Raw genomic sequence first — 53,826 nt, forward strand, 5'->3', positions numbered from 1 at the left:
GTCGGCTCGGTCGTCGGCGTCGGCGTCGGGGTCGTCGTGGCGCCGGCCTCGAGCGTCACGGGGAAGCTGCCCGTCGTGCCGGATTCCTTGGCCCTCAGCGTGATGACGGCGTCACCGGCGGCGAGGTCGCTCGGGGCGGTGAACGAGATCGTGGCCTCACCGTGGTTGGCCGGGTAGGGCGGGGTGGCGGCGCTCGTCGCGCTGATCGGAAACGTTCCGACCACGTGGCCGGCGATCGAGACCTCGACCGAGGTGTTCGTCGGCGAGTTCTTGCTCGTCATGTCGAAGCCGGAGGCGGTGAACTCGACCTTCTCCCCGGCCTTGACGTTCGTCGGCTGCCCGTGGATCGACAGCGACTGCTTGGCGTACGACGGCTTCACCGGGCTGTGCGCCTTGAGCCACTCGACGAACAGGCCCTGGTCGATGAGACCGGAGTCGGAGATCGGGCCACCCTCGTTGAGGGCGGTGAAGTTGTCGCCGCCGGCCATGAGGAAGGAGTTGGACGCGACGGTGTACTTGGCCGCCGGGTCGATGGGCTTGCCGCCCACCATGACGCTGGTGATGCGCGAGCCCGCGGGCTTGGTCTCGTCGAACGTGTAGGTGACGTTGCTCGACAGGCCCATCTTGAGGAACGGGCGGGAGGCGCCGTCGGGCTGCCACTGCTGCTCGAGGAGCTTGACGAACGTCGCGCCCGAGATCTCACGCGTCGCGACCGTGTTGTTGAACGGCATGACGGCCGCGGCCTGCGCGAACGTCAGGTTGCCCGCGGCGTCGGGGACGAGGTCGGCGCGCACGCCGCCGGGGTTCATGATGCCGATCTCGACGCTGCCCGGGCGACCGGGCGCGTTGAGGGAGTCGACGTAGCTCTGCGCGATGGCGTTCGACAGGTTCGACTCGGCGAGACGGTCGTCGCGCGAGCCGTCGGGCTTGAGCGCCGAGGTGATCGGGCCCGTGGCCTGCGCGATGACCTGCTGACCGATCTGCGCGGCGCGGGCGTTCGCCGAGTCGACGATGGAGGCCGCCGCGGTGTAGGCGGGCAGCGACGCGCAGGCGTCCGTCGGCGCCGTGACCTTGCGGTTGACGACGGAGTACTGCTTCACCTTGCCCGAGGCCTTGTCGTAGCCGAGGTTGAGGATGCCCAGGTTGTGCGCGTAGAAGTCGGTCTGGATGATCGGGCGCGTGCCGTCGCCGTCAGGCATGGGAGCGTCCCAGTCGTACAGCTGGTGGGTGTGGCCGGTGAAGATCGCAGAGACGTTCGCGCTCGTCTTCGTCACGATGTTCTTGAAGACGGGGCTCGCGGATTCCATCTGCTCCAGCGTCGCGCTGCCGCCCTCCGGCGCACCCTCGTGGTACTCGGCGACGACGACGTCGGCCTCACCGTTCGACGGGTCGCCGTCCTTCAGCTTCGCGGCGACACGGTTGACGGCGGCCACGGGGTCACCGAAGTCGATGCTCGCGATGCCGTCGGCGCCGACCATGTTCTTCGTGTCCGTAGTGACGGCACCGACGACGGCGACCTTGACGCCGTTGACGTCGAGCACCTTGTACTCGGGCAGCGCGGGCGTCGTCGTGCCCTTCTCGTAGACGTTGGCACCGAGGTAGGTCCATTGCGCGCGCGACTGGACGTGACCGGTCAGGTCGTCGAAGCCCTTGTCGAACTCGTGGTTGCCGACGGAGGAGACCTGCAGCTTCAGGGCGTTGAGGTAGTCGATCGACGGGTTGTCGTCCTGCGAGGCCGACTCGAACGGCGAACCGCCGACGTTGTCACCGGCCGAGATGAACGCCGAACCCGGGAACTCCTGCTCGGCCGAGGCGACGGTGCAGGCGAAGTCCTTCGTGAAGTGGCCGTGGAAATCGTTGGTGCCGAGCAGCGTGACGGGCGTGAGGTCGGCGTCGAGCGTGGGAACGACGGTGGCGGCGTTCGCGGCAGGCGTCAGGGCACCGGCGAAGGCGAGTGCGAGCACACCGGAGAGGGCACAGGTGCGCGCGATGCGGTTGGTCATGAGGTTCCTCGAGGTTCGAAGTGTTCGGCGGACGCTCGGCCTGGGGCACGTCGCCGCGGGGAAGGACAGCGCCTCATTGTGCGCAGGCTGGCCGCCCCCTGGGTGCCCCCAGCGCCCCCTGCGCGTGATGTTCACCAAGTGTTCGCCTGACGTCGTCGACCACGGGCGAAACCGCGGCGGCGGCCGTCCACCTCACCCACCCCGCCAGGCGGAATAGTTGAAATGTAAACTAGGTTGAACCAGGCAACCGATCGCCAGGAGGATCACATGCCCGCCGTCACCGCAGACACGCTCACGCTGCCGCGCCTCGCCGCACCCGCGGCCACGGCCCGCGAGCGCCGCGTCACCCGTCACGTGGCCGGCCCGAAGGGGTACGAGGGCGAGGGTTTCCCGGTCACGCGCGCCTTCGCCGGCATCGCTCACGACGAGCTCGACCCCTTCGTCCACATGGACGAGATGGGCGCCGTCAACTACGCCCCGGGCGAGCCGAAGGGCACCGACTGGCACCCGCATCGCGGTTTCGAGACCGTCACCTACATCATGGACGGGCGCTTCCAGCACCAAGATTCGCACGGTGGTGGCGGCATGATCGAGAACGGCGCCACCCAGTGGATGACGGCCGGTTCCGGCGTGCTGCACATCGAGACGCCCCCGGCCGAGCTCGTCGTCTCGGGCGGTTTCTTCCACGGCATCCAGCTGTGGGTCAACCTGCCGGCCGCGCAGAAGTTCGCCGACCCGCGATACCAGAACATCGACGGCACGGACTCCGAGCTCGTGACGACGCACGACGGTGCCGCGCTCATCCGCATCATCGCCGGCTCCATCGGCTGCTTCCGCGGCCCGGGCAGCACGCACACGCCGATCACGATGGCACACGCGACGATCCCTGCCGGCGTGCGCGCCGACATCCCGTGGGAGGCGTCCTACAACGGCCTCGTGTTCGTCCTGTCCGGTTCGGGCACCATCGGCAGCACGCCCGCTGACGGTTCGTCGCCCCGGCCCATCTCGGCGGGTCAGACGATCGTCACGAGCGCCGGTGACCTCATGACGCTGACCGCCGACGCCCGCCAGGACGTCGAGACCCCGTCGCTCGAGGTGCTTCTCCTCGGCGGTCGCCCCATCAAGGAACCCGTCGTGCAGTACGGTCCCTTCGTCATGAACACGAAGGCGGAGGTCATGGCGGCGTTCGAGGACTTCCGCTCAGGACGCCTCGGCCGCGTCCCCGCGGACGCCCTGCGCCCCTACCGCGCGACGGAGGAAGAACTGCGCGACGCCGTGGCCGCCATGCCGCACGGAGGCACCATCACGACCCCCTGACCACCGCGCCGCCGTCCCCATCGGCGATTTTCGTCCACCTTCGAGGCCGGCTCGTCGCCCACGACGGGCCGGCCGGCGTCGTCACCCAACCGGCAGAGCGGGCATCTGCATGACGAACCACACCGCGAAGCCGACGGCCAGTGCGAGGGTGACGATCGCGACGACGGCCGTGACCGCGGGCGCCGTCCGAGGGCGTGCGCGCTGACCGCGCGGGGCTGCGATGACCTTCGGCAGCCGCCACACGTAGGCGAGGACGTGCGTCGCGGCGCAGATGATCCACCCCCAGAACGACGCCTCGTGCAGCGTCAGCCAGATCGTGTCCGGTTCGTACAACGTCACGATGCCAGTGCCGATGACGCCCGCAGTGAGCACCACGAGCAGCGGCGCAAGCAGTCGCAGGACGATGAACGGTGGCCCTGACGCGACGTAGCGGCCGTCGCGCGTGTAGTAACGCACGAGCCGGTAGCCGGTGGAGGTCAGCTTGACGAGGACGACGACGCCCGCGGCGATGCCCAGCCCCGCATGCCACTCGATGAGCCCCTCGACGTCGAGCAAGGTGACGCCGACGGCGCCCAGGATGAGGACGAGCGAGGCCCCGAGCGTTGCGGTCAGGCGTGAGTTGGCGACGACGCCGTCGTCCGCGGCGGGCTTGTCGACGCTTTCGGGGCGGAACAGCTCGGCGGGGAAGAGCACCTCGTCGAGCGGTTCGGGCAGGCGATTCATGCGCCGATCATGCGGCCGCGCAGCGAGATGCGCCAACCAGTGCAGGCAAACCTGAGCTCGCCACCTCGTGCTCACTGCGGCGACACAGAACCCGCCCCGCGAAGCTGCCTGCCCGTTATCCACGCCCGCGGGGTCGATATCCATCGCGAGGCTATCGCGAAGCTGCGATGCTGAGCGGACGAGAACGGCGCTGACGCGCCCCGAGACCGAACCCGAGTTCAAGGAGAGATGACGATGACGCACGGTGAGCGGGCATGAAACTGCGTCCTCTGCGCCACCGTTCGGCAGGCCGCGCAATCACCTCACTTCCCGGCGCGGTCACGCGCCCTGCAATCGCTCGCCTCGCGACGACGCGCCCCTCGGCCGCGGCATACGTCGTCGTCGCTGCGACGACCAGCCTCGGGGCTCTGTTGCCCGACGATCGCCTCCACGCCGTCACCAAGCATCTCGTCGCACCGCTCGCCGCGCTCGACGTCGCGACTCGCCCGGGGGCGTGGATCCCGCGTCGCCGTCGTACCACCGGCACGCTGCTCGTCGCCCTCACCGGCTCGGCCATCGGCGACCACCTCATGCTCGCCGAGTCGCGCAGCGAGGGCGCGGCGGCTCGCCGTCATCTGCGTCGCGGCGCGGCCGCATTCGGTGTACAGCAGCTCGGCCTGCTCACCGTCATGCGCACGCGCGGCCAGCGCTTCACGCCGCGCACGATCGCAGTCGGCGTGACGACGCTCGCCGCGCTCGCCGTGGTCGATCACGTTGCCGCCCGGCGCGATTCCGTCTCGTCGATCGTGCCGGACGACAGCGCTCCGAGCGCCGCTCACAACCCGGACGCCGCCAGGGTTCAGCCGCGCGCCGCCGAGCCGCGCACGCCCGACGCGCCATCGTCCGCACTGCCCGACCCTGTCGTCGCGACCTACGGGGCGCTCCTCGTCGCCATGGCCATGCTCGCCCAGGACGACGCCCGTACCGCCCGTGGCGGGGCCATCTTCCTCACGAGCGACGCCCTCATCGTCACCCGACAACTGCTGCCGCACAGCAGGCTGCGGCGCGTCGCCGACACCGCCGTCATGGCGACGTACACCGCGGCGCTCGCGATGCTCGTCGACGCGTTGGCCGCCGACGACATCACTCCCGCGCGATGTCACCGCGGGTGATAATGCAGGCATGGCTCTGCAGATCGACTACTTCGCCGCCGCGTCCGACGAGGAGGCCGCGGCGCTCGTCAACCTCGAGACGGGCGTGCGCTCGATCCCGTTCGACGACGAATCCGACGCTCCGGCAGTCGAATACGACGTCGTCCCCTCCCAGGTCGTCGATCCGGGCCTCGCGCTCGGCTACCTCAACGAGCTGTTGACGGGCGTGCCCGTCGAGGAGTTCGTGACGAACGGCTGGCCCGCGCTCGTCGCGACGAGTGACGACGAGCAGAAGTTCGTCCTGCAGGTCGACCCGGGCTTCGTCGCGCTCATGTCGACGCGCGAGGGGCCGTTCGACGACCTCGCCGCCCAATGGGCCGCCGTCGAAGCACCCGAGGACGCCGACGAGTGGGACGCCGACCCGCGTGAACTCGGCGAGTTCCTGGCCCAGTTCGTCGCGCTCGCGCTGACGGCCGGCGACGAGGGCAAGCACGTCTACTGCTGGCTGTGGCCCTGACGGGTCTGGGTGCTCGCCGGCCCGGCGCCGCAGGAGACGCCCGCCGGATGGCAGGTAACTCACACGTAGGCGCGCAACTGCGTGCCTCCCTGTTCGCCAGTCGCCATCCTGCATCACGCGAGGCCACCCCAGCGCGTCTTGCGAGGCCGCCGCGCCGCATCACGCGCAGCGATCACCCCGCAAGATCCTCCCGCGACAGCGCACGGTAGGCGTGCCAGGCCGGTTCCTCGTACGGGTGCGCGGCGAGCATGGCGTCGAGCGCCCGCACGGCGTCGCGCCGCGGACACACGACTTCGATGCGCTGCTCCTGCACGACCTCGGGGCGCCCTACGGCGCCGATGTGGGGCTGCGCGCCGGCGAGCGGTTCGAAGCGCCCTTCGCCGGTGACGCTGAACGAGCACGCCCGGTAGTCGCCGATCGCACCCGCCCCGGCCCGCGCCGCAGCATCACGCACCGCGTCGACGTGGCTGAGAGGGGAGAACACGACGATGACGACGAGGTCGTCGCGGCCGCCCGCACCCCCGCCACCCGCGCCGAGGTACTGGCCCCCACGCCGGACGGCGCGCGCCCAGCGCGTCTCATGCACCGTCGATCACCCGAACAGGACGGCTGCCTCGTCCCACTGCTTGCGCGGGACGGTCTTGAGCTCCTTCGTCGCCTCGGCCATCGGCACCGTCACGATGTCGATGCCCGAGAGCGCCACCATCTGACCCCACTTGCGCTGCATGACGGCGTCGATGGCGGCGTGCCCGAAGCGCGTGGCCAGCACGCGGTCGTAGGCCGTCGGCACACCGCCGCGCTGCAGGTGGCCGAGCGTCGCGGCGCGCGTCTCGATGCCGGTTGAGCGTTCGATGAGCGGTGCGAGCGCCTCACCGATGCCACCGAGGCGCGGGCGTCCGGCGGCATCGAGGCCGCGTTCGGCCGCGATGTCCTCGAGTTCGCCCTTGTCGTTCTTCAGCTGGAACCCCTCGGACACGACGACGACGGGTGCACGCCCGCGCGCCTGCGTCAGCAGTACCCATTCGGTGATCTGCGCGAGCGTCACCGACACCTCGGGGATGAGGATGGCGTGGGCGCCGCTCGCGAGCCCGGCGTGCAGTGCGATCCAGCCGACGTGACGGCCCATGACCTCGACGACCATGCAGCGGTGGTGCGCCTCCGTCGTCGTGCGCAGTCGGTCGATCGACTCGGTCGCGATGGAGACGGCGGTGTCGAAACCGAAGGTGTAGTCGGTGCCCGACAGGTCGTTGTCGATGGTCTTCGGCACGCCGACGACGGGCAGCCCGTCAGCGGCGAGACGCGCGGCACCCGACAGCGTGCCCTCGCCTCCGATCGCAATGATCCCCTCCATGCCGTGCCGTTCCATGACGGCGCGGATCGCGTCGGGGCCTCCGACGCCGTCGATGCCGTTGTAGGGGTGCGTTCGGGAGGTGCCGAGGATGGTGCCCCCCTCCTTGGACAGCCCACGCACGCGACGGCGTGGAAGGGAGAACACGTCGTCGACGATGAGGCCGCGCCACCCGTCACGGATGCCGGCGAACTCCTGCTCATAGATCTTGTCGCCCTTCATCACCGCGCCACGGATGACGGCGTTGAGGCCGGGGCAGTCGCCGCCAGAGGTCAGGATGCCGATGCTCATGCGCCTAGTTTCTCCCATGCGCGGCGGCAGGGGGCACCCGCACCGCCGGGTGGGACGTCGCGTCTCTCCCTACGGACGAGTAGACCCGCAGCCATGTGGATGGGACGGCAGCCGGCGCGACGCATCGCGCGTGCGCGGGGGACACCCGTCGGGAGGAGCGTTGCCCATTACGATGAGGTGTCACCACACCTCGACGGCAGGATCCGTGAGCATGACGCGCCCCGACGACACGACGCCTCAAGCCCCTGTTCCCACCGAGCCGGAGGCTGCGGAGCCAGAGCCATCCGGAACCCGCGACCCGTTGCTGCGTGGCGATCTGGCTCCCGCGCCGCGCACACTCGTCGACATCCTGCGCGCGAGCGTCGCCGCGCACCCGGACGACCCGGCCGTCGACAACGGCCAGGACGTGCTGACGTACGCCGAATTCGCCCAGGCCGCAGAGCAGTTCGCCGACGCCCTGCACGAGCTGGGCATCGGTTCGGGTGAGCGCATCGGCATCCGCATCCCGTCGGGAACCCTTGATCTGTACGTCGCGATCGCGGGGACGCTCGTCGCGGGCTGCGCGTACGTGCCGGTCGACTTCGACGACCCCGACGAGCGCGCCGACACCGTCTTCGGCGAGGCCGACGTCGCCGCCATCATCGGCAAGGACCTCGTCATCAGCCCCCGCGCGCCGCACGCCGACGACGCCGCGGCGCATGACGACGTGCGCACCGGCGACCCTGCCCTCACCGACGACGCGTGGATCATCTTCACCTCGGGTTCGACGGGCAAGCCGAAGGGCGTGGCCGTCACGCATCGCAACGCTGCGGCGTTCGTCGACGCCGAGGCCAACCTGTTCCTGCAGAACGCACCCATCGCGCCGGGTGATCGCGTCATGGCGGGTCTGTCCGTCGCGTTCGACGCGAGCTGCGAGGAGATGTGGCTCGCGTGGCGCTACGGTGCCTGCCTCGTGCCCGCACCGCGCAGCCTGGTGAAGTCGGGCATGGATCTGGGGCCGTGGCTGACGGCGAACGACATCACGATCATCTCGACGGTGCCGACGCTCGTCGCGCTGTGGCCGCACGAGGCGATCAAGGACGTCCGCCTCGTCATCCTCGGCGGCGAGGCGTGCCCGCCCGAGATCGGTGCCCGTCTCGCGACCGAGGCCCGCGAGGTGTGGAATACCTACGGCCCGACGGAGGCGACCGTCGTCGCCTGCGCCGCGCAGCTGACGGGTGAGCCACCCGTGCGCATCGGCTTGCCCCTCGACGGGTGGGATCTCGCCGTCGTCGACTCCGAGGGCAACCCCGTGCCGCAGGGTGAGGCGGGCGAGCTCATCATCGGCGGCGTCGGCCTCGCGCGCTACCTCGATCCGGCCAAGGACGCGGAGAAGTACGCGCCGATGCCGACGCTCGGGTGGGATCGCGCGTACCGAAGCGGCGACATCGTCGTCAACGATCCGATCGGTCTGACGTTCCAAGGCCGCGCCGACGACCAGATCAAACTCAACGGCCGACGCATCGAGCTCGGCGAGGTCGACTCCGCGCTGCTGCAACTGCCGCACGTCAGTGGTGCGGCTGCGGCGGTGCGTACCTCGGAGACGGGCAACAAGCTGCTCGTCGGCTACCTCACCGTCAAGGACGGCTTCGACCGCAAGGCCGCCACCGCGCACCTGCGCGAGACGATGCCCGCGGCGCTCGTGCCGCAGCTCGCCGTCGTCGACACGCTGCCGACGCGCACCTCCGGCAAGATCGACCGCGATGCGCTGCCATGGCCCCTCGAGATCCCGATGGGTGACGGCGACGGCGAGACGTTCACGGGCACGGCGGCGCGGCTGCAGGAGCTGTTCGCCAGCATCCTGGGCACTCCCCCGACGTCGCCGGACGACAACTTCTTCGACCTCGGCGGCGGCTCGCTGACGGCGGCGCAGCTCGTCGCGCGGCTGCGTGAGACGAACCCGGAGATCACCGTCGCCGACGTCTACGAGGCGAACTCGATCACCGAACTCGCCGCGACGATCGACCAGATGTCCTCTCCCACCGGGCGATTGAACGACAACGTCGTCAAGGTGCGCCGCAGCACGCAGACGTTGCAGGTCGTCGCGTCGCTCGCTGTACGCCAGTTCTCGGCGCTGCGTTGGCTGACGTGGTTGGGTGCCGGCGCGAACCTCGCGCACGCCTCCGGCATGACGTGGGTGCCGACGCTGAGCTGGTGGTGGATCCTCGTGGGCTGGGTGCTGTTCGTCGCCCCGCCGGGGCGGATGCTGCTGGCCGCCGGATTCGCCCGCACCATCCTCGCGGGGGTGACGCCGGGCGCGTACAGCCGCGGTGGACGCACCCACCTGCGCGTCTGGCTCGCCGAACGCATCGCCGACGAACTGGGCGCCACCAACCTCGCCGGTGCGCCGCTCGTCAAGTTCTACGGCCGCCTGCTCGGCTGCGACATCAAGAAGCACGTCGACCTGCACAGCCTGCCGCCCGTCACCGGCTTCCTCACGCTCGGCAAGGGCTGCTCGATCGAGCCCGAGGTGGAGCTGCGCGGGCACTGGATCGACGGTGACACGTTCCATCTCGGACGCATCGAGGTCGGACCGAACGCCCGCGTCGGCACGCGCTCGACGCTGCTGCCCGGCGCCCGCGTCGGCAAGCGCGCGGAGATCGCTCCCGGTTCGGGCGTGTTCGGTCGGGTGCCCGCCGATCAGCTCTGGTCCGGGGCGCCTGCCGAGCACATCGGCACCGCACGCGGCCCGTGGGACGAGCAGGCGCCGCCGAACAAGCCGATCTGGCTCGTCGCGTACGGCGCGACGGGCATCGCCGCGTCGCTCATCCCATCGGTGGGTTCGGCGGCCGGGCTGGCCGTGCTGTGGCCCTGGCTGCGTCACGCCGACTCGGTCGCGGACATCGCCCGCATCGGCGCGATCGGCGTCATCCCGGCGACGCTCGTCGGTTTCGTCGTCACGGCACTCGTCATCCTGGCTGCGGTGCGCGCCCTCGGCCGCGGCCTCGTCGCCGGCCACCACCCGATTCACGGCGGTCAGGGCTGGCGCGCGTGGACGACAATGCGCATCCTCGACGAGGCCCGCACCTGGCTGTTCCCGCTCTACTCGAGCACGCTGACGCCTAATTGGCTGCGCGCGCTCGGCGCGAAGATCGGACGTGAGGTCGAGGCCTCGACCGTGCTCATGCTGCCGAAGATGGCGGACGTCGGCGAGGGCGCGTTCCTCGCCGACGACACCCTCGTCGCCAACTACGAACTCGGCGGCGGCTGGATTCGCATCGCGCCCGTCAAGGTCGGCAAGGGTGCCTTCATCGGCAACTCGGGCATGGCCGCGCCCGGGCGCAAGGTGCCGAAGCGCGGCCTCGTCGCCGTACTGTCGGCCGCGCCCGCACGCGGGGCGGCGAAGAAGGGCACGAGCTGGCTCGGCTCGCCGCCGCAACGTCTGCGCCGCCAGGCCGGTGAGACGGACGCCTCCCGTACCACCGCGCCGCCGACAAAGCTGCGTGTCGCGCGCGCCGTCGTCGAGGCGCTGCGGATCATCCCGCAGTCGCTGCACTCGGCGCTCATCGCCGGTGCAGCGCTGACGATGCTGTGGGTCGCCGACACGCACTCGTGGTGGCTGGCGGCGCTGACGGCAGGATTCGTGCTCGTCGGCTTCGGCGCGCTCGGCGGGGCGTCCGCCGTCATCGCGAAGTGGCTACTGGTCGGGCGCCTGCGCGTCACCGAATACCCGCTGTGGAGTTCGTTCGTGTGGCGCAACGAACTCGCCGACACGTTCACCGAGGTCGTCGCCGCGCCCTGGCTCATCCGCGCCAACGGCGGCACGCCGGTGCTCAACCTGTGGCTGCGCGCGATGGGAGCGAAGATCGGCCACGGCGTGTGGTGCGAGACGTACTGGTTGCCCGAAGCCGACCTCATCCGCCTCGGCGACGGCGCCTGCGTCAACTCGGGTTGTGTCGTGCAGACTCATCTGTTCCACGACCGCATCCTCGCGATGGACACCGTCACCCTCGGCGCCGGCGCGACGCTCGGCCCGAACAGCGTCGTCCTGCCCGCCGCGAAGATCGGCACGCACGCGACCGTCGGGCCGACGTCCCTCGTCATGCGCGGCGAGAGCGTGCCTGACAAGACCCGCTGGCTCGGCAATCCCATCGGCCCGTGGATCGAGGACGAGAACCCCGCCGACGCCCGCCGCGACGGCGGCGAGATGGAAACCGACGCCGTCGCGCACGATGACGAAGCGGCGCGCACTTCGCAGGGCGCGACCCACGTCGAGTTCCACGACGAACCGTCCTCACCGGTAGCATCCGACGAACACCCCGGCGACGGGCAGCCCGTCACGAACGGCGCCTCCTTCGAGGGACGCGACGCCACGCCGACCGCACGACCCGAAAGCGATTCCTGATGTTCAGCAGCACTCCGAGCGGCGGCGCCGACCCCTACGTCCCGGGTCACGGCGATCTGGCGTTCGGCGTCGATTCCTACGATCTGACCCTCGACTACACGCCCGCCGGTAACCGTCTCGACGCCACGGCCGTGCTCGCCTGCCGCATCGTCGACGACGTGCCGGAGGCCTCGCTCGACGACGGCGGGGTGCGCCGGATCGAACTCGACCTGCATCACCGGCTCAAGGTCGCGAAGCTGACGGTGTCGGGCGCGAAGATGGCGCGGTTCGGCCAGGAGCGTTCGCGGCTGTTCATCCGGTTCGCGCAGCCGCTCGCGCCGGGCGCGCGCTTCACCGTCACCGTCGCCTACAAGGGTTCGCCCGGTCCGATGCGCGGGCCCGATGGCGACGCGGGCTGGGAGGAGCTGGAGAACGGCGTCATCGTCGCGTCGCAGCCCCACGGTTCGCCGACGTGGTTCCCGTGCAACGACCGTGCCGCGGACAAGGCCGTCTACCGCTTCGCCGTGACGACGGATGCCGAGTACCACGTCGTCGCCAACGGCACCCTGCTGCGCCGCCGTCACACGGGCCGACGTGCGACGTGGACGTACGAGTGCACAGCACCCATGTCTCCGTACCTGGCGACGTTGCAGATCGGGCCGTACCAGACCCGTCAGATCCAGGCGAAGCCGACGGACGTCCGCCTCGTGTTCCCGCCTCGTCTGCGTGAGCCGGTCCGAGAGGCGTTCTCCGACCAGCTGCACATGATCGATTTCTTCTCCTCGCGCTTCGGCGCGTACCCCTTCGCCTCGTACACGGCCGTCATCACCGACGACCCGCTCGAGATCCCCCTCGAGTCGCAGACGTTGTCGACGTTCGGCTCGAACTTCGCGAACCGCGGCTGGGACGCACAGCGCCTCATCGCGCACGAACTCGCGCACCAGTGGTTCGGCAACGCCGTGACGGCGGCGTCGTGGGAGGACATCTGGCTCCACGAGGGCTTCGCCTGCTACAGCGAGTGGCTGTGGAGCGAGGAGATCCATCTCGGGAGCGCCGACCAGCGGGCGCGCGAGGCGTGGCTGCGCCTGTCGCGGCTGCCGCAGGATCTGCGCCTGCACGATCCGGGCCCGAAGGACATGTTCGACGACCGCGTCTACAAGCGCGGAGCGCTGACGCTGCACGCCCTGCGCCTGACGATGGGTGACGCCGCGTTCTTCACGCTGCTGCAGCGATGGGTGGCCGAGAACATCGGCAAGACGGTGACGACGCAGCAGTTCGCTCGGCTCGCGGACGAGGTGGCTGCCGCAGCCGGCATCGAACCCGTGGGCGCCCTCATCGCCGAGTGGCTCGAGACCCTCCCCCTGCCGCAGCTGCCTGGGCCAGGCTCCACGCGCGTCTGACCCGCTCGAGCCATTGAATGTGGACAAGAATCGCAAGTGTGGACAGGAATCGCAGATGGGTACGCGGCGCCGCCACCGAAGCGATCCAGGTCACACCAGATGGGTAGGGTGAGGGCATGCCAGCTGATGCACCTGAGCTTCCTGCGTTCACGCCGCGCGAGGACGTCGACGCCTACTTCATCCCCCGCCTCGAGACCCCCGAAGGAGCCCCCGAGGGCGCGCGCCTGTTCGATCCGACGATCCACGTGCAGGGCGCCTGGAACGAGGGCGAGCAGCACCTCGCCGCGTCGGCAGGGCTCATGGTGCACTGCATCGAACAGCACGAGCCGCGCGACGACATGCAGCTTGCGAAGATCACCTTCGACGTCCTCGGCTTCATCCCGCTGCGTCCGACGCTCGTGTCGGTGCGCACGATCCGCCCCGGCCGCACGATCGAACTCGTCGAAGCGACGTTCAGCGTCGACGGACGAACCATCATCGTCGGGCGCGCGTGGCGTCTGTCGAAGCAGGATTCCTCACCGGTGGCGGGCGCCGACGTGCCTGCCATGCCGCCCCTCGAAGAATGCACCCCCTACAGCATGTCGAGCATGTGGCCGGGCGGCTTCATCCACTCCCTCGACGGTTACGAGGCCGAACCCTACGTGCCGGGCCGACACCGCGTCTGGCTGCGCACGCACCTGCCGATCGTCATGGGTGAAGAGGTCACCCCGACGACGCACTTCCTCTCCGTCATCGACGGCGCCAACGGCATCGCCGTCCGCGTCGATCCGCGCGAGTGGATGTACCCCAACGTCGATTTGACGGTGCACCTCTTCCGCCAACCCGACCCCACCGCAACGGGATTCGACACCACCGTCGCGATGGGCGAGAGCGGGCTCGGCGTCACGATGACGTCACTGCACGACATCCACGGCCCCGTCGGACGCATCGCGCAGAGCCTGACGGTCCGCAAGCTCTGACGCGCGATGTTGCCCGGGAATCGTCAGTGGGTGAACTGCACGCCCTGGGAGGCGTCGAGCGCGACGCCGACGCGGGCGCCGGGCTCGAGCGCGGCCGGTTCGACATCGCCGGGGTAGGCCACGGCAGCCAGCTCCAGCGTGGGCAGCGCATCGAGCCGGACGCTCACGCGCGTCACCTCGTCCGCCACCGCGCTGTGCACGACGCTCGCCGCCAGCGCGCGGGGGGCCCGGGCGTCACGCGCTTCGGCCGCTTCGCCCCACGCGGAACTACGCGCCGCCCCGGCATCATTCGTTGCCGCCTCGTCTCCCGAAGAGGAGCCGGACGCCGTTCCTGTCGCAACCACCCGTAGCGCACTCTGACGCAACTTCCAACGCCCCGGCGCGAGGCCCACCGCTGCCGCCTCGTCGGGGTCCAGGGTCGTCGTGAAGCCGAGGAAATCGGCGGTGTCTTCGTCGGACGGCGCGGCCCACACCTCAGGCGCGGCACCGTGCTGGACGATGCGTCCGTCGCGCATGACGGCGATGTCGTCGGCGACGGTGAGCGCCTCGCCGTGATCGTGCGTGACGAACAGTGCGGTCGCGTTCTCGGCGGTGAGGATGGCCCGCAGATCGGTCGACAACCGCTCGCGCAGGCCTCTGTCGAGGGCCGAGAGCGGCTCGTCGAGGAGCAACAACCGCGGTCGCACCGCGAGGGCCCGCGCGAGCGCCACACGCTGCTGTTGACCGCCGGAAAGCGTTGCGGGAGAACGCTTCTCGTAGCCAGGCAGCCCGACGAGGTCGAGCAGTTGCCCGACGCGTGCGGCCTGCTCGGCGCGCCCCACACCACGTCGCGCCAGCCCGTAGGCGACATTCGCGGCGACGTCGAGGTGCCCGAACAGTTGGCCGTCCTGGAACATCAGCGCGAAGTCGCGCTTGTGCGTCGGCACACGCGTCACGTCGTCGCCGTCGAAGCTGACGCGCCCCGCGTCGAGACGCTGCAAGCCTGCGACGGCGCGCAGCAGCGTCGACTTGCCGCAGCCGCTCGGGCCGAGGACGGCGAGCACGCGCCCGGCGTCGACGGTGACATCGACGTCGTCGAGCGCCGGTGACTCCTGGCCGGCGAACGTCACGCGGGCGCCGCTGACGACGAGCCCGCGCGCCGCCTCCGCGGCCCGCTCACCATCGGCCCGCTCGCCACCAGACGTCATCCCCTCGGACCGCGTCCCACCGGCTCGCAACCCGTCGGACCTCTCGCCACCAGACGGCATCCCGTTGGCCCGCTCTTCACCGACCGGCGTCCCACCAGCCCACGCCGGACCGGCGTCGCCTCGCCTGGGTCGTCCCACCATCAGCCCATCCTCCCTGCGGCGACGCCGCCGATCTTGTCGACGGCCACCATGACGAGGCCAGTCACGGCTGCGAGCACGACGGACGCTGCCATCGCGCCACCGAAGTTGGCGTCACCGGGGCGCCCGATCAGCTGGTAGATGACGACGGGCAACGTCGGCGAATCAGGTTGCGCGAGAAAGGCCGTCGCGCCGAACTCGCCGAGCGAAACCGCGAGCGCGAACCCGGCTGCCGCGACGAAGGGTCGCCACAGCACCGGCAGATCCGCCGTCATCCATGCCCGGACCGGCGAGGCCCCGAGCGCGGCGGCCGCCTCGCGCGGACGGGGGTCCAGCGAGCGCAGCACGGGCGTCAGCGTGCGCACGACGAGCGGCAGCGCGACCATTGCCTGCGCGATCGGAATGAGCGCTGACGACGAACGCAGGTCGAGAGGCGGCCGGTCGAGCGTGATGAGGAAACCGAAACCGACGGTCACGGCCGAGACGCCGAGCGGCAGCATGAACGCCGCGTCGAGCAGCCGGACGACACTCCGCCCCTTCGGGCTCGCCGCGCGCCACGACACGACGACGCAGACGCACACCCCCAGCACGAGCGCGAGCAACGCAGCGTCGATCGCGATGCGCCAGCTCTGCGAGAGCGCACCGACGACCCCGAGGTCACCCAATCCGCGATAGTGCTGCACCGTCCAGCCGCCATCGGAACGCAGCGAGCGCACGAGCAGCGTCACCAGCGGCGCCAGGATGAGCGCCCCGACAGCGGCGGTGAGCGTCAGGGCAGCCACGTCACCGCGACCAGGACGTCGCAGCGCCGTCTGCTGCGTCACGCCACGCCGCACCCGCTCGTCATGACGCCCGATGCGCGAGCGTTCGCTGACGACGAGCAGCGCCGCGACGAGGACGAACTGCGTCACCGACAGCACCGCCGCGGCTCGCAGGTCGAGGAATTCGACGGTGAGGGAGTAGATCTCCGTCTCGAGTGTCGAGTAGCGCAGGCCACCGAGCATGAGGACGATGCCGAACGCCGTCGAGCAGAACAGAAACACGACGCTCGCGGCGCTGACGACGGCGGGGCGCAGCTGCGGCCACGTCACCGTCCGGAAGACCTGCCGCGGTGATGCCCCGAGTGCCGCCGCCGACTCCGCCGTGCGCGGGTCGAGCGACGCCCACATCGGCCCGACGGTGCGCACGACGACGGACACGTTGAAGAACACCATCGCGAGCAGCACCGGCTGCCACGAGCCGTCCCAGCCCAACCAGGCAAGCGGGCCACCGTCGGCGAACAGCGACCGGAACGCGACGCCGACGACGACCGTCGGCATGACGAACGGCAGGACGACGAGCGCGCGCCACACCCCCGCCCCCGGCACGCGCAGCCGGTACAGGGCGTGCGCGACGGGCACACCGAGCAGCACCGAGCACGCCGTCGCGAGCGCCGCCATCCACACGGTGAACCACAGCACGCGCAGGATGCGCGGGCGCGTCAGGACGTCCGTGAATCCGCCCAGATCGACGTGCCGACCCGGCGCGAGCCCACGCACCGCCATCGCTGCGACGGGCCACGCGAAGAAGATCGCGAGGAACACGAGCGGGACGACGGCAAGCGCGGCCATGACGAACGGCGCGCGAGCGCCCCGGGCTCGTGCGCCGCGACGCAGACCATCACGGGTGCCGTTCATCGCTCGGGCGTCACTTGGACGTGACGTCCTTCCACTTCGTCAGCCATTCGGAACGGTTCTTGTCGATGTCGGCGGGCGACACCTCGATCGGCTTCGTCGGCTGCTTCGCGTTCGCCGCCCACGCCTTGGGCAGTTCGACGTTCGAGTCGACGGGGAAGACGTACATCGAGTCGGGCAGCGACTTCTGGAAGCTCGCACCGTTCATGAAGTCGATGAGCGCCTTCGCGCCGTCGGGGTTCTTCGCCCCCTTGAGCACACCGGCGTACTCGGTCGATCGGAAGCACGTGTCGAGCAGCGCCGACGTCGTCGACGTGCCCGCCTTGTCGACGGTGAACGCCGGCGAGCTGTCGTAGCTGACGACGATCGGACGCTTGCCCTTGCCGCTGCCGGTGAAGTCGACCTCGTACGCGTCGCTCCAGCCCGACGTCAGCTTGAGCCCGTTCGCCATGAGCTTCTTCCAGTACGCCTCCCAGCCGTCCTGGCCGTAGTGGCCGACGGTCGCGAGGAAGAACGCCATGCCCGGCGAGCTCGACGACGCGCCCGGCGCGACCATGAGGTTCTTGTACTCGGGCTTGACGAGGTCGTCGAACGACGCGGGCTTCGTCTTGTGGTTCTTCGTGAACCACGCGTCGTCGACGTTGACGCACACCGACGCGGTGTCGATCGGCGACAGCTGCCCCTTGCCCTGGCCGTCCGGCAGCTCGTACTTCGACGCCGACGCAGGCGCGCCCTTCGGGCTGTACGGCTCGAGGACGTCGTTCGTCGTGACACGCGAGGCGAACGTGTTGTCGATGCCGAACACGACGTCACCGAGCGGGTTGTTCTTGCTCAGCACGAGCTTGTTCGCGAGCTCACCGGCGTCACCGGACTTCACGACCTTGACGGTGTAGCCCGTCTGCTTCGTGAACTCGGCCATGACGTTCTTGTCGGGCGCCCACGACTCGTGCGTCACCAACGTGACCGTCTTCCACGCGCCCGAACCCGACGCACCCGAGCCGCCCGCCGAACTCGACTTCGACCCCGACGAGTTGTTGTCGACGCTGCACGCCGCCAGCGCACCCACGCACGCGAGCGCCAGCACGGCGCGGCCACTACGAGACATCATGTGAACGTTCCTCCTCACGGCCAGTGAGGGACGTCGTCGCCCGCACGTACGCGCGACGAGTGAGAACTCGACTTCCTCCGCCGGTGCTAACCGGGTCAGGTTCGAGGGTTTGGTGCCGGGTGCGGCACGATCTCAGCGCACACTGCGCTCCCCTGTCGTTCGAGCGTGAGATTAGCACCGACCACCGACGGACGACACGCTTCGGCCCGCTTCGCACTCCGGCATCCCCGCTGACGGCTCGTGCGCACCTCACGCCGACGCCGGATCCCTCGTGCACGAGCCGGCCGCCACGACGCCCACCCCCGTCAGACCGGGCTGATGACCATGCCGACTGGCGCAGCGACACATGCACGCGCGAGGATGGACCCAAGACATCAACGGCCCGAGGCTCGACGACGCCTCACGACGGCCGACGACACGTAAGGGGAAACACCATGGGCAACCTCGTGTGGAAGGTGCTGAGCATGGGCGCCGGCATCGTCGCGAGCAAGATCGCGACGACCACCGCCACCAAGACGTGGAAGATGACGACCGGCAAGAGCCCGCGCAGCGCGAAGGACCCGAACGCCAGCATCATCGAAGCCGCGATCTACGCCGCCATCTCCACCGGCGCACTCGCCGCCGCCAAGATGTACGCCGAACGCCGCGCCGCCGACTACTTCACCAAGTCCGCCGGCCACCCGCCGCAGGCCCTCGTCAAGCGCGCCGAAGAAGAGGCCAAGGAAGCCCAGAAGGGCAAGAGCCAGGCGCCCGTCGTCGTCATGAAGTAATTCCCCTTCGTCCGCTTTCCGGCGTGGGAGCAGCAGACTCGGGGGCGTCCATGTTGCGCATGGAGCTGTTCGCTTGGAGGGTCAGGTTCTGCCTGGCCCTCCTCGCGTGTCTCTGGCCGACGCATCACTGAGCGTCGCGAATTTCGTCCACACCGGCGAATTTCGCCCACATTCGCGATTCACGTCCACCTCGGCGGATCTCGTCCACATTCACGTCCCGGCCGAACATCACGCCGCGCTCCGGTGGCATGCTGACGCCATGAGCACGGCCACCGAGCGCAACTGCGCCTCGGCACGTCAGGGTGGACGTACGCCTCCTGGAAAGGCACCGTCTACCCCGCAGGCGTCGCCGACCGCGTGCGCCTCGAGTACTACGCGGCGAACCTCTTCGACACCGTCGAACTCAACGCCGGCTACTACCGCTGGCCGGCACTCACGAGCTTCGAGAGCTGGCACCGCCGCCTGCCCGACGGCTTCCGCATGACCGTCAAGGCCCCCAAGGGCCTCACCCACGTCGGCCACCTCACCGCCCTCGACGAATGGCTACCGCACATCACCCCCGCCCTCGACGCGCTCGGCGACCGCCTCGGGCTGTTCCTCGTCCAACTCCCCCCGGCTCTGCAACGCGACGATGCGCTGCTCGACGCCTTCCTCACTGCGATGCCGAGCCGCTTCGACATCGCCGTCTGATTCCGCCACGACAGTTGGCTCGACGACGAGGTCTTCGCGCTGCTCAAACTCCACGACGCGGCCTACGTCGTCATGGACGGGCCCACCCCGAAGACGCACACCGCCGACGTCCGCGTCACCTCCTCGAACGTCTGCATCCGCTTCCACGGCCCGAAGGGCGCCAAGCTCTATGGCGGCAGCTACTCGGACGACGCCCTTCTTGCATGGGCAATCGGCATCGACGGCCGGCTCACCGAGAGACGCACCGTCTGGGCGTACTTCAACAACGACATCGACGGCGCCGCCGTCGCCAACGCGCAGACCCTGGGCCGCCTCGTCCGCGAGCGCACGTGAGCCGTCTGCCGTAACGTCGTCCCCATGACCACGGCACAGGGCACGAACCCGACGAACGACGAGGGCGCAGAGGGCGAGATCGTCCCCGTGGCGTTCAGCGAATACCGCGAGCACGAACCCGAGACCCCGGGCGTGCACGACGAATCCGTCACCGACGATGCGGAGCTGCGCCCCGACTACGCGGCCGTCATCGAGCGCATCGAGACGCTCGGGCCCGACGAGGTGTCGCGCCGCCTCGAAGCGGCCGGCAAGGGCCTGACCGAGCTCGGCGTGACGATCAACTCCGAGGACGGCAACCGCCCGTACCCGATCGACATCGTGCCGCGCATCATCTCGGCCGAGCGCTGGGCCGAGCTCAGCGCCGGCGCCGAGCAGCGCGTCCGTGCGCTCGAACTCTTCCTGCGCGACGTCTACGGCCCCGGCGAGATCATCAAGGCGGGCCGCGTCGACGCCGACATGCTGCGTCGCTCGCCCGGCTGGTCCGAGGACGGCCAGCGGGTGCCCGCTGACTTCGTCCGCGCCGGCATCTGCGGCCTCGACCTCGTCTCGCCCGCGTCCGGCGAGTGGATGGTGCTCGAGGACAACCTGCGCATGCCCGGCGGGCTCGGCATGACGCACATCAACCGTGAGGTGCTCGAGAACCACTTCGCCGAGATCCTGCCGCCCGCGGAGACGCTCGAGCACCCGACCCGGACGTACGGGCTGCTGCACGATTCGCTCATCGCGAGCGCAAGACTCCTCGACGGTGGCGTTGCCGAGGCCGAGATCGGCCTGTGCATGGTCTCCCCCGGCCCGACGGACACGACCTGGTACGAGCAGAACCTCGTGAGCGGCCAGGTCGGCGCCGCCATCGTGACGGCAGACGCCCTCGTCGTCGACGACGGCAAGCTGTGGCGCCTCGACGGCGGCGAACGTCACCGCGTGCACCTGCTCAACCCGCGCATGGGTGAGACCGAGCTGTTCGAAGCGAAGGGCGCGGACGGTCGTCCGCTCGGCGACGCGCTGCGTGACGTGCTCGCGGCGGGCGCGGTCGCCATCGTCAATGCGCCCGGCAACGGCCTCGCCGACGACAAGGCGACGTACGCGCTCGTGCCCGACATCATCGATTTCTACCTCGGCGAGAAGCCGCTGCTCGCGCAGGTGCCGACGCTGCTGTGTGCCCGCGAGGACCACCGCGAGGAGGTGCTCGATCGCCTCGACGAACTCGTCGTCAAGCCGATCGACGGCTACGGCGGCAGCGGCATCACTGTCGGCCCGGAGTGCTCGGCCGACGAGCTGGAGACGCGCCGTCGGGAGATCCGTGAGACGCCGGAGCGCTTCGTCGCGCAGGACATCGTGCCGTTGTCGACCCTGCCGACGCTCGTCGACGGCTCGTTCGTGCCGAGCCACGTCGACCTGCGCGCGTTCGTGCTGCAGCGCCCGGACGGGCAGGACGCCTCGCGCACCGTCGCCGTCACGACACCGGGAGCGATGACGCGCGTCGCCCCAGCGGGCACGATGATCGTCAACGTCTCGGCCGGCGGCGGCGCGAAGGACACCTGGATCCAGCGCTGACGCCCGCATCGCGGCCCGGTGCGACACTCGAAGCGCCCTGACGCGATCGTCGACGGGCCGCGCCACCGTGCGCAGAGTTACGCCCGGTCGCGCAGCCCCACGCCTCTGCGTGCAAGTGCACCCAGGTGCACTTGCACGCAAAGGAGACGGGGCGCGGCGCCATGGGTGAGACTGAAGACATGACGCGCGACGCCAGCCAGCAGCCGACCGAGTTCATCCGCACGATGGCGGACGGCACGACGAAGCAGGTCAACCCGCTGAGCGGTACGAAGGTGTGGACGGTGCCCGGCCGCGGCGACCGTCCCCTCGGGCTCGTCCCGCCTGATGTCAAAGACCTCGTGGCGCAGGACTTCACGTCGTCCTGCGCGTTCTGCTCCGAGCGCTACCTCGAGACGCCACCGGAGAAGGTGCGCTCGGTCCTCGCCGCAGGTTCCGCCGAGGGGTCGCGCTTCGTCCGACTGCGTGGTCTGACGCCGGCCGAGGTGACGTCGCAGGTCGCCGAGTTCCGCCGCATCCCGAACCTGTTCGAGATCATGTCGGTCGACTACTGGCAGGCCAACCACGGCTACACGTTCGACGACGCGATCGAGGCCCGCCGCCGCGCCTACGAGGCTGCTGACGGAGGGCGCGAACACCTGCTGCGCCTCGCGCGGGTGCGTCTCGGCAAGCGCGCCGAGGCCGCCACGGACGCCGAACTCCTCGACGCTGCAGGCGATTTCTTCGCGAGCACCCATGACGTCATCGTCGGCCGCCGCCACTACGTCGACGGCGCGACGCGCAGCGACCAGCTCGCCTCGTCAGGCGCCCTGACGCCGACCGAGCACCGCGAATACCTCGACCTGACGATCGACGCGATGGCCGAGCTGTACGCGACGAACCCGCACGTGCGCTACGTCGCGGCCTTCCAGAACTGGCTCAAGCCGGCGGGCGCGTCGTTCGACCACCTGCACAAGCAGATCGTCGGCATCGACGAGTTCGGCACCTCGACCGACCTCGACATCGATGCGGCGCGTCGCGATCCGCGCGTGTTCGAGGAACTCATCGCCTACGCGCGCAGCCACGATCTCGTCGTCGCGGAGAACGCTCACGCGATCGCCTTCGCCGGGTTCGGCCACCGCTACCCGAGCATCGAGATCTGGTCGACGTCCGGCACGTGCGAGCCATGGCTCATGACCGACGACGAACGTCACGCAATGGCCGACCTCGTCCACGCCATGCATGCCGCGACCGGAGCCGATGTGCCGTGCAACGAGGAGTGGCACCACCGTCCGCCGTCCATGAGCGACGTCGAGATCCCCTGGCACGTCGTGCTCAAGTGGCGCATCGCCAACCTCGCCGGGTTCGAGGGCAGCACGAAGATCTACCTCAACACCATCAGCCCCGCGGGCGTCCGCGACCGCGTCGTTCCCGCGCTCCGCCGGTTGCAGGAGGAGGGCCGCCTCGCCCCCGGCATCCGCCTCTGATGGCTGCGCGCGTCACCGTCGGGTCGCGAAGAACTCCTTGAGGACCGCCGAACACTCGTCCTCACGGATGCCGCCGACCACCTCGATGCGGTGGGTCGAGCGTGAGTCGCGTACGACGTCCCACAACCCGCCGCAGGCGCCGGCCTTGCGATCCCACGCCCCGAGGACGATGCGCGCCAGCCGCGCCTGAACGGCTGCCCCCGCGCACATGAGGCACGGTTCGAGCGTGACGACGAGGGTGCAGCCGTCGAGGCGCCAGCCCCCTCGCGACGCTGCAGCGCGCCGCATCGCGACGATCTCCGCATGACCCGTCGGGTCGCCGTCGACCTCACGCAGGTTCGCGCCGACGCCGATCACCTCGCCGTCAGCATCGACGACGAGCGCTCCGACCGGCACGTCTCCCGCCGCGCCCACCTCACGCGCCAGTTCGAGCGCGCGCCCCATCCACGCGTCGTACGTGAGCTCGATCGCTGGTGCCACGGGAAGATCCACGGGTTAAGTTTGTCCCATGCGCGTCATCGTTGCCGACCACCCGCTCATCTCGCACAAGCTCACGACGCTGCGTGACAAGCGAACCGACTCCCCGACGTTCCGTCGCCTCGTCGACGAACTCGTCACGCTCCTCGCGTACGAGGCGACGCGTGACGTCCGCGTCGAGGAGGTCGACGTCGAGACGCCGGTGACGACGGCGCGCGGCATCAAGCTCGCGACGCCGCGTCCGCTGCTCGTGCCGATCCTCCGCGCCGGCCTGGGCATGCTCGACGGCATGATGCGGCTCCTGCCGACGGCCGAGGTCGGCTTCCTCGGTCTCGTGCGCAACGAGGAGACGCTCGAGGCGACGACGTACGCGAACCGTCTGCCCGACGACCTGTCGGGCCGTCAGGTCTACGTCGTCGACCCGATGCTCGCGACGGGCGGCACCCTCGCCGCGACGATCGACTACCTCGTCGAGCGCGGCGCCGACGACATCACGGCCGTCGTGCTCATCGCCGCGCCGGAAGGCCTGGCGAAGCTCGAGGAATTGACGTCGCACATCGAGGTGCCCATAACCCTCGTCACCGGTGCGATGGACGAGAAGCTCAACGAGAACGGCTACATCGTGCCCGGCCTCGGCGACGCCGGCGACCGTCTCTACGGCATCGCGACGCACGACGCGTGAGCGCCTGAGCCGCATTCTCGATGGGGGCCGAAATCCTGCAGTGCAGGGTTTCGGCCCCATCACGCTCATTCGGGGCTGAAACACTGCATGGCAACGTTTCAGCCCTCAGCCCCGTGCACCCAGGTCGATGGCGTCGCCCCAGCCAGCGTCACGAGCCTGCTTGTAGGCCGGGCCGGCCTTCTTCGTCACGACGGCGCGTCGCACCTGGCCGGCGAGGCCTGAGGCGTCGAGCGCCTCGCACACCTGCAGCTCGACGAACCCCTTGTTCTTCTTCGGATGCCGGATGATGCGCGCGTCGCGCTCGCTGGGGCGCTGCGTCAGATCGACGCCGTCGCGCAACGGCACACCCTGCGCCACGTGCGCGGGCTCACGCACCATCGCGACGTACGAGAACTTCTCGTCCTCGTGTGACAGCTCGCCACCCTTGACCTGCCGGTGCACCGACGAACGGTTGACGCGCGCCGCGAAGTGGCACCAATCCGGTTCCGTCTTGGCGAGCAACGGGCACGCCCCCTGATGCGGACATGGCGCCGCGACCGACCACGACTGCTCGAGCAGTTGATCGCGGGCTCGCAGGATGCGCGCGTAGCCGTCCGGCGTGCCGGGTTCGACGATGACGACGGCGCGCGTCGCCGCTGACGTCGCCTCGGCGACGATGCGATCGGCCTGCTGAGCCGACAACTCGCTCAACACATAGGAGACCGTCGCGAGATCGGCGCCGCCACCGGATGGCGCACCGACCGTCACGTTCCACGAGCCGACGCGGCCCTCCTGCCACACGGTGCGCTCGAGGGCGGGCACCCCACTGGCGCGCGCGAGCCGCTGCCCCAGGTCGAGCGCCGCCGGCACCTGGTCGAGGACGCTGATGTCGCGCAGCGTCTCGAAGACGTCCGCCGCCGCCCAGGCCGCGGCGCCGGTGCCGCCGCCGAGGTCGACCATCGACGTCACCGAATCAGCGTCGAACACACCGGAATCGGCGAGGGCGCGCAGCGCCGAACGCACCGCACCGAACGTCGCGGGCATGCGGTAGTGGGCGTACGCGAGCACGTCGACGGGGCGCGCGAGAATGGGCTCGTCAGCCGCCGCGACGGCCCGATACCGGGTCGACAGGCGCGTGACAGCGTCACTCAACTGCTTGATCGCCGTACCGGAGGCTTCTCGTTCGAGCGCATCGCGCAGACTCATCGCCAGATCCACGCCGTCAGCGTACGCACCACCAGCCATAGCGGCGCGCGCGTTCCACGGCGGGCCCGACGGCGCGCACCCGACGGCGAGCGCCCGACGGCGAGCGCCGCGAAAACGGTTCGGCGAGCCTGCGCCGCAGCATGGGCGAACCCTGCAAGGATGCGAGAGTTGCCCGTGCCTTCCCCCGCGTGCTCCACCCACCAGAAAGAGACGACGCCATGGACAAGATCAACTTCAAGTCGATCCTGAAGTTCTTGTTGTTCGCGTTCATCATCTACGCCGTCTTCTCGAGCCCCGCGAAGTCGGCCGACGTCGTGCGCGCCGTCGGCGACGTGCTGCGCAACGCCGTCACCAACCTGCGCGAATTCTTCGACGCGCTGCTCGGCAAGAACTGAACCCATGGGCCCACTGCGCCCACATCAGGCGAGCGACCGCGTCGCCGGTTATCTCGCGCGCGGTGAGGACGTCGTCCTCGAGATGAAGCAGCACTGGGCGCGCGTGCTGCCCGCCATCACCTCGTGCGTCGTCGGGTTCGTCCTCGTCATCGTCGCGGGCATCTGCGCGCCCGCCTGGATGGGCCCGCTGACGAACGCCGCGTGGTGGATCTGGCTCGTCCTCGCCGCGCACCTCGCCTGGCGCGTCGTCGAATGGTGGGACCAGACGTTCGTCATCACGAACAAGCGCCTCATCCTGGTGCACGGGTTGTTCGTCAAGAAGGTGGCGATGATGCCGCTGTCGAAGGTGACGGACATGTCGTACAACCGCTCGCCCGCCGCGCGGCTGCTCGGCTACGGCACGTTCAAGATCGAGTCGGCGGGTCAGGAGCAGGCGCTCAACGTCATCGACTACGTGCGCAACCCCGACGAGAAATACCGCGACATCTGCGGGCTCATCTTCGGTTTCGAGGACGAGGACGACCCGCGCCCGAGCGGGCACGCGGACGCGCGGCACGCCGACGACGAGGGCTACGACGACGAATGGCGTGACCCGTGGGTCGAGGACGACTGGCGCGACGAGTTGCAGCATGACGAGTCGTGGGATGGCGACGGCTGGTCCGACGACGAACAACGCCGCGAGACGCCGCGGCGCGAATCGCAGCGTCATGAGTCGCAGCGTCACGGCCCGTCAGGCGACGACACCCGCCCCCTCGCGGTCCGTCAGCCCCGAGCTCGCTACGGCAGCGGGCAACGTCGAGCCGCCGAGGACGACACCGATCCTCACGGATTTGTCACGGTTGACCAACCAAACCCCCACAGTGACACCGATCGCACGTACCGTCAGCGGCATGACAGGGACGAGACGTCGCCCGCGCAGGGTGACGAATCGGCCTGGTGGGTGAGCCGTGAACACGCGACCTCACCTCAACCCGTCCGCCGGCGAGGTCGCGACCACGATGTGGACGATGGCTCCACATGGCGAGACGGAACGTAATCTCACACGGTTCCAACCATCCGGTGAAAGGGCGCTCACATGAGCCTTTTGCGCACCAAGTCGATCGAAGCGTCGATCGCAGACTCGGAAGCTTCCGAGTTCCAGCTGAAGAAGAACCTGTCAGCGCTCGACCTGACGGTCTTCGGCATCGGCGTCATCATCGGCGCCGGCATCTTCACGGTGACGGGGCGAGCCGCGCACACGATGGCGGGCCCCGCCATCGTCATCTCGTTCCTCATCGGCGCCTTCTGCTGCGGTCTCGCGGCCCTGTGCTACGCCGAGCTGTCGTCGGCGGTGCCCGTCTCGGGCTCGGCCTACACGTTCTCCTACGCGACGATGGGCGAACTCATCGCCTGGATCGTGGGCTGGGATCTGCTTCTCGAGCTCATCCTCGCCGCGGGCGTCGTCGCCCAGGGTTGGAGCGCGTACTTCAACATCCTGTTCGGTGAGTGGGGGTTGAAGCTGCCCGACAATCTGCAGGGCGGCACCGGCTGGTTCACCCACTTCGACATCGCCGCCTTCGGCCTCGTCGCCGTGCTCACCTGCGTCATCGCGACGGGCATCAAGGAGTCGATGCGCGTCAACCTGACGCTCGTCGCCGTCAAGCTGTTCATCGTGCTGTTCATCATCGTGATGGGCATCCAGTACATCAACACGTCGAACTACACCCCGTTCGTGCCGCCGGCTCAGCACCTCGAGAGCACGTCCGACACGCTCAAGCGCCCCCTGTGGGAGCTCATAACGGGCATGGAACCGCAGGCGTTCGGCGTCATGGGCGTCATCTCCGGCGCAGCCCTCGTGTTCTTCGCCTACATCGGCTTCGACGTCGTCGCGACCACCGCCGAGGAGACGCGCAACCCGAAGCGCGACCTGCCGATCGGCATCATCGGCTCGCTCGCGATCTGCACGATCCTCTACGTCTCCGTCTGCCTCGTCATCACCGGCATGGTGAGCTACGACAAGATCGACCCCAAGGGCGCACTCGCCGCGGCCTTCCGCGATCACGGACATCCCGGGTACGCGCAGATCATCGCAGCCGGCGCCGTCGCGGGTCTCGCCACGGTCGTCATGACGCTGATGATCGGCGCCACCCGCGTCATGTACGCGATGTCGCGCGACGGCCTGCTGCCGATGGGCATGGCACGCACGAACCCCAAGACGGGCACGCCGGTCCCGATGACGCTCGTCATGGGCTTCATCATCGCGGTCGCAGCGGCGACCATCCCGATCGGTGAGTTCGAGGAGATGGTCAACATCGGCACCCTGTCGGCGTTCTTCCTCGTCAGCCTGGCCGTGCCCGTGCTGCGCAAGAAGCGCCCCGACCTCGAGCGCCCGTTCAAGGTGCCGGGCAGCCCCGTCCTCCCGTGGGTCGCCGCCGCTGTGTGCCTCTACCTCATGCTCAACCTGCCCGTCGAGACGTGGCTGCGTTTCGTGGTGTGGCTCCTCATCGGCTTCGCGATCTACTTCTTCTACGGCCGCGGCCACTCGCGCGTCGGTCGCAACCCGCAGCTGCAGGGCGGCGTCGGTGACGGCGTCTACGCCACCGACCTCGACACGTCGGTCGGTGACGGCGCCGAGGCGCTGCGCAAGAACGAGCGACGCTACTGAGCACACTCGCCTCGTTTCATCTCGAAGCCCCTCGCCCGCATCGTCGGGTCGAGGGGCTTCGACGTGCTCCGTCGCCTCTTGTCGCAGCTCACCCGCGCCCGCGATCGAGCGGAATCGGTGGGATCGAGCGTCGGGGCACTCGATCCCGCCGATTTCGCTCGATCACGTCGGCGAGCACCCATGCACCCGGTCGCCCCACCCGAGGGCCCTAGAATGATCGACGCCCACCCGCCGACCCGCGTTCTTCGAGGTTTCTCATGGCTGTTCGCCCCATCACCATCGTCGGCCACAAGGCCCTGCACGCACCCACGAAGCGGGTCAAGGAGATCACCGACGACACGCGCGCCCTCGTCGAGGACATGTTCGAGACGATGGAGGCGGCGAACGGCGTCGGCCTCGCAGCCAACCAGGTCGGCGTCAAGCAGCGCATCTTCGTCTTCGACTGTCCCGACGACGAACTCGGCGATAACCGCCGCGGCGTCGTCATCAACCCGAAGCTCGAGAAGGGTCGCGTGCCTGCCGGCGAGGCCGACGAGGAGAACGACAACGAGGGTTGCCTGTCAGTGCCCGGCGAGCACTTCCCGACGGCGCGGGCCGACTGGGCGAAGGTGACGGGCACCGACCTCGACGGGAACGAGATCGTCATCGAGGGGCACGGCTTCTTCGCCCGCATGCTGCAGCACGAGACCGACCACCTCGACGGCTACCTCTACCTCGACCGCCTCACGCCGACGATGCGCCTCGAGTCGCGCGAGGCGGTCAAGGACCGCGGCTGGCAGTACGACGGCATCACCAAGTGGGACCCGACCGAACTCAAGGCCGAGGACGTCTGAGCCGACAGCGGCATCCGAGCATCGTCGCGGAGCGTTGCCGCCCGATATAGCCTGACGTCATGAAGGCTGAAGCTGTCGCGAAACCGCACGCCTACCACGGTGAGGGCGTCATCTGGGCCGACGATTGGGGCGGCGGCCACCCGGCGCTGCGCTACGTCGACATGCTGGCCGGGGACGTCCTCGAGCTCCAGCCGGGCGGTGATGTCACCCGATTCCACGTCGGGGACGTCGCGGCAGCGCTGCGTCCGCGCGCAGGTGGAGGCGCGATCGTCGCGACGGAGCGTGGTTTCGCACTGACGCGTTCGGTCGACTTCGCCGATCTGGAGCACACCGCCGATCTGTGGCCGTCGACGCACGAGCCGCGCACCCGGTTCAACGACGGTGGATGCGCCCCCGACGGGTCGTTCTACATGGGGTCGATGGCCTACGACCAGAGCGAGGGCGCGGCATCGATGTGGCGGCTGGCGCCGGACCGGTCGACGAGCCATGTCTTCGGTGACGTCACCATCTCGAACGGCCTGTGCTGGTCGCCCGACGGCACGCTCGCCTACTACAACGACACGCCGACCCGCATCATCTGGGTGTTCGACTGGAGCGCCGAGACCGGCCTGACGAACCGTCGGCCCTTCGTCCGGCTCGAGGACGGCATCGGCCACCCCGACGGGCTGACGGTCGACGCCGAAGGCGGAGTGTGGACGGCGCTGTTCGGCGGCTCCGCCGTGCGTCGCTACGACGCTGACGGCTCGCTCAGCGAGATCGTCGAGGTGGGGCCGAGCCTGGTGACGTGCCCGGCCTTCGGCGGCGACGACCTCGACCAGCTGTTCATCACGACCTCGCGAGAGAACCTGCCGGACGACGCGGAGCCCGACGCCGGCGCCCTCTTCGTCTGTACGCCGGGTATCCGCGGTCAACGCACCCTCCCCTTCACCGGCTGACCGCACCAGTCCGTCCCCATGTACGATTCTTGACCCTTCCGCGAACCGCGTCCACATCGGCGATCTACGTCCCCATTCAACGGACGTTGCCACCAGGGCGACCCGTGTCACGACGACTCGCGCCGACGCGTGCGAATGTGACGCTGATTCGCAGATGTGGACGCCGTTCGCGCGTGTGAACGTGGATCGCGGATGGGGACGCGATTCGCCGATGTGGATGAAAATCGCAGGTCATGACAGGCGGGGCTGGCGGAGGAGCACAGGCCGGTTCACAAGGGGCGGCCGAGCCGATTAGCGTTCCCCCGAGGATGCGTGTAGAGTTCTATCTCGTTGCAGCGGCCGCTGAGGCCGGGCAGCAAGCACCCGTAGCTCAACGGATAGAGCATCTGACTACGGATCAGAAGGTTTGGGGTTCGAATCCCTACGGGTGCACTCTGTGTTGAGACAGAGGAAAGAACCCCCGGCTCGCCGGGGGTTTTTGCTATGTCCGGGCCTTGCTCTCCGCGCGGCCCGACAACCTTCGCCGAAGTGGGGTCCGATGCCGCTCACCACCCTGCTGGTCCTCGGTCTCGTCGTCGGCGTCGGCGCCTTCGTGCAACGCATCGCCGGGTTCGGCCTCGCCGTCGTCGCAGCGCCGTTCGTCGTCATGGTCGCTCCGCAAGTCATGCCGGCGGCACTGCTATTCGTTGTCCTGCCACTGCCCGTGCTGGAGATGGCTCGGGCCCACCGTGACATCCGGTGGCGGCCGTTCGGGTGGGCGATGGCAGGCCGCCTCGCGACGATGCCACTCGGCGTCTGGCTCGCGGCCAACGCGTCGCACACCGTCACGTCACTCCTCGTGGCCGGCATGGTGCTCGTCGCCGTCGCCGGATCGCTCACGCGCTGGCGCGTACGCCCGTCGTCGGGCATCGCCCTCGGCGCCGGAGCCTTGACGGGCATCTCGGCGACGACGGCGTCGATCGGCGGCCCGTTCTTCGGCCTCGCCCTGCAGGAACTCACACCGCAGCAGGCACGCTCGACACTCGCGCCGTTCTTCCTCTTCGGCTCACTGAGTTCACTGCTCGGCCTCGCGATCGGCGGCCAGATCAGCGCTGACGGTCTGCGTGCCGGGCTCGCGTGGCTGCCGTTCATGGCCGTGGGCGCTCTCACGGCGCAGCCGTTGCGGCACTCGATCGACGCGGTGCGCTTCCGCCACAGCATCCTCGCGCTCGCGACGGTCAGCGCCCTCGCCGTCGTCGTCCGCGTCGCGCTCACCTGAACGCGTCCCTCTCGACGCGAGCGCCACGCCGTCCGCGTCCCGCGCGTCGTCATCGAGCCCGCGACGCTGGGCGCGACGTCCCCGTCACGAACGCTTTGTCGCATAGGTGCACCTTGCTGGCGCAACGCCCTTCGTCAGCGTGAGATTGAGGGCAAACAGCCCCCGATTCCGGGGCCGTCTCACGGAGGTAGCCATGGACATCACCGAGATCATCCTGCAGCAGCACACCGCTCAGCGACGCGCGTTCGCCGTGCTCGAGGAGTGGCCGCGCGACGACACCGACGGTCTGGCCGCGCTGTGGAGCCAGCTGCGCATCTTCCTCGAGCTGCACGCTGAGGCCGAGGAGCTGTACTTCTACCCCGAGCTCGTCAAGATCGGCACCGGCGGCGCAGACGCCGAGAGCAACGACGAGCAGGTCGAGGACGCGATCCACGACCACAACCTGCTGCGTGACGCCATCAAGCGCGCGGACGCCGCCACGACCGGGTCGAAAGACTGGTGGGAGGCCGTCGTCCAGGCCAACATCGCGAACTCCGACCACATGGCCGAGGAAGAGCGTCAGGACCTGGCCGACTTCCGTCAGCAGGCGAGCCTCGAACTGCGTCATCAGGTCGGCATCAACTTCCTGCGCCACCTCGCGGCGTCGTGGTCGAAGCCGCTGACGATCGAGGACAAGAACCCCGAGCGCTTCATCGCCGACGCCGAGAAGGCCGGCCCGAGCGGCGCCGTCCGCGCCGCAGCCGCTCAGGCGAAGGAGCAGACGTCGACGCGCGTCAGCGCCCACCCCGAGCCGTCGCTCAAGGCCGACGCCCCGGAAGGCGACGACGACTGAGCTCCCCTGATTGAACGCGACGCGCCATCGCTGGGTCCTTCCCAGCGGTGGCGCGTTGCTACGTCTGTGCGGCTGGACGCACGTCGAAGATCGGCCCTGAGCGGCGGTCGGTCGGCGCCGGGCGCGGGTGGTGCGCCCCCGGCGCGCTCGGGTGCGCCTCAGTCGGTCGCGATTCCGACGCTCCGTCCGACGGTGCTGCGCTCGGCCCCGTCCAGCACGATTCAGCGCACGACGACGCGCGCGTTGCCGTCACGCCGCGTCCAGCCTCGCGCGTCGAGATGCTCGAGCAGGGGGATGACGACGCGGCGCGTCGTGCCGAGCGCCTGGCGCGCCTCGCTCGTCGTGAACGGTTGCGGCAGTCTTGCGAGCTCGCGCATCGCTCGCGCGGGCGCGTCGGGCAGCAGGACGATGTCGGCGGGCTCGGCCTTGAGTCGCAGGATCGCTCCGCGCTGTGCAGCCGCGGCGAGCTGCCGGTTGCCGAGGCCGAGCGCCACGAGGTCATCGGCTTCGGGGGCATCGAACGGGTTGGCGCGCAGCCGTTCTCGAAGTTGCTCCAGGGCCGCTTCATCGGCACCGAACGATGAGCCGTGGCGTGAGCCGACGACCCGCCCGTCGCGGATCACGAGACCCGCATCAGCGTTCGTCACGCCGCATGACTCGACGAGGGCGGGCAGCAGACGTCGGGGCACGCCGAGGCGCGTCTCGATGGCGCCTGACGGCAACCCGGGGCTCAAGGGGTCGGCGGCGTCAGCGGTGACCGCCTCGATGATCGCCGCGCGCCAGGCCGTCGCCTGTTTCTCGTGCACGACGAATCCCTCGACACGCCCCAGGCCCTCCCCCGGCAGGGGCAGCCCCTCGCGCAGCACCTCAGGCCGGCGGGCCCCGACGGCGGTGACCCACTCGTCGCGCACCCAGCCGCGATCGGCGACGAGTGGTTCGAGCTGCGCGACCGCGTGGCCGGCTAGGACACGTGCGCGCTCCCGACCGGCGCCGCGCCTCGTCAATGCCGCCGGGTCGAGGTCGAGCACCGTTGCCCCGCAATGGATCCGCCCCGCTGACGCATCGCGCACGATGATGCGATCCCCCAGCCGCAACGGCAGCGGATCGCTCAGCGTCAACCGCGCGTGACGCTCGTCGAACGGTCGCACCCGCGCCTCGACGGACGCTGTGCCGATGTGGACGCTGACCTCCGCCGACGCATCCTGCCACTCATGCCCGCCCTCGCTGCGCACGTCGAGGACGTTCACCCACGACGCCGACCCCGGCGTCAGCAGGGGCGTGCCGCGCGGCACGTCGTCGGTGTGCAGACCTCGCAGAGCGACCGCGACGCGCGAGACCGGCGCGACCTCGTCATGACGCTGCCCGAGCACCTGCAACGAACGCACGACCGCTCGTTCGTCACCCACCTCCAACTCGTCCCCGAGACGCAGCGTGCCCGCCGCGAGCGTGCCGGTGACCACGGTGCCGGTGCCCTTGACGGAGAACGAACGATCGACCCACAACCGCACAGGGGAAACCGTGTCCACGGGTGGCATCTGCGCGACGAGATCGTCGAGGGCGCACCGCAGTTCGTCGATGCCACGGCCGCTGACGGCGTCGGTCTCGACGACGTCGACAACTTCGAGTGACGTCGCGGCGATGTGGCCGAGCGCTGTCTCACGCACCTCGGCGACGCGCTCGGGCGTCGCCAGGCCACAGCGCGTGATGACGAGCAGGCCGTGCCTGAGACCGAGTGCGTCGATCGCGTCGAGGTGCTCGCGCGATTGCGCCTGCCACCCCTGATCCGCGGCGACGACGAGCATGACGGCCGGCGCCGGCCCGAGGCCCGCGAGCATGTTGCCGATGAAGCGACGGTGGCCGGGCACGTCGACGAATGCGAGCTTCTCGCCCGACGGCAGGTCGAGCCCCGCGAACCCGAGATCGATCGTCAGGCCACGCTTCTTCTCCTCCTCGAGCCGATCCGGGTCGGTGCCCGTGAGAGCCCGCACGAGGGTGCTCTTGCCGTGGTCGACGTGACCGGCCGTCGCGACGACGCGCATCAGCACTCACTCCCCGCGAGCCGCACCGCGCCGCCGCTGCGCTCGGCGACGTAGCCCCTGGCGGGGAGGAGCGGTGTCGTCGCCGACGGGGCCGTGGCATCACGCCGCGCGTTCATCGTCATGCGCGTCCTCCGTCGTCAGCTGGGGTGCCGGGTTCGTTGCCTACAGCGACGGCCCGGATCGCGGCGGCGACGTCGGCGTCCGAGGACGCAGGGACGCACCGCAGGTCGACGAGGCAGCGTCCAAGCGCGGTGCGGGCCAGGACGCACGGGCGTCCGAGGCGTAGCGCCTCCGCGAAGGGCTCCGGCAGGGCGACGGCGAGGCTCGGCAGCTCGAAACCAGGCGCGCCTCCCCCACCGACGCGTCCGATGACGTCGACGACCTCGGCGCCCGGAACGACGTCAGCGATGGCCGCCGCGAGGTGTGTCGTGCGCTGACGGAGCGAGTCGCGCGTCTCGTGCAGGGCGCGGGTAACGGGGGGTTCGGGGCCGCGCAGGGTGGCTTCGAGAGCGGCGAGCGTCAGCTTGTCGACGCGCATCGCGCGGGCCATCGGGTGGCGGCGGACGCGTTCCACGGCGTCGGCGTCGCCGAGAACGAGCCCCGCTTGCGGCCCGCCGAGTAGCTTGTCGCCGCTCGCGGTGACGACCGTCGCGCCGTCGCGCAGCCAGCTCGTCGCGTCGGGCTCGTCGGGCAGCACCCGTTCGGGGGCGAGCAGGCCGCTGCCGACGTCCGCGATGACGGGGACGCCGAGCGCCGCGAGATCGCGCACGCCTGGCACCCCGGCGAACCCTTCGACGCGATAGTTGCTCGTGTGGATCTTGAGCACGGCGCCCACCCGGCGGCCGTGACGTTCGGCGTCGACGATGGCGTTCTCGTAGTCGCGCAGATGCGTGCGATTCGTCATGCCTACCTCGACGAGCCGGGCCCCGGCCGACTGCAGCAACTCGGGCAGACGGAAGCCGTCGCCGATCTCGATGAGTTCGCCGCGGCTGACGAGGACGTCCGTGTCCCCGGCGATCGCGAGGCAGGCGAGCAGCAGTGCCGCCGCGCCGTTGTTGACGACCAGTGCGCCGCCCGCGTCCGGCACCCGCTCCTGGAGCGCGTCGAGCGTTGCGCGGCCGCGCTTGGCGCGCGTGGCAGTGACGGGGTCGAACTCGACGTCGACGTACCCCGCAGCGCGACCGAGCGCCTCGACCGCGGCGTCGCTGAGAGGCGCGCGCCCGATGTTGGTGTGCACGACGACGCCCGTTGCGTTGAGGATCGCTCGCAGGGTGGTGGCCGACTCGGGCAGGCGCAATGCGATGGCCACGTCGATGCCGTCGGGGCTGATGGTGCCCGCGCGGACGTCGGCCTGGGCAGAGACGATGGCGCGCTTCACAGCGTCGCGTCCGAGCGCGCCTACCTCGTCGGCGAAGCGTGCGAGGAGCTCGTCGGTGCGCGGGATGCGTCGACGTGGGTCGTCGCTCGTGGCCATCGTTCCTCCAGGTCGAGTGCTGATGCGCCCCAACCTATCGGGCAGGTCTGACAATCCTGCGCAGCAACGGTTTTCACGCCCTTCGCCGCTCCGGCGCACTCATGGCTCGAGTGACCCTCCGTGGCACGTCGCTCCGAGCCGCGGCGGCGAGCCCACGCGGCCGGAAGACGGGCCAATGACGACACATGCGAGAAGCCCCGCCAGCTCGCGGGGCCCTGAGACTTGCGGAGGCGGACAGGAATCGAACCTGCCAAACCGAGATGCTCGGTTTCACCGGTTTTGAAGACCGGGGGGCCCACCAGGAACCCGGACGCCTCCCTTGGTGCGTGTCAATCATAGGGGCGCTGGGGTCGTGGGTGCGCCGGGGCGACGGGCGGGCGGGGTCCGCGCGGCGTACCCGTCGGTGTCGTTGTCAGGGGTACGGCGTAGGGTCGGGTGCATGGAGTCGATACGTCTGACGCAGTACGCCCATGGTGGCGGGTGCGCGTGCAAGATCCCGCCCGGCGAGCTCGAGGAGGCGGTGAAGCACCTCGTGGGGCAGCCAAATCCGAGTGTCATCGTCGGCCTCGACGACGGTGACGACGCAGCCGCCGTCCGCGTCGGCGAGCAGGCAGTGCTCTCGACGGCTGACTTCTTCACCCCTGTCGTCGACGACGCGTACGACTTCGGTCGCATCGCGGCCGCGAACGCGCTCAGCGACATCTACGCGATGGGCGGCACCCCCGTCGTCGCCATCAACCTCGTGGGCTGGCCGCGCGACGTGCTCGGACTCGACATCATGGCCGAGGTGCTCCGAGGCGGCGCCGACGTCGGTGCGCAGGCGAACTGCCCCGTCATCGGCGGCCATTCGATCGACGATCCGGAGCCCAAGTTCGGCATGGCCGTCACCGGCATCGCCGACCCGGGCAAGCTCATGCGCAACGACGCCGCCGAGGCGGGCCTGCCCATCTCCCTGACGAAGCCGCTCGGCGTCGGTGTGCTCAACAACAAGCACAAGTCGACGGGCGAGGTTTTCCCGCAGGCCATCGAGGTGATGACGACGCTCAACCGCGACGCGTCGATCGCCGCCGTCGCGGCGGGTGTCAAGGCGGCGACAGACGTCACCGGTTTCGGTCTGCTCGGCCACCTGTGGAAGATGTGCCGCGCCTCGGGCGTTCGCGCCGAGATCGACTCCGCTGCCGTGCCGTACATCGAAGGCGCCCGCGACGCCGCAGCCGAGGGTTACGTCTCCGGCGGCACGCGTCGCAACCTCGACTGGGTGCGTGAGCACATCACCGCAGCCGACGGGATCGGCGAAGACGAACTGCTGCTGCTCGCGGACGCTCAGACGTCCGGCGGCCTCCTCGTCATCGGCGAGGTGCCCGGCGCGCCCGTGATCGGCCGCACCCTCCCCCTCGACGGCGGCGCCCCCGGCATCAGCGTGCGCTGACTCGAACAGCACAGCTGCACGAGAAATGCGCATCTGCACGGGTATCAGCAGTCACGATCCCGGTGCAGATGCGCATTTCTCGTGTACAGACCCGGCCAGCCGACGAGCCGACCCGCCAGACACGCGAGCGCTCAGAGGTTGACGGGCTTGCCGTCCGGGCCAGGCAGCGGTCGGCGCCCATCCGCGGTGCGGGGGGCGTCATCCGCCGAGGCCAGCCGCGGGCCTGTCGTGATGTTCTCCGTCCCGCCACGCGCGTCGAGGCGGCGGCGCTGCGGCCCCATCGTGTACTTCGGGTCCTTCGCCGATTCCATGCCGGCTTCGAACACCGCGAAGCGTGTGCACACCGAGCCTGCGACGAAGCAGGCCCCGGAGACGACGGACGCCACGCGCGAGCGTCGCGCGAACAGCGCCGTCCCGACGAACCCGGCGACGTTGAGCGCCATGCTCGCCTTGTTGAGCTTGCCGGCAGTACCGTGGTGCAGCGGCTCGCCGACGCCCTCGGCGTCGAGGTGCTTCTCGAGACGATTGAGCACGCCGAGGTCGACGGCCGACCCGATGAGCGCTAGCGCCCGGGCGGGGCCAGCCTTCTCGACTGGCGTCCACATCATCGCGTTGCCGCTCGCCGCGGCCGATGCTGAACCGCCGAACACAAACGGCAGGTACAGCCGCGACTCGTGCCACGTCGGCGTCGACGTGTTCGACAGCAGCACCGCCGTGTACGTCGCCAGCGGCGCCGCCATCGACGCACCGAGCGCGACGAATCCCGGTTCGGTGACGCCGAGCATCTTCTCGACGCCGACGAGTGCCCCGTTGACGCGCAACCCGGCGTCACGACGACCCGCAGCACGCGACTGCCGCCGCAACCACCGCGACCCCGGCACCTCGAGCGAGGACGCCGACGCGACCTCGCCTGCAGCCCCGGCCACGCGATCGAGCGCGCCGACCAGACCCGTCACGGTGCCGCTTCGCTTGAGCGGCAGCATCCGCAGCACCTCGAGGGCCGCGAGCGGCATCGCACCGCCGCTGAAACCGGAGAGGATCCACGTGCCCACCGACATCGGCGAACTGAGCTTCGCCACGCGCATCATGTTGTAGAAGCGCTCCGGGCGACCCAGGTCGCCGATGAGCGACGCACCCGAGACGGCGACCGCAACGGCCGTCGTCAGGCGCGTCACGCGCTGCAGGGGTTCGTTGCCCGTCAGGTACGCGCCGGTCGCGAGCAGCTGAGAACCGCCCGCGAGGCCACCGAAGAACAGGTACGTCGGGATCGGCCATTCCCACGGCACGGGCTTGATGACGCCACGCCCGTAGTAGCTCTGGAACTCGACGTCCGGCACGAGCGCGCGCTCACCGCGGCCCTCGCGACCGTTCAGCCAGTCGGTCGGACGGCGACGCTTGCCGCCACGCCCGCCGCGACGGCGCCGCCCACCCTCGGGTTCAGGATCCCGATACGCATCAAGGGAATTCACGCTCACGCCACACCACCTCCGACGAACGCCAGCGCTGCTGCGGCCATCATTCCGCCGGCCGCCATCGCCATCCGCTTGTACGACTCCGGCAAGGTCTTCGACGGCGCCACCGGGTCCGGTGGCAGTCCGTACACCTCGGGATCGTCGAGCAGGAGGAAGACCGAACCGGTGCCGCCGACGCCGTCGTCGAGGTTCGCGCCGTAGAGGCGCGCCTCCGTCATGCCCTGCGCGTGCAGCTGCGCGACGCGCTCCTCCGCGATCGCGACCATCTCCGCATGCGTGCCGAACTTGATCGACGTCGTGGGGCACGTCTGCGCGCACGCGGGCGTCTGGCCTTCCTTGAGCCGGTCGTAGCACAGCGTGCACTTCTGCGCGTTGCCGTGATTGACGGTCGCCGTCTTCTCACGCCGTTCGATGACGCCGAACGGACACCCGCCGACGCAGTAGCCGCAGCCGTTGCACACGTCGGCCTGCACGACGACCGTGCCGAACTCGGTGCGGAACAGCGCGCCCGTCGGGCAGTTGTCGAGACACCCGGCGTGCGTGCAGTGCTTGCAGACGTCGGAGGCCATGAGCCACCGGAAATCCTGGGCCTCGTGCAGCGCCGTCGGCATGACGCCGTTGTCGGTCGCGACCATGTCGAGCACGTTGACCCCCGCCAATTCGTCCGCCACCTGCGCCCGTTCGACGTCGAGCGCCGGGGCGCCCGGGTCGAGCGCTGACGGTGCGTCGGTCGCGTAGTCGGTGTGCCCACCGGCGACGCGGATGGCGCGCGCGGCGTCATCCGGCAGGTCGGCGAGGTGCGACGCTTCGCCCGAGCCGCCCGCAGCTTCTGCACCGGCGCCGGAGGCCGACCGCAGCGTCGGCATGCCGAGGTCGACGAGCTTGCGCCCCGACTCACGGGCACGCGCGATCTGCTCGCCCGACTGCTCGACGAACGCGACGTGACGCCACGTGTCGGCACCCAGCTCACCCGTGTTGTCGTAGGAGTAGCCGGTGAACTCGTACCCGTCCTCGGGGTTGCGGTTCCACTCCTTGCACGCGACCTCGCAGGCCTTGCAGCCAATGCAGATCGAGGTGTCGGTGAAGAAGCCCATGCGTTCGGCGAGGACGTCGTTGGGCGCACCACCCGTCAGCGTCGTCGCCTCCGGGGTGCCCCAACCCGCCTGCTTCGACGGGTCACCTCCACCCGCGAACTGCGAACGGATGTACTCGGTCACCAGGCTCATCAGTCACACTCCTGGCAGATCTCGTTGCCCGTCTCGACGGTGACGCCGGCGCGGCTCTGGTACTCACTGACGAGCTGCTCGTACTCGTCCCGATCCTGTGGACGGCGGCCCGGGCGGATGTCGCACATGCCCATCTTGCCCTCCTGGATCTGGGTGTTGCGGTCGAGCACCACGCCGAGCAGGTCGTTGGCCGAATCACCATGCACCTGAGCGGACTTCGCGCTGCCCCAGTGGTACGGCATGCCGATCTGGTGCACCATGCGGCCACCGATCTTGAGCGGCACCATGCGGTCGGTGACGAGCACGCGCGCCTCGATCGCCGCACGAGCCGACACGACGGTCGCCCAGTCGCCGTTCTCGAGGCCCTTCTCGGCCGCGAGATCGGGTGAGACCTCGATGAACATCGACGGCTGCAGCTCCGACAGGTACGGCAACCAACGGCTCATGCCGCCGGCGGTGTGATGCTCCGTCAGGCGCCCGATCTGGAACACGTACGGGTACACGTCGCCACCCGGCGTGCCCTCGCTCGGCGCGTTGAGGTTGTCCTTACGACGGAACGTCACCCGTGTCGGGTTGGACTGCTGGCTGTAGAGCGGGTTGCGCATCGGCGATTCCGCAGCCTCGTAGTGCGTCGGCATCGGGCCGTCGACGAGACCGAGCGGCGCGTAGAGCCAGCCCTTGCCGTCCGCCATCATGATGAACGGATCGTCGCCGGCGAGGCCGTCGGGCCCACCCACACCCTCCTTCGGACGGTAGGACGGGGCGGTCTTGAGCGGGAAGTCGGGGTTGTCCTTGCCGACCCACTGCCCCTTCTCCTCGTCCCACCAGATGAGCTTCTTGCGCTCGCTCCACGGCTTGCCCTCACGGTCCGCGGAGGCGCGGTTGTAGAGCGTGCGGCGGTTCGCGGGCCACGCCCACGCCCATTCGGCGGCCGTCTCGTCCTGCTCGTACCCAGGCTTGCGCCGCGCGGCCTGATTGACCCCGTCCTTGTAGATGCCGGCGTAGATCCAGCATCCCGACGTCGTCGAACCGTCAGCCTTGAGATCTGCGTACGTCGCGAGGGGCTTGCCCTCCGCGTCGGTTCCGTTGATCTCGGCCATGACCGATTCGGCGATGACCTCGCCGTGCTCGTCCTTGGGGTAATCCCACGTGATCGCCTTGAGTGGCTCGTCGATGGGGTCGCTCGAATCGGCCAGCCTGGCACGGATGCGCACCCCGACCTCGTGGAAGAAGTCGAGCTCGCTCTGCGCGTCGCCCGGCGGGTTGACCGCCTTGTGACGCCACTGCACGAGGCGTTGGGTCTGAGTGAACGTACCGGCCTTCTCGACGTGCGTCGCCGCGGGGAAGAAGAAGACCTCGGTGTCGATGTCCTCACTCCTCCACTCCCCGGAGGCGATCTCCGGCGCGTCCTTCCAGAACGTCGCGGTCTCGATGAGCTGGAAGTCGCGCACGACGAGCCACTTGAGGTGGCGTAGGCCCTCACGTTGCATACGGGCGTTGGCCGAGCCGACGGCCGGGTTCTGCCCGAGCACGAAATAACCCTCGACCTGGTTCTCGATCATGCCCATGACCGTCTGGTACGTCCCGTGCGCGCCGGACAGACGCGGCATGTAGTCGAGCCCGAAGTTGTTCGCACTTGTCGCGTTCTCGCCGTACCAGGCCTTTAACAGCGACACGGCGTACTTGTCGGCATTCGCCCAGTACCCCTTGGCGTCCTTCGACACGATCGAATCGATGTAATCCTCGAGCGTTTCGTGGTCGGAGACCCGCGGCATCGGAAGGTAGCCCGGCAGCAGGTTGAACAGTGTGGGAATGTCGGTCGATCCCTGGATGGTCGCGTGTCCGCGCAGCGCCATGATGCCGGCGCCAGGACGCCCGACGTTACCCATGAGCAACTGCAGGATCGCCGCGGTGCGAATCATCTGGGCCCCGCCGACGTGCTGGGTCCAACCGACGGCGTAGGCGAACATCGTCGTGCGCTCGCGACCAGAGTTGGCGACGACCTCGCGGGCGACGAGTGCGAAGTCCTCCTTGGAGACGCCGCACACCTCTTCGACCATCTCCGGTGTGTAGCGCGCGTAGTGCCGCTTCATGATCTGCAGCACGCACATCGGATCGGTGAGCGTCTCGTCGCGCATCACGGCCGAGTGCGCGAGCGTCGGGCCACCCGAGCCGTGCGTCTCGGCGCCACCGCTCGCCTGGTGGCCCGAGGAACCGCTCTTCTCGTCACTCGAGGTGCCCTGATCCGGTTTGCCGGGCGGCGTCTTGTACTGCCACGAACTCTGGTCGTACTGGCCCGTGGTCGGGTCGTACCCGGAGAACAGGCCGTCGAGATCCTCGGTGTCGACGAAGTCGTCGCTGACGATCGTCGCGGCGTTCGTGTACGCGACGACGTAGTCGTGGAAGTACGTCTCGGTCGTCAGCACGTGGTTGATCAGCGCGCCGAGGAAGACGATGTCACTTCCGCCACGGATGGGGATGTGCTTGTCGGCCACGGCGGACGTCCTCGTGAAGCGAGGGTCGATGTGGATGACCTTCGCGCCACGCGCCTTGGCCTCCGTCACCCACTGGAAACCCACCGGGTGGCACTCGGCCATGTTCGACCCCTCGATGAGGATGAGGTCGGCGTTCGCCATGTCCTGCAGTGGATTGGTGGCTCCACCACGCCCGAACGAGGCTCCCAGACTGGGAACCGTGGCGCTGTGTCAAATACGCGCCTGGTTCTCGATCTGTATGGCGCCCGCGGCGGTGAACAGCTTCTTGATGAGGTAGTTCTCCTCGTTGTCGAGCGTTGCTCCACCCAACGAGGCGATCCCCATGGTGCGACGCAGGCGGTTGCCTTTGTCGTCCGTCTCCTGCCATCCGCGCTTGCGGCTGGCGATGAAGCGGTCGACGACCATGTCGATGGCCTTGTCGCGCTCGATCGGCTCCCAGTCGGTGCCGCCCGGCTTGCGGTAGAGCACCTGCTTGATGCGTGAGGGGTTGTTGACGAGCTGCTCGCTCGCCGAGCCCTTCGGGCACAGGCGGCCGCGCGAGATCGGTGAATCCTTGTCGCCCTCGATGGCGACGACCTTTTCGTCCTTGACGAACACGCGCTGGCCGCAGCCCACGGCGCAGTACGGGCACACCGACTGCACGACGCGGTCGGCCGTCGTCGTGCGCGGTTCGAGCGTTCGAGTCTTCTCACTCGTCACTGCCGGGCCACGACCGAGGAAATCCTTCGATCGCACCTGACGCAGGACGGGCCACTCGAGGGGTGACAGACCCATCGAGCTCCCCTTTCGTCGCATGCGTGATCCTTCTGCGTCGAAGTCTAGACCTGGGCACCGACAAGCCTCCGTTCAGGCGAGGCTCACCCCCGGCTGATTGGATGAGCGGGTGACCACCCTCCTGCTCATCCGCCACGGCCAGACCCCCAACAACGTCATCGGCGCGCTCGACACGGCGCTGCCCGGCGCCGGGCTCACCGAGCTCGGCCACGCGCAGGCCAGCGATCTCGTGCCGCGCCTCGCCGATCACCGCATCGACCGGGTCGTCGCCTCCGCGCACGATCGCGCGCGTCTCACCGCCGAGCCGCTTGCCGCCGAACGCGGGCTGACGCTGACGCAGGACGCCGGCTTCGGTGAGATCTTCGCCGGTGATCTGGAGATGGCGACGACGCACGAGGCGGCCGACATCTACCTGGACACCGCCTACGCGTGGGCCACCGGAGACCTCGAGGCGCGCATCCCGGGCGGGCCCGCCGGCGCGGAGACGCTCGAACGGTTCACCGAGGCGCTAGAACGCTCACTGGGCGGGCTCGACGGCGACGCGACGCTCGCCGTCGTCAGCCATGGCGCGATGCTGCGGCTGTGGGTGACGTCGCAGTGCGAGAACCTCACACCGCAGGAGGTTCGCCGTCGCCGCATCCCCAACACGACCGTCCTGACGCTCGAAGGACGCCCGGGCGCCTGGCGTTTCGTCGCGTGGGACGAACCTCGCCTGCTCGACCTCGCCGCCGACGACCCGACGGCCAACGCCGACGAGAAGTGACTGCGGCGCCCATGGCTGAATCACGGGGTTAAATGGCAGGGCAAAGTGTCCTGTACCGAACTTGTAGACATTCCACGAGCCAGCCACGGGCGTCGGGTGGCATTAGAAGCACCGTCCGACATCACACCGCCAACGAACAGCCCGCGTTCCTGTAGATTGATACGCATGAGCGCTCAGACACAGGACCTCACCACAGAGCCAGAGCACCGGCTACGATTCCACTCTCTACAACTTAAGAATTTCCTTTCTTACAAAGATGCTGAAATTGATTTTTCTAAGTTTATAGCCATAATTGGACAAAACGCAGCCGGAAAATCAAATGCGGTGGCCGCTCTTAAGCTGCTTCGAGATATTCCAGAATACGGTCTTTCTAATGCAATTCATCGCCGGGGTGGCTTTGACCAATTGCGACATCGTAGCGCGGGGCGACCTTTCGACCCAGCCTTGACTCTTAAGTTTCAGTTTGGCGACCTACCCGAGAGTGAGTATTACCTCAGCCTTGGGGCAGTGCGGGGTGGTCAATACAGAGTTAAAGTTGAGCGCGCCCAGATTCATCACCCGTACGGCTCATACGGACTACACAGTGACGGGGTTGATGTTAGTTGGAGCGTCGCGCTAGAGGGCGATAATGAGGGCAGAGAGTTTCTCTTTAAGACATCTCCCGGGCAGAGTGCCATGAGCTCTACAGGCATTGCCGGGGTTCTACTCTCAGAAGTTCTCCAGTCCATTCAAACGGTCGAAATAAATCCATCTCGGGTCGCGGACCTTCAAGATCCTTCATCCGTGAGATCCTTCGAACCGGACGGCTCGAATGTCACATCCATCTTCGACAACATGCCAAAGGATTCTCAAAGGGGCGTAGTGGACGAACTGGAAGCGATGGTTCCGGGCATTGTCTCTATTAACGTTGCTCGACTGGCGGATAAGCTAACTTTGAAGTTCAAGCAGGAGACAACTTCGGGAAATCGAGAATTTTTTGCTAAACAAATGTCTGACGGCACTCTTCGAGGGTTTGCCATATTAGTGGCCGCGAGCCAGCAACCCCCGCCCCGCCTCCTCGTGATCGAAGAGCCCGAGGTGGCAATCCACCTCGGGGCGCTACGAACGCTCGTAGACCTCCTGGACTCAAGGGCGGATGAGTCACAGATTATGATAACCACTCACAGCGCTGATATCATTGACGCTCTTCCAATTGATAATGTCAGAATTGTTTGGTCGAACGAAGACTCTTCGCACATTGCTCCAATCTCCGAGCACAGTAAAGATCCCGTACGCCGCGGACTAATCACATCTGGCGCACTTCTCCGCTCCGACGCATTGGACCCGGCGCTATGACAACGTCTGCGCAGGAACCCCACGTGGGGTTAGTCGTCGAAGGGCGCGGAGATTTAATATCCATCCCAATACTAGTGCGGAAACACCTGCATTCGAAGGGGGATTATCGCGACCTTCTTCACAAGCCTGTCCCCCTCCACGGGAGAGATAAAGCGATTGTCCCGGGTGGCATTGAGGGGTATGTTGCGACTACCGCAAGCCGCCCTGGCTGCATGGGCGTTATCGTTATTCTCGACAGCGAGGGTGACGATCCGGTGGCACTGGCCACAGAACTGAATAGTCGCGTAGCAGCTGCCGAGGTGACAAAGCATCCGGTATTCGTTCTGATCATAGATCAGAGTTTCGAAGACTGGATTTTTGCTTCCGCCGAGACTCTCGACCTTAATCTCACATGGGATGCGTCTCGCCGCGGGCAGGCAGCTATCAAGGAAGCTCTCAGGCCGAAAAGCTATACTAAACCCGTCTGGCAGCCTCGCTTAACAAATCGGGTCGACATCAACCTTATAGCGCAGCGCTGCCCGTCCTTTGTCGACTTCACGCGTTACATCGATACGATTGCAGATTGTATTAAGTAGTGCGCGCATCGCGTAATTCATATGCCGTCGCTGCCACCGCTGCACCCCTAAGCTCCGGCTGTCTCGGACCTACGCCGCTATCTAGGCGGTTCCTGAGGAGGCCGCGACGCTCGCCGTCGTCAGCCATGGCGCGGTGCTTCGGCTGTGGGTGACGTCGCAGTGCGAAAACCTCACGCCGCAGGAGGTGCGTCGTCGTCGGATCCCCAACACAACCGTCCTGACGCTCGAGGGACGCCCGGGCGCCTGGCGGTTCGTCGCGTGGGACGAACCGCGCCTACTCGACCTCGCCGCCGACGACCCGACGGCCAACGCCGACGAGGACTGACCCGATCCGCGGCGCACGTCGCGTCGGCGCGCCGGCGACTGCGTCACATGGTGCTGCCCGAGTCAGTCCTGACTGACTCGGGCAGCATCATCTGACGCGACTGATCAGGCAGCCTGCGCGCTCGTGCTCGACGAGCTGGGCGCCGTCGTCGACGAACTCGTCGAACTCGAGCCGCCCTGCGTCTGGCCGCTCTGCGCTCCGTCGTGGCGGGGGCCGTCATGCCCGCCCGGTCCGCCGGGCTTGCCTGCCTTCACCGTCACGGTCTTGAGATCCTTGCTGACGTCGATCCGCACGTGCGCACCCGCCTTCGTGCCGAACGCGTGGTAGGTGCCGTCGCTCTCCTTGTAGACCTTCTCGACGGTGACGCCCGAGTCCTTCGCCTTGACGGCGTTCTTGACGCCGGTCAGGGCGGTACCCGTCACCTCGGTGCCGCGGTGGTGACCGTGGTGGCCGTGACCCCGGCCGGTGCGGACGGTGACCGTCTTGAGGTCCTTGCTCACCTCGACCATGACGCGCTTGCCGGACCTCGTGCCGAACGCGCGGTACGAACCGTCCGGCGCCTGACGCACGCCCTTGACGGTGATCGACGCGTCCTTCGCCTTCACCGCATTCTTGACGTTCGTCGCCGCGGTCCCCGCGACCAGCTTGTCGTGCATGCCGCGCATGCCGTGCCCGTCCTGGCCGGCGGCGCTGCCCTGCTGCGTCGTGGTGTTCGGGGTGGAGGTGCCGGTGCTCACCGTCTGCGAGCTCGCGAGCGCCGCCCCCGAGACCGCGAGGGTGCTCACTGCGCCGACGCCGGCGGCGATCTTACGACCGTTCTTCGCCATGGTTGACTCCTTCATCCGTGGGCCTCGACCGTTCGTGGCCCGACGGATGCACGCTGACCGCCGCGGCTGTGATGAAGCTATGTGCACTACAAGGCGAGCCCATGCGTTCGCCTGCCGTCAGGTTCGAAGAAGCTGAGAGAATGCCGCCATGCCCGGCGCTCCCTCCGACGATCTCGCACCCATGACCTCTCCCGCTCCGTCCGCCCTCCCGTCGAGTGGCGATCACATCGCGTTCTATCGGTTCGTCGCGGTGCCCGACGTCGACGCCGCCGTCGTGCGGGTGCGCGAGCTGTGCGCTGCGCGCGAGGGTTTGACGGGGTCGGTCCTCATCGCGAGCGAGGGCGTCAACGGCATGCTCGCCGGAGCGCCCGAACAGGTCGACGCCTTCCGCGCGGCAGCGAGCGCCGACGCCGTCACGCGGGCCCTGTTCGACGGCATCGTCACCAAGCGCACCGCGTTCACACGTCCGCCGTTTCGCCGCATGATGGTCAAGGCGAAGCGCGAGATCGTGCCGCTGGGCGTCGACGGGCTCGACATGCCGAACCGCATGGAGGACGTGCGTGCCACCGACGTCGCGCCGCAGCGATGGCGCGAGCTGATCCGGCGCGACGACGTGATCGTCCTCGACAATCGCAACAGCTTCGAGTTCGGCGTCGGCCACTTCGAGGGGGCGATCGACCCGGGCGTCGAGAACTTCCGCGACTTCGCCGACTACGTCGAGGCGCACGCGCCTGCGTGGCGTGAGAGCGGGACGAAGGTCGCGATGTACTGCACGGGCGGCATCCGCTGCGAGAAGTCGAGCCCGTGGATGCAGGATCTGGGTCTCGAGGTCTTCCAGCTTCAGGGCGGCATCCTCAACTACTTCGCGCAGATGCCGGACGCCGACGTCGACTGGCGCGGCGAGTGCTTCGTGTTCGACGAACGCGTCAGCCTCGACACGCACCTGCGCGAGAGCGGCACGGGCGCCGCGGACGTCGACGAGCCCCGCCCCTCCGAGTGACGAGCGCGGGGCGCCTGCCCGACGGCACATGACATGTCGCCCCGGCTGACGAGTGCCCGCTGGGTCGTCGGGGCGTCGCGTCGTCGGGGCGTCAGGTCGCCGGGCCAACTGGCTGACGGACCGCCCAGCCCGCTGAAAATTGGGTGACGCCACCCCGCCACGCCGCCTAGCGTGAGGGTGTTCCCACCACTCCAGGAGGCCTGTGTATTCATCGTCCTTGCCCTCGGCCGGCGGCTCGTCCGGCAGCCACCTGCGCGTCGACGGCGTGTCGAAGAGCTACCCCGACCGTCGCGTCCTGACGAACATCTCCTTCAGCGTCGCGGGGGGCGAACGCGCCGCCCTCATCGGCGAGAACGGCACGGGCAAGTCGACGCTTCTGCGCCTCGTCGCCGGCCTCGAGCGCCCGGATGCGGGCAGCATCACCGCGCCCGGCAGCGTCGGTCTGCATCATCAACAGGCGCCGTTCGCCCTGACGCTGACGGCGCAGCACGTGCTCGACGACGCCGCTGAGCCGATCCACGCTCTGGCGCGAGCGGTCGAGGTCGCGGGCGAGCGTCTCGCGCGAAACGCCGAGGACGCGCTCGCCGCAACCGAACTCGACGCGGCCCTCGCCGCGGCGGAGCGAGCCGATGCGTGGAACGTCGAGCACACGATCGACGAACTCGTCGACGGCCTCGGCATCGGCGCAATCGCGCGTGACACGCCGATGAACGAGGTCTCCGGCGGCCAGCTCGCCCGCTTCTCCTTGGCGTGGATGCTCATCCGCCGTCCGCAGACGCTGCTGCTCGACGAACCGACCAACCACCTCGACGATCGTGGCGCGCAGCTGCTCACATCGATGCTCCTGACGTGGCCCGGCCCGGTGCTGCTCGCGAGCCACGATCGTGCCTTCCTCGACGAGAGCGTCACCGACCTCATCGACCTCGACCCGCGGCCCCTGCCGCACCGGGTCGCCGCCCGCATCTCCGATGCCTCGGACGCCGGCGCCGCCCACGGCGTCACGCGTTTCACGGGCACGTTCTCCGACTACGTCCTCGCTCGCCACGACGAGCACGAACGCTGGGCGCGCCAGTACGAGGACGAGCAGGCCGAACTCAAACGGCTGCGCGCGAAGATGAGGGAAGACCACACCGTCGGGCGCCCCGAACGAGGGCCCCGCACCGAGGCGCGCGGGGCGAAGAAGTTCTACTCGGACAAGAACGCCACCGTCGTCGCGCGCCGCGTCAACGATTCGCGCACGGCCTTGGAGCGACTCGAGAAGACGCAGGTGCGCAAACCCCCGGCCACGTTGCGGTTCAACACCGAGCGTTCCCTCGCGGCGGCCTCACGCCCGTCCGAACTTCCCGGCGGGCCGCTGCTCGCGGCGTCCGCCGTCAGCGTTCCGGGGCGTCTGGAGCCGACGAGCCTGACGGTGTCCGCCGGCGAGCGCTTCCTCGTCGAGGGGCCGAACGGGTGCGGCAAGTCGACGCTGCTGCGCGTCCTCGCCGGCGAGTTGGAGCCCGTCACGGGGTCAGTGCATCGCGAGCGTCGCGTCAGCGTCGGATTGCTCGGCCAGGACACGGCACCGCTCGCGTTCGACCGTCAGCCCTCTGCCGGCCCTGACGTCGACGCCCCGCACCTCGAGCCCGACACCACCGTCCTCGACGCCTACCGCGCCCGTGTCGGTGACGACCTGGCAGCGCGACGTCCGCTCGCGACGTTCGGCCTCATCGCCGCACGCGACGAGAACCGTGCGTTGGCCGACCTCAGCGTCGGGCAGCGTCGTCGTCTCGATCTGGCGTGTCTGCTGGCGTTGCCGCCGGACGTGCTGCTGCTCGACGAACCGACCAACCACTTCTCGCTCCTGCTCGCCGAGGACGTCGAACGGGCTCTTGACGACTACCCGGGCGCCGTCGTCGCCGCGAGCCACGACCGCATGCTGCGCTCGCGCTGGGCAGGCGAACGCCTCGCACTGAGCTCCCAGAAAACCCCCTAGCCACGCTCCGGAAAGCGGCGTAGGGTAGAGGCAACTGTTGTCCAGAGAAAGGAGTTCATGTCATGGGTATCGATGACAAGTTCGACAACGCCAAGGACGAGAAGCTCGGCCAGGCCAAGGAGGCCTTCGGCAAGGCGAGCGACGATCAGGGTCTCGAGGCCGAGGGCAAGGGCGACCAGATGGGCGCCAACCTCAAGCAGGCCGGCGAGAAGATCAAGGACGCCTTCAAGGGCTGATTGCCCGAAGCGTTGCCTACTTGGTCACGGGGCGCATCCTCACGACGAGGATGCGCCCCGTGTCGTATGTCCGCCCGGTCCAACCCTGCAGGCTCCCCCCGGGTACGAGCGCAGCGTCGACGGCCGATCGTCACGATGCGGTCTCGGTTGCGTCGCGTCCAGAGCGCTCGCCCAGGCCGCCCCGCAGCGTCAGACCGCGTCACCCACGCGACGTTCACAGGCCCCCTTAACACTCCCGTAACAATGGGGCGCGAGGGGTGTCACCTCGCTGGCCTAAAGTGATGAGCGGCACACCTGACCGGCGACGTGCGTCCCCGCGCGAGGCCGAGGTGTCCTCCTGTTCATGAAAGGCAACGTATGTCCTCGACTCCTGACGCGCTGAAGAATTCGGCCGCGTCCGATTCGCGCGACTCCGGTGACACCGGGTACGCCAAGCACCTGAAGAACCGCCACATCCAGATGATCGGCATCGGCGGCGCCATCGGCTCCGGCCTCTTCCTCGGCTCCGCGGGGCGTCTCAACGAAGCCGGCCCGTCCCTGATCTTCAGCTACGCCATCTGCGGCGCCGTCGCGATGATCGTCGTGCGTGCGCTCGGTGAGATGGTGCTGCACCGCCCGAGTTCGGGTGCCTTCGTCTCCTACAGTCGCGAGTTCATCGGAGAGAAGGGGGCGTACGCAGCGGGCTGGTTCCACTTCCTGAACTGGGCCTTCACTCTCATCGCGGACGCAACGGCGATCGCGACGTTCCTGTACTTCTGGAAGCCGGTGTCCGACGCCTTGCCGAAGTGGGCGCTCGCCCTCATCGCGCTGGCGATCGTTCTCGCCATCAACCTCATCGGCGTCAAGCTGTTCGGCGAGGTCGAGTTCTGGTTCTCCATCATCAAGGTCGCCATGCTCGTGGTCTTCATGGTGGTCGCGATCTACTTCATCGCGACGTCGCACCAGCTGGGCCCTGATACCGCAGGCCTGCGCAACATCACCGATCACGGCGGGATGTTCCCGAACGGGCCGAGCCACATGTGGACCCTGATGTCCGGCGTCATCTTCGCCTACGCCGCCATGGAACTCATCGGTGTGGCCGCCGGCGAGACGGAGAACCCGCGCGAGGTCATGCCGAAGGCCGTGCGCTCCGTCCTGTGGCGCATCCTGATCTTCTACGTCGGCACGATCACGCTGTTCTCGCTGCTCCTGCCGCACACCGCCTACCAGGCGGACACCTCGCCCTTCGTGACGGTCTTCGACCGCATCGGCTTCCACATCGGCGGCGTGAAGATGGCCGACATCATGACCGTGGTCCTCGTGACGGCGGTCGCCAGCTCGATGAACTCCGGCCTCTACTCCACCGGGCGCGTGCTGCGCTCGATGGCCGAGGCGGGCACGGCGCCGCGTTACCTGCGCAAGATGAGCAAGCACCAGGTGCCGTGGGCCGCGATCGCGACGACGGCTGCCTTCGGTCTCATCGGTGTGGCCATCAACTATGCGTGGCCCTCGGATGCCTTCGAGATCGTCCTGGAGGTCGCCGTCCTCGGCATCATCGGCGTGTGGGCCATGATCCTCATCTCTCACATGATGATGGTGCGCAAGGCGAAGCGCGGTGAGATGCAGCGACCCGACTTCCAGCTCAAGGGCGCGCCCTTCCTCAACATCGTCGCGCTGGGCTTCCTCGGCTTCATCCTGGTCCTGATGGCGACGCAGGGTGGCGTGCTGCAGAAGGTCGTCCTCATCATGGGCCCGGTCGTGGCCGCTCTCATGATCGGCGGTTGGTTCCTCGTCCGCAATCGGATCAACGCCGAAGCGTTCGACTCCGAGGACAACGCCATGGTGTGAGCCTCCGCTCATCACGTCTGATGCCCCGTCTACGTTCGTAGGCGGGGCATCACGCGTCGATGGCGTCATCTCAGAGCGGACACGTGTGTGCACGCGGTCACATCGGTGGCCTAGAGTGTGCCAGTCATGTGGCCTGGGCTACGGCCCTCGAGCAGTAAGGCATCCCTCGATGTCCTCCCTCCTCTCTGAGCCTGCGCCCACCTCCGGGTCCGCGGCTCCCGGCGCGAACGGCCCCGCCGACGCCCCGCATTCCCGCGACGCCGGTGACACCGGGTACGCCAAGCACCTGAAGAACCGCCACATCCAGATGATCGGCATCGGCGGCGCCATCGGCTCCGGCCTCTTCCTCGGCTCCGCGGGGCGCCTGCACGAGGCCGGCCCGTCCCTGATCTTCAGCTACGCCATCTGCGGCGCCGTCGCGATGATCGTCGTGCGTGCGCTCGGTGAGATGGTGCTGCACCGCCCGAGCTCGGGCGCCTTCGTCTCCTACAGTCGCGAGTTCATCGGCGAGAAGGCGGCCTATGCCGCCGGGTGGTTCCACTTCATCAACTGGGGCTTCACCGTCATCGCCGACTCGACGGCCATCGCCGGGTTCCTCATCTTCTGGAAACCGATCTCCGACGCGCTGCCGCAGTGGGCTCTGGCGCTGCTGGCTCTCACGATCGTGCTCGTCATCAACCTCATCGGCGTGAAGTGGTTCGGCGAGATGGAGTTCTGGTTCTCCATCATCAAGGTCGTCACGATCATCGCGTTCATGTTCGTCTCGATCTTCTTCATCGTGACGAGCAAGGATCTGTCGTCGGACGGTCAGCACGCCACGGCCGGCCTGCACAACATCACCGACAGCGGTTTCTTCCCGAACGGCGTGTCGCCGATGTTCATGCTGATGTCCGGCGTCATCTTCGCGTACGCGTCGATGGAACTCATCGGCGTCGCCGCCGGCGAGACGGAGAACCCGCGCGAGGTCATGCCGAAGGCGGCGCGCGCCGTCGTGTGGCGCATCCTCGTGTTCTACATCGGCACGATCACCCTGATGACGCTGCTGCTGCCGACCGACCAGTACAAGAAGGGCGAGTCGCCGTTCGTCACCGTGCTCGACCGCGTCGGGTTCCACATCGGCGGCGTCCACATGGCCGACATCATGAGCGTCGTGCTGATCTCCGCCGTCGCGAGCTCGATGAACTCCGGCCTGTACTCGACCGGCCGTGTGCTGCGCTCGATGGCGATGGCCGGCACCGCGCCGCGCTACCTCGCGAAGATGAGCAAGACGCAGGTGCCCTACTGGGGCATCTTCACGACGTTCGCGTTCGGCCTCATCGGCGTCGGCATCAACTACGCGTGGCCGTCGGACGCGTTCGAGATGGTCCTCGAGCTCGCGACGCTCGGCATCATCGGCGTGTGGTCGATCATCCTCATCAGCCACCTCATGATGGTGCGCAAGGCCAAGCGCGGCGAGCTGGAGCGACCCGACTTCAAGCTCAAGGGCGCGCCGTTCCTCAACATCTTCGGCCTGCTGTTCATGGCGGCCGTGCTGCTGCTCATCATGTTCGGCGACGACCCGAAGGCCGCCAAGGCCGTCTACATCGGCGGGCCCGTCCTCGCGGCGCTCATGGTCGGCGGCTGGTTCCTCGTGCGCGGCCGCATCAACTCCGAAGCGTTCGACGACGAAGCGTCACGCATGTCCTGACGATCGAATGCCCGACGTGACGGCGCCCCACCCGGCCGGGTGGGGCGCCGTCACGTCTGTGCACTCCAGACGCCTCCTCGTGACCGGATCGCTCACGGCGATGACGGCCCTGCGTGCGTTGATGCCGCACGCCTCCCCTAGTGTGTGCGTGCCCAGGCC

Annotated in this window: 41 protein-coding genes, 2 tRNA genes, 2 pseudogenes and 1 riboswitch; of the genes and pseudogenes, 29 read left to right on the forward strand and 16 right to left on the reverse strand. The window is 68.7% G+C overall.

Translation table 11 applies throughout. The annotated features are described in order from the left end of the window. A partial coding sequence (locus J4Z35_RS08045) for a bifunctional UDP-sugar hydrolase/5'-nucleotidase (RefSeq protein ID WP_208065486.1) occupies window positions 1-2,003 on the reverse strand: 2,003 nt, incomplete at its 3' end. A gap of 267 nt (window positions 2,004-2,270) precedes the next feature. Between J4Z35_RS08045 and J4Z35_RS08050 the strand changes: the two genes are divergently transcribed. Then, complete coding sequence (locus J4Z35_RS08050; protein WP_074040579.1) at window positions 2,271-3,320, forward strand: pirin family protein; 1,050 nt, start codon at window positions 2,271-2,273, stop codon at window positions 3,318-3,320. A gap of 81 nt (window positions 3,321-3,401) precedes the next feature. On the opposite strand, the gene J4Z35_RS08055 is transcribed toward J4Z35_RS08050, so the two are convergent. Then, window positions 3,402-4,043, reverse strand: coding sequence for a hypothetical protein (locus J4Z35_RS08055; protein WP_074040580.1), 642 nt, complete (start codon window positions 4,041-4,043; stop codon window positions 3,402-3,404). Between the two features lie 254 nt (window positions 4,044-4,297). On the opposite strand from J4Z35_RS08055, the gene J4Z35_RS08060 reads away from it, so the two are divergent. Beyond that, window positions 4,298-5,194, forward strand: coding sequence for a lysoplasmalogenase family protein (locus J4Z35_RS08060; protein ID WP_074040581.1), 897 nt, complete (start codon window positions 4,298-4,300; stop codon window positions 5,192-5,194). A 10-nt stretch (window positions 5,195-5,204) separates the two neighbouring features. Then, window positions 5,205-5,690 carry a hypothetical protein gene (locus J4Z35_RS08065; RefSeq protein WP_074040582.1) on the forward strand — a complete coding sequence of 162 codons (486 nt, stop codon included), beginning with the start codon at window positions 5,205-5,207 and terminating at the stop codon, window positions 5,688-5,690. Between the two features lie 172 nt (window positions 5,691-5,862). Here the strand turns inward: J4Z35_RS08065 and J4Z35_RS08070 are convergent, their stop codons facing one another. Both J4Z35_RS08070 and J4Z35_RS08075 read right to left on the reverse strand, forming a co-directional pair. Next, window positions 5,863-6,276: a hypothetical protein gene (locus J4Z35_RS08070; RefSeq protein WP_083603919.1), complete on the reverse strand. Its 414-nt coding sequence runs from the start codon at window positions 6,274-6,276 to the stop codon at window positions 5,863-5,865. A gap of 6 nt (window positions 6,277-6,282) precedes the next feature. Then, entirely contained in the window at window positions 6,283-7,329 is a 1,047-nt protein-coding gene (locus J4Z35_RS08075) for an ATP-dependent 6-phosphofructokinase (RefSeq protein ID WP_006945748.1), read from the reverse strand. 211 nt (window positions 7,330-7,540) lie between these two features. Here J4Z35_RS08075 and J4Z35_RS08080 point away from each other — a divergent pair, with 211 nt between their 5' ends. From J4Z35_RS08080 to J4Z35_RS08090, 3 genes are all read left to right on the forward strand, one after another. Beyond that, entirely contained in the window at window positions 7,541-11,713 is a 4,173-nt protein-coding gene (locus J4Z35_RS08080; RefSeq protein WP_208065487.1) for a Pls/PosA family non-ribosomal peptide synthetase, read from the forward strand. Further along, a complete protein-coding gene (locus J4Z35_RS08085) occupies window positions 11,713-13,092 on the forward strand; it encodes a M1 family metallopeptidase (RefSeq protein WP_208065488.1) in 1,380 nt (459 codons plus the stop codon). The genes J4Z35_RS08080 and J4Z35_RS08085 overlap by 1 nt, the downstream gene beginning before the upstream one ends. A gap of 116 nt (window positions 13,093-13,208) precedes the next feature. Further along, entirely contained in the window at window positions 13,209-14,051 is an 843-nt protein-coding gene (locus tag J4Z35_RS08090) for a thioesterase family protein (protein ID WP_208065489.1), read from the forward strand. A gap of 23 nt (window positions 14,052-14,074) precedes the next feature. Here J4Z35_RS08090 and J4Z35_RS08095 read toward each other — a convergent pair whose 3' ends face one another. The 3 genes from J4Z35_RS08095 to J4Z35_RS08105 form a co-directional block, all read right to left on the reverse strand. Further along, a complete protein-coding gene (locus tag J4Z35_RS08095) occupies window positions 14,075-15,238 on the reverse strand; it encodes an ABC transporter ATP-binding protein (RefSeq protein ID WP_208065490.1) in 1,164 nt (387 codons plus the stop codon). A 140-nt stretch (window positions 15,239-15,378) separates the two neighbouring features. Further along, entirely contained in the window at window positions 15,379-17,052 is a 1,674-nt protein-coding gene (locus J4Z35_RS08100; protein ID WP_006945742.1) for an iron ABC transporter permease, read from the reverse strand. Between the two features lie 10 nt (window positions 17,053-17,062). Beyond that, window positions 17,063-18,157 carry a thiamine ABC transporter substrate-binding protein gene (locus J4Z35_RS08105; RefSeq protein ID WP_208065491.1) on the reverse strand — a complete coding sequence of 365 codons (1,095 nt, stop codon included), beginning with the start codon at window positions 18,155-18,157 and terminating at the stop codon, window positions 17,063-17,065. 55 nt (window positions 18,158-18,212) lie between these two features. Next, window positions 18,213-18,321, reverse strand: a riboswitch (TPP riboswitch). Window positions 18,322-18,591: 270 nt separating this feature from the next. Here J4Z35_RS08105 and J4Z35_RS08110 point away from each other — a divergent pair. The 4 genes and pseudogenes from J4Z35_RS08110 (at window position 18,592) to J4Z35_RS08125 (ending at window position 22,967) form a co-directional block, all read left to right on the forward strand. Beyond that, a complete protein-coding gene (locus J4Z35_RS08110) occupies window positions 18,592-18,927 on the forward strand; it encodes a DUF4235 domain-containing protein (RefSeq protein WP_006945679.1) in 336 nt (111 codons plus the stop codon). Between the two features lie 282 nt (window positions 18,928-19,209). After that, window positions 19,210-19,950: pseudogene (locus J4Z35_RS08115) on the forward strand (DUF72 domain-containing protein). Between the two features lie 24 nt (window positions 19,951-19,974). Beyond that, complete coding sequence (locus tag J4Z35_RS08120; protein WP_208065492.1) at window positions 19,975-21,504, forward strand: circularly permuted type 2 ATP-grasp protein; 1,530 nt, start codon at window positions 19,975-19,977, stop codon at window positions 21,502-21,504. Window positions 21,505-21,683: 179 nt separating this feature from the next. Then, the gene (locus J4Z35_RS08125) at window positions 21,684-22,967 is read left to right on the forward strand and encodes a DUF4921 family protein (protein WP_243754959.1); all 1,284 of its coding nucleotides are present in this window, start codon (window positions 21,684-21,686) and stop codon (window positions 22,965-22,967) included. A gap of 12 nt (window positions 22,968-22,979) precedes the next feature. Here J4Z35_RS08125 and J4Z35_RS08130 read toward each other — a convergent pair whose 3' ends face one another. Next, window positions 22,980-23,411, reverse strand: a complete 432-nt coding sequence (locus J4Z35_RS08130) for a nucleoside deaminase (RefSeq protein WP_038570237.1) — start codon at window positions 23,409-23,411, stop codon at window positions 22,980-22,982. A gap of 64 nt (window positions 23,412-23,475) precedes the next feature. On the opposite strand from J4Z35_RS08130, the gene upp reads away from it, so the two are divergent. Next, window positions 23,476-24,126: a uracil phosphoribosyltransferase gene (gene upp, locus J4Z35_RS08135; protein WP_006945708.1), complete on the forward strand. Its 651-nt coding sequence runs from the start codon at window positions 23,476-23,478 to the stop codon at window positions 24,124-24,126. Between the two features lie 105 nt (window positions 24,127-24,231). On the opposite strand, the gene J4Z35_RS08140 is transcribed toward upp, so the two are convergent. Then, a complete protein-coding gene (locus J4Z35_RS08140) occupies window positions 24,232-25,323 on the reverse strand; it encodes a small ribosomal subunit Rsm22 family protein (protein ID WP_347813542.1) in 1,092 nt (363 codons plus the stop codon). Between the two features lie 206 nt (window positions 25,324-25,529). On the opposite strand from J4Z35_RS08140, the gene J4Z35_RS08145 reads away from it, so the two are divergent. From J4Z35_RS08145 to J4Z35_RS08180, 8 genes are all read left to right on the forward strand, one after another. Continuing rightward, the gene (locus J4Z35_RS08145; RefSeq protein ID WP_006945715.1) at window positions 25,530-25,706 is read left to right on the forward strand and encodes a hypothetical protein; all 177 of its coding nucleotides are present in this window, start codon (window positions 25,530-25,532) and stop codon (window positions 25,704-25,706) included. 4 nt (window positions 25,707-25,710) lie between these two features. Beyond that, complete coding sequence (locus J4Z35_RS08150) at window positions 25,711-26,742, forward strand: PH domain-containing protein (RefSeq protein ID WP_208065494.1); 1,032 nt, start codon at window positions 25,711-25,713, stop codon at window positions 26,740-26,742. Window positions 26,743-26,781: 39 nt separating this feature from the next. Continuing rightward, window positions 26,782-28,350: an amino acid permease gene (locus J4Z35_RS08155; RefSeq protein ID WP_208065495.1), complete on the forward strand. Its 1,569-nt coding sequence runs from the start codon at window positions 26,782-26,784 to the stop codon at window positions 28,348-28,350. A 257-nt stretch (window positions 28,351-28,607) separates the two neighbouring features. Continuing rightward, entirely contained in the window at window positions 28,608-29,183 is a 576-nt protein-coding gene (gene def, locus J4Z35_RS08160; RefSeq protein WP_006945693.1) for a peptide deformylase, read from the forward strand. Between the two features lie 59 nt (window positions 29,184-29,242). After that, on the forward strand, window positions 29,243-30,118 hold the full coding sequence (locus J4Z35_RS08165) for an SMP-30/gluconolactonase/LRE family protein (RefSeq protein ID WP_006945667.1): 876 nt from the start codon (window positions 29,243-29,245) through the stop codon (window positions 30,116-30,118). Window positions 30,119-30,477: 359 nt separating this feature from the next. Next, a tRNA-Arg gene (locus J4Z35_RS08170) sits at window positions 30,478-30,550 on the forward strand. A gap of 106 nt (window positions 30,551-30,656) precedes the next feature. After that, window positions 30,657-31,376, forward strand: a complete 720-nt coding sequence (locus J4Z35_RS08175; protein WP_144707850.1) for a sulfite exporter TauE/SafE family protein — start codon at window positions 30,657-30,659, stop codon at window positions 31,374-31,376. A gap of 193 nt (window positions 31,377-31,569) precedes the next feature. Further along, complete coding sequence (locus tag J4Z35_RS08180) at window positions 31,570-32,208, forward strand: hemerythrin domain-containing protein (protein ID WP_144707849.1); 639 nt, start codon at window positions 31,570-31,572, stop codon at window positions 32,206-32,208. 221 nt (window positions 32,209-32,429) lie between these two features. On the opposite strand, the gene selB is transcribed toward J4Z35_RS08180, so the two are convergent. The 3 genes from selB to J4Z35_RS08195 all read right to left on the reverse strand — a co-directional run bounded on the left by selB (window position 32,430) and on the right by J4Z35_RS08195 (window position 36,039). Next, window positions 32,430-34,247 carry a selenocysteine-specific translation elongation factor gene (selB, locus tag J4Z35_RS08185; protein WP_144707848.1) on the reverse strand — a complete coding sequence of 606 codons (1,818 nt, stop codon included), beginning with the start codon at window positions 34,245-34,247 and terminating at the stop codon, window positions 32,430-32,432. Between the two features lie 118 nt (window positions 34,248-34,365). Next, a complete protein-coding gene (gene selA, locus J4Z35_RS08190) occupies window positions 34,366-35,721 on the reverse strand; it encodes an L-seryl-tRNA(Sec) selenium transferase (RefSeq protein ID WP_144707847.1) in 1,356 nt (451 codons plus the stop codon). 225 nt (window positions 35,722-35,946) lie between these two features. Further along, window positions 35,947-36,039 (reverse strand) — tRNA-Sec (locus J4Z35_RS08195). Between the two features lie 121 nt (window positions 36,040-36,160). Here J4Z35_RS08195 and selD point away from each other — a divergent pair. After that, window positions 36,161-37,150 carry a selenide, water dikinase SelD gene (gene selD, locus J4Z35_RS08200; RefSeq protein ID WP_006945665.1) on the forward strand — a complete coding sequence of 330 codons (990 nt, stop codon included), beginning with the start codon at window positions 36,161-36,163 and terminating at the stop codon, window positions 37,148-37,150. A gap of 131 nt (window positions 37,151-37,281) precedes the next feature. On the opposite strand, the gene nrfD is transcribed toward selD, so the two are convergent. The 3 genes from nrfD to fdh are packed head-to-tail and all read right to left on the reverse strand — an operon-like array spanning window position 37,282 to window position 43,117. Beyond that, complete coding sequence (nrfD, locus tag J4Z35_RS08205; RefSeq protein WP_006945724.1) at window positions 37,282-38,625, reverse strand: NrfD/PsrC family molybdoenzyme membrane anchor subunit; 1,344 nt, start codon at window positions 38,623-38,625, stop codon at window positions 37,282-37,284. Beyond that, window positions 38,622-39,848: a 4Fe-4S dicluster domain-containing protein gene (locus J4Z35_RS08210; protein WP_074045946.1), complete on the reverse strand. Its 1,227-nt coding sequence runs from the start codon at window positions 39,846-39,848 to the stop codon at window positions 38,622-38,624. The genes nrfD and J4Z35_RS08210 overlap by 4 nt, the downstream gene beginning before the upstream one ends. Next, window positions 39,848-43,117 (reverse strand): formate dehydrogenase, encoded by a 3,270-nt coding sequence (gene fdh, locus J4Z35_RS08215; RefSeq protein WP_170957276.1) that lies wholly within the window; start codon window positions 43,115-43,117, stop codon window positions 39,848-39,850. The genes J4Z35_RS08210 and fdh overlap by 1 nt, the downstream gene beginning before the upstream one ends. A gap of 109 nt (window positions 43,118-43,226) precedes the next feature. On the opposite strand from fdh, the gene J4Z35_RS08225 reads away from it, so the two are divergent. From J4Z35_RS08225 to J4Z35_RS08240, 4 genes and pseudogenes are all read left to right on the forward strand, one after another. Further along, window positions 43,227-43,880 (forward strand): histidine phosphatase family protein, encoded by a 654-nt coding sequence (locus J4Z35_RS08225; protein WP_074040592.1) that lies wholly within the window; start codon window positions 43,227-43,229, stop codon window positions 43,878-43,880. 165 nt (window positions 43,881-44,045) lie between these two features. Then, window positions 44,046-45,215 carry an AAA family ATPase gene (locus J4Z35_RS08230; RefSeq protein WP_074040593.1) on the forward strand — a complete coding sequence of 390 codons (1,170 nt, stop codon included), beginning with the start codon at window positions 44,046-44,048 and terminating at the stop codon, window positions 45,213-45,215. Then, window positions 45,212-45,790 carry a DUF4276 family protein gene (locus tag J4Z35_RS08235; RefSeq protein ID WP_083603924.1) on the forward strand — a complete coding sequence of 193 codons (579 nt, stop codon included), beginning with the start codon at window positions 45,212-45,214 and terminating at the stop codon, window positions 45,788-45,790. The genes J4Z35_RS08230 and J4Z35_RS08235 overlap by 4 nt, the downstream gene beginning before the upstream one ends. 112 nt (window positions 45,791-45,902) lie before the next feature. Then, window positions 45,903-46,115, forward strand: a pseudogene (locus J4Z35_RS08240) (histidine phosphatase family protein); the annotation flags it as partial. Window positions 46,116-46,219: 104 nt separating this feature from the next. Here the strand turns inward: J4Z35_RS08240 and J4Z35_RS08245 are convergent. Continuing rightward, entirely contained in the window at window positions 46,220-46,942 is a 723-nt protein-coding gene (locus J4Z35_RS08245) for a hypothetical protein (protein ID WP_074040596.1), read from the reverse strand. 181 nt (window positions 46,943-47,123) lie between these two features. On the opposite strand from J4Z35_RS08245, the gene J4Z35_RS08250 reads away from it, so the two are divergent. From J4Z35_RS08250 to J4Z35_RS08270, 5 genes are all read left to right on the forward strand, one after another. Beyond that, a complete protein-coding gene (locus tag J4Z35_RS08250) occupies window positions 47,124-47,942 on the forward strand; it encodes a rhodanese-like domain-containing protein (protein WP_231729477.1) in 819 nt (272 codons plus the stop codon). 217 nt (window positions 47,943-48,159) lie between these two features. Then, complete coding sequence (locus J4Z35_RS08255) at window positions 48,160-49,917, forward strand: ABC-F family ATP-binding cassette domain-containing protein (protein ID WP_243754960.1); 1,758 nt, start codon at window positions 48,160-48,162, stop codon at window positions 49,915-49,917. A 62-nt stretch (window positions 49,918-49,979) separates the two neighbouring features. Continuing rightward, the gene (locus tag J4Z35_RS08260; RefSeq protein WP_006945671.1) at window positions 49,980-50,153 is read left to right on the forward strand and encodes a CsbD family protein; all 174 of its coding nucleotides are present in this window, start codon (window positions 49,980-49,982) and stop codon (window positions 50,151-50,153) included. Window positions 50,154-50,510: 357 nt separating this feature from the next. After that, a complete protein-coding gene (locus J4Z35_RS08265) occupies window positions 50,511-51,980 on the forward strand; it encodes an amino acid permease (RefSeq protein WP_006945676.1) in 1,470 nt (489 codons plus the stop codon). A gap of 169 nt (window positions 51,981-52,149) precedes the next feature. Continuing rightward, window positions 52,150-53,667, forward strand: a complete 1,518-nt coding sequence (locus J4Z35_RS08270) for an amino acid permease (protein ID WP_074040598.1) — start codon at window positions 52,150-52,152, stop codon at window positions 53,665-53,667. The last annotated feature ends 159 nt before the right edge of the window (window positions 53,668-53,826 follow it).

The organism is Dermacoccus sp. NHGro5 (genome assembly GCF_017565385.1).
In the GTDB taxonomy this organism is placed as follows: domain Bacteria; phylum Actinomycetota; class Actinomycetes; order Actinomycetales; family Dermatophilaceae; genus Dermacoccus; species Dermacoccus nishinomiyaensis.

Bases quoted from the DNA above. Each gene is read 5' to 3' on its own strand.
- J4Z35_RS08250 (WP_231729477.1), top strand. From the start codon at position 47,124: ATGACCTCTCCCGCTCCGTCCGCCCTCCCGTCGAGTGGCGATCACATC.
- J4Z35_RS08055 (WP_074040580.1), bottom strand. From the start codon at position 4,043: ATGAATCGCCTGCCCGAACCGCTCGACGAGGTGCTCTTCCCCGCCGAG.
- selB (WP_144707848.1), bottom strand. From the start codon at position 34,247: ATGCGCGTCGTCGCGACGGCCGGTCACGTCGACCACGGCAAGAGCACC.
- J4Z35_RS08085 (WP_208065488.1), top strand. From the start codon at position 11,713: ATGTTCAGCAGCACTCCGAGCGGCGGCGCCGACCCCTACGTCCCGGGT.
- J4Z35_RS08165 (WP_006945667.1), top strand. From the start codon at position 29,243: ATGAAGGCTGAAGCTGTCGCGAAACCGCACGCCTACCACGGTGAGGGC.
- J4Z35_RS08090 (WP_208065489.1), top strand. From the start codon at position 13,209: ATGCCAGCTGATGCACCTGAGCTTCCTGCGTTCACGCCGCGCGAGGAC.
- J4Z35_RS08105 (WP_208065491.1), bottom strand. From the start codon at position 18,157: ATGATGTCTCGTAGTGGCCGCGCCGTGCTGGCGCTCGCGTGCGTGGGT.
- J4Z35_RS08110 (WP_006945679.1), top strand. From the start codon at position 18,592: ATGGGCAACCTCGTGTGGAAGGTGCTGAGCATGGGCGCCGGCATCGTC.
- J4Z35_RS08080 (WP_208065487.1), top strand. From the start codon at position 7,541: ATGACGCGCCCCGACGACACGACGCCTCAAGCCCCTGTTCCCACCGAG.
- upp (WP_006945708.1), top strand. From the start codon at position 23,476: ATGCGCGTCATCGTTGCCGACCACCCGCTCATCTCGCACAAGCTCACG.
- selA (WP_144707847.1), bottom strand. From the start codon at position 35,721: ATGGCCACGAGCGACGACCCACGTCGACGCATCCCGCGCACCGACGAG.
- J4Z35_RS08150 (WP_208065494.1), top strand. From the start codon at position 25,711: ATGGGCCCACTGCGCCCACATCAGGCGAGCGACCGCGTCGCCGGTTAT.
- selD (WP_006945665.1), top strand. From the start codon at position 36,161: ATGGAGTCGATACGTCTGACGCAGTACGCCCATGGTGGCGGGTGCGCG.
- J4Z35_RS08050 (WP_074040579.1), top strand. From the start codon at position 2,271: ATGCCCGCCGTCACCGCAGACACGCTCACGCTGCCGCGCCTCGCCGCA.
- J4Z35_RS08125 (WP_243754959.1), top strand. From the start codon at position 21,684: ATGACGCGCGACGCCAGCCAGCAGCCGACCGAGTTCATCCGCACGATG.
- J4Z35_RS08100 (WP_006945742.1), bottom strand. From the start codon at position 17,052: ATGAACGGCACCCGTGATGGTCTGCGTCGCGGCGCACGAGCCCGGGGC.
- J4Z35_RS08210 (WP_074045946.1), bottom strand. From the start codon at position 39,848: ATGAGCCTGGTGACCGAGTACATCCGTTCGCAGTTCGCGGGTGGAGGT.
- J4Z35_RS08270 (WP_074040598.1), top strand. From the start codon at position 52,150: ATGTCCTCCCTCCTCTCTGAGCCTGCGCCCACCTCCGGGTCCGCGGCT.
- J4Z35_RS08180 (WP_144707849.1), top strand. From the start codon at position 31,570: ATGGACATCACCGAGATCATCCTGCAGCAGCACACCGCTCAGCGACGC.
- J4Z35_RS08145 (WP_006945715.1), top strand. From the start codon at position 25,530: ATGGACAAGATCAACTTCAAGTCGATCCTGAAGTTCTTGTTGTTCGCG.
- J4Z35_RS08130 (WP_038570237.1), bottom strand. From the start codon at position 23,411: ATGGGGCGCGCGCTCGAACTGGCGCGTGAGGTGGGCGCGGCGGGAGAC.
- J4Z35_RS08155 (WP_208065495.1), top strand. From the start codon at position 26,782: ATGAGCCTTTTGCGCACCAAGTCGATCGAAGCGTCGATCGCAGACTCG.
- J4Z35_RS08265 (WP_006945676.1), top strand. From the start codon at position 50,511: ATGTCCTCGACTCCTGACGCGCTGAAGAATTCGGCCGCGTCCGATTCG.
- J4Z35_RS08230 (WP_074040593.1), top strand. From the start codon at position 44,046: ATGAGCGCTCAGACACAGGACCTCACCACAGAGCCAGAGCACCGGCTA.
- def (WP_006945693.1), top strand. From the start codon at position 28,608: ATGGCTGTTCGCCCCATCACCATCGTCGGCCACAAGGCCCTGCACGCA.
- J4Z35_RS08065 (WP_074040582.1), top strand. From the start codon at position 5,205: ATGGCTCTGCAGATCGACTACTTCGCCGCCGCGTCCGACGAGGAGGCC.
- J4Z35_RS08075 (WP_006945748.1), bottom strand. From the start codon at position 7,329: ATGAGCATCGGCATCCTGACCTCTGGCGGCGACTGCCCCGGCCTCAAC.
- J4Z35_RS08095 (WP_208065490.1), bottom strand. From the start codon at position 15,238: ATGACGTCTGGTGGCGAGCGGGCCGATGGTGAGCGGGCCGCGGAGGCG.
- J4Z35_RS08060 (WP_074040581.1), top strand. From the start codon at position 4,298: ATGAAACTGCGTCCTCTGCGCCACCGTTCGGCAGGCCGCGCAATCACC.
- J4Z35_RS08175 (WP_144707850.1), top strand. From the start codon at position 30,657: ATGCCGCTCACCACCCTGCTGGTCCTCGGTCTCGTCGTCGGCGTCGGC.
- J4Z35_RS08120 (WP_208065492.1), top strand. From the start codon at position 19,975: ATGACCACGGCACAGGGCACGAACCCGACGAACGACGAGGGCGCAGAG.
- J4Z35_RS08260 (WP_006945671.1), top strand. From the start codon at position 49,980: ATGGGTATCGATGACAAGTTCGACAACGCCAAGGACGAGAAGCTCGGC.
- J4Z35_RS08235 (WP_083603924.1), top strand. From the start codon at position 45,212: ATGACAACGTCTGCGCAGGAACCCCACGTGGGGTTAGTCGTCGAAGGG.
- J4Z35_RS08245 (WP_074040596.1), bottom strand. From the start codon at position 46,942: ATGGCGAAGAACGGTCGTAAGATCGCCGCCGGCGTCGGCGCAGTGAGC.